Annotated in this window: 47 protein-coding genes, 1 other RNA gene and 1 pseudogene (1 of these 49 running past the window's edge); 22 read left to right on the forward strand and 27 right to left on the reverse strand. The window is 65.9% G+C overall.

Annotation, left to right across the window (positions count from 1 at the left end):
• Positions 1-303: 303 nt before the first annotated feature.
• From BG61_RS23395 to BG61_RS23455, 13 genes are all read right to left on the reverse strand, one after another.
• Positions 304-1,023, reverse strand: coding sequence for an amino acid ABC transporter ATP-binding protein (locus BG61_RS23395; RefSeq protein WP_035931074.1), 720 nt, complete (start codon positions 1,021-1,023; stop codon positions 304-306).
• Positions 1,010-1,660, reverse strand: coding sequence for an amino acid ABC transporter permease (locus BG61_RS23400; RefSeq protein ID WP_035931076.1), 651 nt, complete (start codon positions 1,658-1,660; stop codon positions 1,010-1,012). Before BG61_RS23400 ends, BG61_RS23395 begins: the two co-directional genes overlap by 14 nt.
• Complete coding sequence (locus BG61_RS23405) at positions 1,657-2,334, reverse strand: amino acid ABC transporter permease (protein WP_035931078.1); 678 nt, start codon at positions 2,332-2,334, stop codon at positions 1,657-1,659. Before BG61_RS23405 ends, BG61_RS23400 begins: the two co-directional genes overlap by 4 nt.
• Positions 2,335-2,370: 36 nt before the next feature.
• The gene (locus BG61_RS23410) at positions 2,371-3,180 is read right to left on the reverse strand and encodes a transporter substrate-binding domain-containing protein (protein WP_035931079.1); all 810 of its coding nucleotides are present in this window, start codon (positions 3,178-3,180) and stop codon (positions 2,371-2,373) included.
• Positions 3,181-3,361: 181 nt separating this feature from the next.
• Positions 3,362-4,249 carry an urease accessory protein UreD gene (locus BG61_RS23415; protein WP_035931081.1) on the reverse strand — a complete coding sequence of 296 codons (888 nt, stop codon included), beginning with the start codon at positions 4,247-4,249 and terminating at the stop codon, positions 3,362-3,364.
• 77 nt (positions 4,250-4,326) lie between these two features.
• Positions 4,327-5,019, reverse strand: coding sequence for an urea ABC transporter ATP-binding subunit UrtE (urtE, locus tag BG61_RS23420; protein ID WP_035931082.1), 693 nt, complete (start codon positions 5,017-5,019; stop codon positions 4,327-4,329).
• A gap of 902 nt (positions 5,020-5,921) precedes the next feature.
• Positions 5,922-6,788, reverse strand: a complete 867-nt coding sequence (gene urtD, locus BG61_RS23425; RefSeq protein ID WP_035931084.1) for an urea ABC transporter ATP-binding protein UrtD — start codon at positions 6,786-6,788, stop codon at positions 5,922-5,924.
• Entirely contained in the window at positions 6,785-7,981 is a 1,197-nt protein-coding gene (gene urtC / locus BG61_RS23430) for an urea ABC transporter permease subunit UrtC (RefSeq protein ID WP_035931085.1), read from the reverse strand. Before urtC ends, urtD begins: the two co-directional genes overlap by 4 nt.
• 1 nt (position 7,982) lies before the next feature.
• A complete protein-coding gene (gene urtB / locus BG61_RS23435; RefSeq protein ID WP_051672746.1) occupies positions 7,983-9,623 on the reverse strand; it encodes an urea ABC transporter permease subunit UrtB in 1,641 nt (546 codons plus the stop codon).
• Positions 9,624-9,723: 100 nt separating this feature from the next.
• Complete coding sequence (gene urtA, locus BG61_RS23440) at positions 9,724-11,025, reverse strand: urea ABC transporter substrate-binding protein (RefSeq protein WP_035931086.1); 1,302 nt, start codon at positions 11,023-11,025, stop codon at positions 9,724-9,726.
• Positions 11,026-11,452: 427 nt separating this feature from the next.
• Positions 11,453-12,769, reverse strand: a complete 1,317-nt coding sequence (locus BG61_RS23445; RefSeq protein WP_035931088.1) for an MFS transporter — start codon at positions 12,767-12,769, stop codon at positions 11,453-11,455.
• A gap of 132 nt (positions 12,770-12,901) precedes the next feature.
• The gene (locus BG61_RS23450) at positions 12,902-13,660 is read right to left on the reverse strand and encodes an SDR family oxidoreductase (protein ID WP_035931089.1); all 759 of its coding nucleotides are present in this window, start codon (positions 13,658-13,660) and stop codon (positions 12,902-12,904) included.
• Positions 13,661-13,708: 48 nt separating this feature from the next.
• Entirely contained in the window at positions 13,709-15,148 is a 1,440-nt protein-coding gene (locus tag BG61_RS23455) for an aldehyde dehydrogenase family protein (protein WP_035931091.1), read from the reverse strand.
• Between the two features lie 250 nt (positions 15,149-15,398).
• On the opposite strand from BG61_RS23455, the gene ppa reads away from it, so the two are divergent.
• Positions 15,399-15,926, forward strand: a complete 528-nt coding sequence (ppa, locus tag BG61_RS23460; RefSeq protein WP_035931092.1) for an inorganic diphosphatase — start codon at positions 15,399-15,401, stop codon at positions 15,924-15,926.
• A 143-nt stretch (positions 15,927-16,069) separates the two neighbouring features.
• Here ppa and BG61_RS23465 read toward each other — a convergent pair whose 3' ends face one another.
• Positions 16,070-16,378: a GIY-YIG nuclease family protein gene (locus BG61_RS23465; protein WP_035931093.1), complete on the reverse strand. Its 309-nt coding sequence runs from the start codon at positions 16,376-16,378 to the stop codon at positions 16,070-16,072.
• A gap of 239 nt (positions 16,379-16,617) precedes the next feature.
• On the opposite strand from BG61_RS23465, the gene BG61_RS23470 reads away from it, so the two are divergent.
• The 5 genes from BG61_RS23470 (at position 16,618) to BG61_RS23490 (ending at position 23,581) form a co-directional block, all read left to right on the forward strand.
• On the forward strand, positions 16,618-17,760 hold the full coding sequence (locus BG61_RS23470) for a GNAT family N-acetyltransferase (RefSeq protein ID WP_035931096.1): 1,143 nt from the start codon (positions 16,618-16,620) through the stop codon (positions 17,758-17,760).
• A 90-nt stretch (positions 17,761-17,850) separates the two neighbouring features.
• On the forward strand, positions 17,851-19,536 hold the full coding sequence (locus BG61_RS23475; protein WP_035931098.1) for an NAD+ synthase: 1,686 nt from the start codon (positions 17,851-17,853) through the stop codon (positions 19,534-19,536).
• A 76-nt stretch (positions 19,537-19,612) separates the two neighbouring features.
• A complete protein-coding gene (glnK, locus tag BG61_RS23480) occupies positions 19,613-19,951 on the forward strand; it encodes a P-II family nitrogen regulator (RefSeq protein ID WP_035931099.1) in 339 nt (112 codons plus the stop codon).
• 246 nt (positions 19,952-20,197) lie between these two features.
• Positions 20,198-21,958: a cation:proton antiporter gene (locus tag BG61_RS23485; RefSeq protein WP_035931101.1), complete on the forward strand. Its 1,761-nt coding sequence runs from the start codon at positions 20,198-20,200 to the stop codon at positions 21,956-21,958.
• Positions 21,959-22,078: 120 nt separating this feature from the next.
• Positions 22,079-23,581: a gamma-glutamyl-gamma-aminobutyrate hydrolase family protein gene (locus BG61_RS23490; RefSeq protein WP_051672747.1), complete on the forward strand. Its 1,503-nt coding sequence runs from the start codon at positions 22,079-22,081 to the stop codon at positions 23,579-23,581.
• Positions 23,582-23,723: 142 nt separating this feature from the next.
• On the opposite strand, the gene BG61_RS23495 is transcribed toward BG61_RS23490, so the two are convergent.
• From BG61_RS23495 to BG61_RS23505, 3 genes are all read right to left on the reverse strand, one after another.
• Positions 23,724-24,452, reverse strand: coding sequence for a DUF2968 domain-containing protein (locus BG61_RS23495; protein WP_051672753.1), 729 nt, complete (start codon positions 24,450-24,452; stop codon positions 23,724-23,726).
• 104 nt (positions 24,453-24,556) lie between these two features.
• Positions 24,557-25,819 (reverse strand): hypothetical protein, encoded by a 1,263-nt coding sequence (locus BG61_RS23500; RefSeq protein WP_035931104.1) that lies wholly within the window; start codon positions 25,817-25,819, stop codon positions 24,557-24,559.
• A gap of 306 nt (positions 25,820-26,125) precedes the next feature.
• On the reverse strand, positions 26,126-26,674 hold the full coding sequence (locus tag BG61_RS23505) for a GNAT family N-acetyltransferase (RefSeq protein WP_035931105.1): 549 nt from the start codon (positions 26,672-26,674) through the stop codon (positions 26,126-26,128).
• A gap of 214 nt (positions 26,675-26,888) precedes the next feature.
• On the opposite strand from BG61_RS23505, the gene tcuC reads away from it, so the two are divergent.
• Entirely contained in the window at positions 26,889-28,178 is a 1,290-nt protein-coding gene (gene tcuC, locus BG61_RS23510; RefSeq protein ID WP_035931107.1) for an MFS transporter, read from the forward strand.
• A gap of 78 nt (positions 28,179-28,256) precedes the next feature.
• On the opposite strand, the gene BG61_RS23515 is transcribed toward tcuC, so the two are convergent.
• Positions 28,257-30,107: a tetratricopeptide repeat protein gene (locus BG61_RS23515; RefSeq protein ID WP_051672748.1), complete on the reverse strand. Its 1,851-nt coding sequence runs from the start codon at positions 30,105-30,107 to the stop codon at positions 28,257-28,259.
• 124 nt (positions 30,108-30,231) lie between these two features.
• On the opposite strand from BG61_RS23515, the gene BG61_RS23520 reads away from it, so the two are divergent.
• The 3 genes from BG61_RS23520 (at position 30,232) to BG61_RS23530 (ending at position 33,349) form a co-directional block, all read left to right on the forward strand.
• Positions 30,232-30,561, forward strand: a complete 330-nt coding sequence (locus BG61_RS23520) for an ArsR/SmtB family transcription factor (RefSeq protein WP_035931111.1) — start codon at positions 30,232-30,234, stop codon at positions 30,559-30,561.
• The gene (locus tag BG61_RS23525) at positions 30,562-31,548 is read left to right on the forward strand and encodes a cation diffusion facilitator family transporter (protein ID WP_051672749.1); all 987 of its coding nucleotides are present in this window, start codon (positions 30,562-30,564) and stop codon (positions 31,546-31,548) included. It begins immediately after the preceding gene.
• 91 nt (positions 31,549-31,639) lie between these two features.
• The gene (locus BG61_RS23530; protein WP_051672750.1) at positions 31,640-33,349 is read left to right on the forward strand and encodes an FAD-dependent monooxygenase; all 1,710 of its coding nucleotides are present in this window, start codon (positions 31,640-31,642) and stop codon (positions 33,347-33,349) included.
• A gap of 114 nt (positions 33,350-33,463) precedes the next feature.
• Here BG61_RS23530 and BG61_RS23535 read toward each other — a convergent pair whose 3' ends face one another.
• The 4 genes from BG61_RS23535 to BG61_RS23550 form a co-directional block, all read right to left on the reverse strand.
• Complete coding sequence (locus tag BG61_RS23535; protein ID WP_035931113.1) at positions 33,464-33,709, reverse strand: formate dehydrogenase subunit delta; 246 nt, start codon at positions 33,707-33,709, stop codon at positions 33,464-33,466.
• 2 nt (positions 33,710-33,711) lie between these two features.
• The gene (fdhF, locus tag BG61_RS23540; RefSeq protein ID WP_035931114.1) at positions 33,712-36,648 is read right to left on the reverse strand and encodes a formate dehydrogenase subunit alpha; all 2,937 of its coding nucleotides are present in this window, start codon (positions 36,646-36,648) and stop codon (positions 33,712-33,714) included.
• Between the two features lie 75 nt (positions 36,649-36,723).
• Positions 36,724-38,280, reverse strand: a complete 1,557-nt coding sequence (locus BG61_RS23545; protein WP_035931116.1) for a formate dehydrogenase beta subunit — start codon at positions 38,278-38,280, stop codon at positions 36,724-36,726.
• Positions 38,277-38,780, reverse strand: a complete 504-nt coding sequence (locus BG61_RS23550; RefSeq protein ID WP_035931117.1) for an NAD(P)H-dependent oxidoreductase subunit E — start codon at positions 38,778-38,780, stop codon at positions 38,277-38,279. The genes BG61_RS23545 and BG61_RS23550 overlap by 4 nt, the downstream gene beginning before the upstream one ends.
• Positions 38,781-38,908: 128 nt before the next feature.
• Here BG61_RS23550 and BG61_RS23555 point away from each other — a divergent pair, with 128 nt between their 5' ends.
• The 3 genes from BG61_RS23555 to BG61_RS23565 all read left to right on the forward strand — a co-directional run bounded on the left by BG61_RS23555 (position 38,909) and on the right by BG61_RS23565 (position 41,924).
• Positions 38,909-39,982 (forward strand): substrate-binding domain-containing protein, encoded by a 1,074-nt coding sequence (locus BG61_RS23555; protein WP_035931119.1) that lies wholly within the window; start codon positions 38,909-38,911, stop codon positions 39,980-39,982.
• Between the two features lie 181 nt (positions 39,983-40,163).
• Complete coding sequence (locus tag BG61_RS23560; RefSeq protein WP_035931123.1) at positions 40,164-40,430, forward strand: hypothetical protein; 267 nt, start codon at positions 40,164-40,166, stop codon at positions 40,428-40,430.
• Positions 40,431-40,847: 417 nt separating this feature from the next.
• Positions 40,848-41,924, forward strand: coding sequence for a glycosyltransferase family 4 protein (locus BG61_RS23565; protein WP_035931124.1), 1,077 nt, complete (start codon positions 40,848-40,850; stop codon positions 41,922-41,924).
• A gap of 43 nt (positions 41,925-41,967) precedes the next feature.
• Here BG61_RS23565 and BG61_RS23570 read toward each other — a convergent pair whose 3' ends face one another.
• The 5 genes from BG61_RS23570 to ompA all read right to left on the reverse strand — a co-directional run bounded on the left by BG61_RS23570 (position 41,968) and on the right by ompA (position 47,324).
• The gene (locus BG61_RS23570; RefSeq protein WP_051672751.1) at positions 41,968-44,376 is read right to left on the reverse strand and encodes an FG-GAP-like repeat-containing protein; all 2,409 of its coding nucleotides are present in this window, start codon (positions 44,374-44,376) and stop codon (positions 41,968-41,970) included.
• Positions 44,377-44,602: 226 nt separating this feature from the next.
• Positions 44,603-44,972: a transfer-messenger RNA gene (gene ssrA, locus BG61_RS39720) on the reverse strand.
• Between the two features lie 76 nt (positions 44,973-45,048).
• Positions 45,049-45,765: a phosphoglycolate phosphatase gene (gene gph, locus BG61_RS23575; RefSeq protein ID WP_035931195.1), complete on the reverse strand. Its 717-nt coding sequence runs from the start codon at positions 45,763-45,765 to the stop codon at positions 45,049-45,051.
• Positions 45,766-45,808: 43 nt separating this feature from the next.
• Positions 45,809-46,507, reverse strand: a complete 699-nt coding sequence (ubiG, locus tag BG61_RS23580) for a bifunctional 2-polyprenyl-6-hydroxyphenol methylase/3-demethylubiquinol 3-O-methyltransferase UbiG (protein WP_035931126.1) — start codon at positions 46,505-46,507, stop codon at positions 45,809-45,811.
• A gap of 160 nt (positions 46,508-46,667) precedes the next feature.
• Complete coding sequence (ompA, locus tag BG61_RS23585) at positions 46,668-47,324, reverse strand: outer membrane protein OmpA (protein WP_035931128.1); 657 nt, start codon at positions 47,322-47,324, stop codon at positions 46,668-46,670.
• A gap of 630 nt (positions 47,325-47,954) precedes the next feature.
• Here ompA and gyrA point away from each other — a divergent pair.
• The 9 genes and pseudogenes from gyrA to rpsA form a co-directional block, all read left to right on the forward strand.
• Positions 47,955-50,600 carry a DNA gyrase subunit A gene (gyrA, locus tag BG61_RS23590; RefSeq protein WP_035931129.1) on the forward strand — a complete coding sequence of 882 codons (2,646 nt, stop codon included), beginning with the start codon at positions 47,955-47,957 and terminating at the stop codon, positions 50,598-50,600.
• A 173-nt stretch (positions 50,601-50,773) separates the two neighbouring features.
• Positions 50,774-51,388, forward strand: coding sequence for a DUF2059 domain-containing protein (locus BG61_RS23595; RefSeq protein WP_035931196.1), 615 nt, complete (start codon positions 50,774-50,776; stop codon positions 51,386-51,388).
• Between the two features lie 149 nt (positions 51,389-51,537).
• Entirely contained in the window at positions 51,538-52,620 is a 1,083-nt protein-coding gene (gene serC / locus BG61_RS23600) for a 3-phosphoserine/phosphohydroxythreonine transaminase (RefSeq protein WP_035931130.1), read from the forward strand.
• 71 nt (positions 52,621-52,691) lie between these two features.
• Positions 52,692-53,774: a prephenate dehydratase gene (gene pheA, locus BG61_RS23605; protein WP_035931131.1), complete on the forward strand. Its 1,083-nt coding sequence runs from the start codon at positions 52,692-52,694 to the stop codon at positions 53,772-53,774.
• 34 nt (positions 53,775-53,808) lie between these two features.
• Positions 53,809-53,958 (forward strand): annotated as a pseudogene (locus BG61_RS42115) (histidinol-phosphate transaminase); the annotation flags it as partial.
• Positions 53,959-54,070: 112 nt separating this feature from the next.
• Entirely contained in the window at positions 54,071-55,006 is a 936-nt protein-coding gene (locus tag BG61_RS23610; protein ID WP_035931133.1) for a prephenate dehydrogenase, read from the forward strand.
• A gap of 45 nt (positions 55,007-55,051) precedes the next feature.
• Entirely contained in the window at positions 55,052-56,356 is a 1,305-nt protein-coding gene (gene aroA / locus BG61_RS23615) for a 3-phosphoshikimate 1-carboxyvinyltransferase (RefSeq protein WP_035931135.1), read from the forward strand.
• A 46-nt stretch (positions 56,357-56,402) separates the two neighbouring features.
• Positions 56,403-57,083, forward strand: coding sequence for a (d)CMP kinase (gene cmk, locus BG61_RS23620; protein ID WP_035931137.1), 681 nt, complete (start codon positions 56,403-56,405; stop codon positions 57,081-57,083).
• A gap of 153 nt (positions 57,084-57,236) precedes the next feature.
• A protein-coding gene (gene rpsA / locus BG61_RS23625; RefSeq protein WP_174479741.1) for a 30S ribosomal protein S1 crosses the window boundary here: on the forward strand, positions 57,237-57,671 show its 5' portion. Its footprint extends 1,299 nt past the window's final position; 435 of the gene's 1,734 nt are visible here — the first part of the coding sequence; it begins with the start codon at positions 57,237-57,239; its stop codon lies beyond the right edge, outside the window.

Here is a 57,671-nt window from a genome sequence, read left to right on the forward strand (position 1 = left end):
GTACCACTCCGTTCGAGGGTGCGGCTACACAATCGGTCTGCGTACCTCTCCGGGTGAAACACAGAGGTGGACACTCCTACGGTCGAGCCACTCTGAAAGGCTCAAACGTGGTCACGTCCTGACACCGCTGAGCCCATAGCTGCTTTCTTTGGTCACTTTCTTTGCAGCAGCAAAGAAAGTGACTGCCGCCCCGCACAGGGGCGAGCTAATAGACCAAAGACAAAACAAGTCTCATAGGAGCACAAGCGCATCAAACGGCGTAAACCCCACAACCTCGAGCGCTAGCGACCCCTCCTGTCCTGATCACTGAATGAACTTCCGCAACTCTATCGTGTTCGGCCGCTCGAAAATCTCCTCCGGCGTGCCGCTCTCCCACACGCGTCCCTGATGCATGAACACCACCTTGTCGCTCACGCGCCGCGCAAAGCGCATCTCGTGCGTGACCATGATGAGCGTCATGCCGTCGCGCGCAAGCCCTTCGACTACCGCCAGCACTTCTCCGACCAGCTCGGGATCGAGCGCCGACGTGATCTCGTCGCAGAGCAGCACAGTCGGCTTCATCGCCAGCGCCCGCGCAATCGCGACGCGCTGCTGCTGGCCCCCCGACAACTGCTCCGGATACGCATCGAACTTGTCCGCCAGGCCCACCCGCTCGAGCACCTGCTCGGCCGTCGCGCGGGCCTTCGCCTTGTGGACCTTCTTCACCACCGTCTGCGCGAGCATCACGTTCTGCCCGGCCGTCAGGTGCGGAAAGAGGTTGTACTGCTGGAACACCATGCCGACCTTCAGGCGCAGCGCGCGCAGATCGGCATGGCGCGCGTCCATGTGCTCGCCGTCGATTTCGATCGAGCCCTCGTCGATGCTTTCGAGCCCGTTCAACGTGCGCAAAAGCGTGCTCTTGCCCGAGCCGCTGCGCCCGATGATCGCGACGACCTGGCCCGGCTCGACGGAAAAGTCGATGCCCTTCAGCACCTGGTTCGAGCCGAACTGCTTCTGTAGATTGCGGGTTTCAACGAGCGGCATTCCATTTCCTTTCCAGCGTGCGCGCGTAGCGGGTAAGCGGATAGCACAGCACGAAATAGATCACGGCGACGAGCCCGTAGACGACGAACGGCCTGAACGTCGCGTTCGAAATCATCGTGCCCGCCTTCGTGAGTTCGGTGAAGCCGATGATCGAGACGAGCGCGGTGTCCTTCACTGCCTGCACGCCGAAGCCGACCGTCGGCCCGATCGCGATGCGCGCGGCCTGCGGCAGGATGACGTGGCGAAGCTGTTCGAGGTAGCTCATCGCGAGACTCGACGACGCCTCCCATTGCCCCTTCGGAATCGCCTCCACGCAGCCGCGCCAGATCTCGGCAAGATACGCGCTCGTGAAGAGCGTGAGTCCGAGCGTCGCGGCAATCCACGGCGACACCTCGATGCCGAGAAGCGGCAGCCCGAAGAACACGAGGAAAAGCTGCATCAGGAGCGGCGTGCCCTGGAACACCTCGATGTAAAGCTTCACGATCGTGCGCAGCAACTGCGACTTCGACACGCGCATGACGAGCAGCGCGAAGCCGACCACGCCGCCCGCGACGAACGAAACGATCGAGAGCACCACGGTCCAGCGCGCGGCGAGCAGCAGGTTCGTGAGGATCTGTCCAAACGTGAATTCGATCATCGCGCGCCTCGCAGGTTGCGCGAGAACAGGCGCTTGCCGGCCGCGTTGAGGAGCGCGCGCAGCACGATCGCCATGACGAGATACGACGCCGTGATCAGGAAGTACGTCTCGAACGCGCGGAAATTGCGCGACTGGATGTAGCTTGCGGCATACGTGAGATCGGGCACCGAGATCTGCGAGACGACCGCGGAACCGAGCATCGTGATGACGATCTGGCTCGACAGCGCGGGAAAGACCTTCGCGAGCGCCTGCGGCAGCACGACGTGGCGGAAGGTCTGCGCGCGCGACATCGCAAGCGATGCCGCCGCTTCATGGTGACCCTTCGGCACCGCCGCGATGCCCGCGCGGATGATCTCGACGGAATACGCGCCGAGGTTGAGCGTCATCGCGAGAATCGCCGCGGTGAATTCGCCCATATGCACGCCAAGTGCGGGCAACCCGAAGAACACGAAGAACAGCTGCACGATGAACGGCGTGTTGCGTATCGCCTCGACGTAGCCGCCGACGAGCTTGCGCAGCCAGCCGTGCCGGCTGCCGCTGCCCGCCGCGCCGAGCACGCCGACCGCAATGCCGAGCGCGGTCGAAACGGCGGTGAGCCCGAGCGTCGTCGCGGCGCCGCTCGCGAACATGCCGGCGTATTCCCCGAGGTCGCCAAACTGAAGTTCATAGGCCATTGAATACGGCGCCCTTGTCGTTATGAAAGCGCCAGCTTACAGGCTCGCCGGCAGCGGCTGGCCGAACCACTTCTTCGACATCGCTTCGAGCGTGCCGTCCTTTTTCGACTGCGCGATGGCCGCGTCGACCTTTGCGACGAGGCGCGGCTCGTTCTTGTTCATGCCGACGAAGCAAGGCGAATCCTTGATGACGAACTTGGCCTCGGGCCGGCGCGGCGGATTCTTCGCGAGGATCGCCGCGGCGACGATGTTGCCTGCCGCGATCAGCTGGACCTGGCCTGAAAGGAACGCGGAGATCGTCGCGTTGTTGTCCTCGAAGCGCTTGATGGTCGCGTTCGGCGCCATCTGCGTGAGCGCGATCTCCTCGAGCGCGCCGCGCGTCGCGCCCACGGTCTTGCCCGTCAGGTCGGCGGGGCCGCTCACCTTGATGTCGGCGGGGCCGAACACGCCCTGGAAGTAGGGCGCGTAGGCCGTCGAGAAATCGACCACCTTCTCGCGCTCGGGCGTCTTGCCGAGCGACGAGATCACGAGATCGACCTTGTTGGTCGTCAGGTACGGAATGCGGTTCGCGCTGTTGACCGGCACGAGTTCGAGCTTCACGCCCATCGACTTCGCGAGCAGCGCGGCCATGTCGATGTCGTAGCCTTGCGGCTTCATGTCGGCGCCCACCGCGCCGAACGGCGGATAGTCTTCCGGCACCGCGACGCGCAGCGTGCCGCTCTTCGTGATGGTGTCGAGCGCATCGGCGTGGGCGGCAAGCGGTGCGAGCGCGAAGAGCGGCGCGGCGACGAGGGCAGCGAGCGCGGCGAGCCCGGAACGGCGCGCGCGGAAAAGCGTGTTGTTCATCGATGATCCTATTTTGTGTGGTGCGCGGTGCGCGTCTGTGGATGCGCGCGACCCGAAGCAGGATCACTTAAGCGAGAGTCGTGCCATCGTCCGTGCGCGTCGGCTGGCCGGGCATTCCAGCCCAGCCTTGCGTGCAAGTGCACCGAATCGGGGCGTCTGAAAGCGCCGCTTTGGTGCGCGCTCAGGTGGTCCAGAGACGCAGCGGCTGCGCATTCACGCGATGGATCACGGGACGCAGCTTCATCCAGCAATCGGTGAGCGCGCGTTGCAGCGGCTCCATCGAGCGGCTTGCGGCGCGCACGATCAGCACGCCGTCATCGACGCACGAGGCGGCCGCGCGCACCTCGTCGTCGAAGGGAAGCGCGGCCGTCAAGGTTTCGGCGAGCGCGTCGTCGCATGCGGGGCCGATCGCCCACAGCGTGCCGTACGCGGCGAAGCCCGCGAGGCCATGCGGCGCATCGCGCAGCGGATCGTCGGCGGTGAGGAGCGTGCGCTCGAACCAGCGCAGGCGGCCGGTGCTGTCCGTGATCCGCGAGCTGGCGATGAGACGCCCGTTCGTCCATCGCTCGCCCGCCGCCTGCCGGCCGAGCTGCATCGCGTCCCAGCCGATGGCGGTTGCGCCCTCGGCCAGGCGGAGCGTGAAGTCGAGCTGCGCATTCGACGACTCGAACACGATGTTGTTCTGCGGCAGCCAGTCGAGTTTCGCGTGCGCGCCGACGCGGATGTCGATGCGCTGCGTGGCGAGCTTGCCGTTCGACTTGTACCACTTGGTCGCGCCGGGTGTCGTGATGACGGCGTGGGTGTGGGCGGCGAGATCGATGTCGATGGCGAGCCGGTCGCCGCCCGCGACACCGCCTGGCGGATGCACGATCACGGCGTGGCAGATCGCGTCGCCTTCCGGATAGAGCGGGCGCTGCAGGCGCAGCGGCCCCTGGTGCCTGCGATGCGTGAGCGCCGTGCGCGCGTGCCCGTGCTCAGGCGTGCGCGCGGGACTGTGTGTGAAGCCGAGTTCGAGGCGGCCGTGCCATTCGTCGGTGGGCAGCAGCGCTGCGTGGGGTTCGTGGTGCATGGGGGCGGGGCATGACGGATCGGGGATCGAGCCGCCATGGTACGGCGGCGCGGGCCGATACGGCAATCAGTGCAAGGTCAGACCGCGATCAGTTCGCGCACGCCGTGCGCTTCCATTTCCGAGCCCGCGCCGCCCGCGACGATCTCGCCGCGGCTCATGACCCAGTAGCGGTCCGCGAGTTCGCGGGCGAAGTCGTAGTACTGTTCGACGAGGAGCACGGTCATGCCCATGTCTTCGACGAGCTGCCGCAGCGTGCGGCCGATGTCCTGGATGATGGACGGCTGGATGCCTTCGGTCGGCTCATCGAGGATCAGGAGTTGCGGTTCGCTCATCAGCGCGCGGCCGATGGCGAGCTGCTGCTGCTGGCCGCCGGACAGATCGCCGCCGCGGCGGTTTTTCATGTCGCGCAGCACGGGAAAGAGTTCGTAGATCCGGTCGGGCACTTTCGACGGCGCCTTGCGGCTTGCCGCGCCGACGATCAGGTTTTCCTCCACGGTCAGGCGCCCGAAGATGTCGCGGCCTTGCGGCACGTACGCGAGGCCGCTCGCGACGCGCTTGTGCGTGGGCATCGAGGAGATCTTTGCGCCGCGCCAGGAGATGGTGCCGCTTTTGGTCGGCACGACACCCATCAGGCAGCGCAGGAGCGTCGTCTTGCCGACGCCGTTGCGGCCGAGCAGCACCGTGAGTTTTCCCTCGGGGACGGTCATTCGCACATCGCGGAGGATGTGGCTACCGCCGTAGTACTGGTTCAACGATTCCACTTCTAGCATTTCTTTGGGTCCTTGCCTGCGGCGCTGTTCTGGCTTTTGCGTTTCGGGTTGCTCGTTGCACTGTTTGATGCGCTTGCGCTCCCATGAAACTTGTTTTCTTATTGGTCTATTAGCTTCGCCCTTGTGCGGGGCAGTCACTTTCTTTGCACAGAGAGATCGCTGGCGTTCGGGTGTGGTGTTTGTTGTTTACACCGTTTGATGCGCTTGCGCTCCTGCGAAACTTGTATTGGCTTTGGTTTATTAGCTTCGCCCCTGTGCGGGGCGGCAGTCACTTTCTTTGCTGCTGCAAAGAAAGTAACCAAAGAAAGCAGCTATGGGGTCAGCGGTGTCAGGACGTGACCACGTTCGAGTCATTCGGAGTGGCCCGACCGTTGGAGTGTCCACCTCTGTGCGTTGGGTGGCTTGGTACGCGGACCCACTGCCACATCGCACCCTCCAACCCAGTGGTAAGGCATTCATCCCTCCATCCTCGCTTCGCTCGGACGCAAGGTCCGTTTCAACCTATCGCTTCGCTTCTCGCCGCGCGTAGCGAAGCGCTTCATCTTGCCGCAGAGTTTGCCTCCCACCCGATCCACCCTTCGTCGGGCACGCAGTGCCGAGACGGATGAATGACTGCCTTACCACTCCGTTCGAGGGTGCGACTACACAATCGGTCTGCGTACCTGTCCGCTCAACTCGCAGAGGCGGACATTCCCACGGTCGGGCCACTCCGAAAGACTCAAACGTGGTCACGTCCTGACACCGCTGACCCCATAGCTGCTTTCTTTGGTTACTTTCTTTGCAGCAGCAAAGAAAGTGACTGCTGCCCCGCACAGGGGCGAGCTAATAGACCGCGAAGAAATCAAATTTCATAGAAGCACAAGCGCATCAAACGGTTTAACCCCAAGCGCCAGCACCAAGCGTTAGCGCCCCAGGTAGGACTCGATGACCGCCTCATTCCGCTTGACATCATCAAGCGTGCCTTCGGCGAGAACGCTGCCCTCGGCCATGACGGTGACCTTCCCGGCCTCGCCCGCGAGCGCGGCAACAAACTCCATATCATGCTCGACGACCATCATCGAACACGTGCCGCGCAACTTGTTGAGCAACTCGGCAAGTTCCATCGTCTCGTGATCGGTCATGCCCGCGGCAGGCTCGTCGAGCAGCAGCAGCGCGGGCTGCTGCATCAGCAGCATGCCGATCTCGAGCCGCTGCTTCTGTCCGTGCGAAAGCTCGCCCGCAAGCCGCGTCGCCTCATGCTGCAAACGGATCAGCTCGAGCGTCTCCTCGATGCGCGCCTGCGCCGCCCGGTCGAGCCGCGCACGCAGCGAAGCAAACCAGCGCTTGTCGGTCTTCATCGCGAGTTCGAGGTTTTCCCACACGGGATGATTCTCGAACACCGTCGGCTTCTGGAACTTCCGGCCGATGCCCGTGCGCGCGATCACAGGCTCCGACATGCGCGTGAGATCCAGCGTCTGCCCGAGAAAGACCTTGCCGCCGTCGGGCCGCGTCTTGCCGGTGACGACATCCATCATCGTCGTCTTGCCCGCGCCGTTCGGGCCGATCACGCAGCGCAACTCGCCGACGTCGATCGAAAGCGTGAGCCTGTTGAGCGCACGAAAGCCGTCGAAGGACACGGTCACGTCCTCGAGATACAGGATCGCGCCGTGCGAGACGTCGATCTCGCCGGGCGCGAGCACGTGGCCGAGGCCGGTGATGCCGTTGATGTTGCGTTCGCTGACTTCCGGAAGCGGCGGCAAGTCGACGATCAATGCGTTGTGAGCGGTCATTGCGCATGCCCTCCCGTCTTCTTCCGGCGCAGCGCCATGTCGATCAGGCCCATGATCCCGTGCGGCAGCAGAAGCGGCACGAGCGTGAAGATGAGGCCGAGGAAGAACAGCCAGTACTCGGGAAAATTCGCCGTGAAGAAGCTCTTCGCGCCGTTCACCGCGAACGCGCCGATGATCGGCCCGATCAGCGTACCGCGCCCGCCCACGGCTACCCAGATCGCCATCTCGATCGAGTTGGCGGGCGACATCTCGCTCGGATTGATGATGCCGACCTGCGGCACGTAGAGCGCGCCCGCGATGCCGCACAGCACCGCCGACACGGTCCAGATGAACAGCTTGTACGCGAGCGGGCTGTAGCCGAGGAACATGAGGCGCGCCTCGCCGTCGCGCACGCCGGTCACGACACGCCCGAGCTTCGAGGTGACGATCGCGCGCGCCGCGAGAAATGCGAGGACGAGCACGGCGAACGTGATCAGGAAGAGCGCGGCGCGCGTGCCCGGATGCGTGATCGGAAAGCCCGCGATGCGCTTGAAATCCGTAAAGCCGTTGTTGCCGCCGAAGCCCGTTTCGTTGCGGTAGAAGAGCAGCATCGCGGCGAAGGTCATCGCCTGCGTGATGATCGACAGGTACACGCCCTTCACGCGCGAGCGGAACGTGAAGAAGCCGAACACCCACGCGAGAATGCCTGGCACGAGCACGACGAGCGCAAGCGCATACCAGAGATGCTCGGTGCCCTCCCAGTACCACGGCAGCTTGTGCCAGTCGAGGAACACCATGAAGTCGGGCAGGTCGCTCTGATACGTGCCCTCGCGGCCGATCGAGCGCATCAGGTACATGCCCATCGCGTAGCCGCCAAGCGCGAAGAAGAGCGCGTGGCCGAGGCTCAGGATGCCGCAGTAGCCCCACACGAGATCGAGCGCGAGCGCGCCGATCGCGTAGCACATCAGCTTGCCGATGAGCGTCATCGCGTACGCGGAGAGATGGAACGCGCTTGTCTCCGGCACGACGAGCGCGGCGAGCGGCACGCAGATGCCCATCGCGATGATGAGGGCGATGAGCGCGAGCCAGCCGTTGCGCGGCAGGAGCGCCGCGCGCGGCGGCAGGCCGAGCGCGAAGCCTTCGCGGCGCGCGCGGTCGTCGGGTTGCGGCTCGACGTCCAGGTTCGCGCCGACGTTGGTCGAGGAAGCGGTCATCTCAGGCCTCCGCGCTGCGGCCCTTCAGGGCGAACATGCCCTGAGGACGCTTCTGGATGAACAGTACGATCAGCACCAGCACCGCGATCTTCGCAAGCACCGCGCCCCAGAACGGCTCGATCGCCTTGCTGACGAGCCCGAGCCCGAAGCCGCCGATCACCGTTCCCGCGAGCTGCCCGACGCCGCCGAGCACGACCGCCATGAACGAATCGATGATGTAGCTCTGGCCGAGGTCGGGGCCGACGTTGCCGATCTGCGAGAGCGCGCAGCCGCCGAGTCCCGCGATGCCCGCGCCGAACGCGAACGCATACGAATCCACGCGCGCCGTCTTCACGCCGACGCACGCTGCCATGCGGCGGTTCTGCGTGACCGCGCGCACGAAGAGGCCAAGCCGCGTCTTCGTGAGCACGGCCCACGCGATGAACACCACGACGAGCGAAAAGCCGAGGATCGTGAGCCGGTTGTACGGCAGGATCAGGTTCTGCATGACGTTGACGCCGCCGCTCATCCACGACGGGTTCGTCACCTGCACGTTCTGCGCGCCGAAGATCGTGCGTGTCGCCTGAATGAGGATCAGGCTGATGCCGAAGGTGGTGAGCAGCGTTTCGAGCGGACGTCCGTACAGGTGCCTGAGCACGAGCCGCTCGAGCACGATGCCGATCACCGCCGCCGCCGCGAACGACACCGGCACGGCGAAGAGCGGATACCAGTTGAACGCAGCCGGCGCGTAGTGCTGCACGAGATTCTGCACGACGTAGGTGGCATACGCGCCGATCATCAGGAACTCGCCGTGCGCCATGTTGATGACGCCGATGAGGCCGTACGTGATCGCGAGCCCGAGCGCGGCGAGCAGGAGCACGCTGCCAAGCGACAGCCCCGCGAACACCGTGCCCGCGATCTCGCCGCGGCGCTGGATCGAATTGAGGTCCTCGATGCCTGCCTGCGCCGCCGTGCGAACACGTTCGTCGGCTTCGTTGAACGTGCCGTCGGCCTTCTTCGCGACGATCGGGCGCAGCAGTTCGAACATGTCGAGATCGTGGCGCGCGGCCACGAGTTCCACCGCTTCGAGGCGTTTCGCCGCATCGGGGTCGTGCAGCGCGGTCATCGCCCACAGCGTGTCGAGGCGTTTCTTCAGCGCGAGATCGGTCTCGGCGGCGCGCGCGCGGTCGATGAGCGGCTTCATCGACGGATCGGGGTTCTTCAGCAGCGCGGCAACGGCTTCGCGGCGCTTGGCGATGTCGGCCGAGGCGAGCTGCAGCCCCGAGAGCGCGCCCGCGACCTTCGAGCGCAGCAGGTTGTTCAGCGTGACCGGCTGCGCATCGGGTGCGTCGACGGCCTTGCCGGTCAGCGGGTCCTTGTTGCCGTCGTCGGTTTGCAGGAGCACGCGGCCGCTGTCCGTCGCGACGAGCGAGCCGTCCGCGAGGGCGCTCAGTATCGCGACAGACGGCGCGTCGGCGGCGGCGATCAGCTTGTCGATCGCGGCCGACTTCGCGTCGAAGTCGTCGGCGCCGAGCGGGGCGAGGTCATCGGCGGCGAGGGCCGCGTAAGCGGCGACGGGCGCGCATGTGAACAGTACCGCGAGTACCGCGCAGAGCGCGCGCCGCAAAAGGCGCGCGAAGGTGTGTCCAGGCGAACCGGTCATGATGGCCTTTCAGGTGAGACTGGGATGCTGCATGAGCCGCCGCGCCCGGACGGTACAGCCGGGCGCGGCGTCGAGCCGATGCGCTCTGCGCGTTGGCGCATCAGGCCACGCGCGAGCGCCGCAGGAACGCGGGAATCGAGCTGACCACATCCGGCTTGCCCTGGTTGCCGGCGATGTACGGGCTCCACGGCTGCGCGCGGATGGCGGTCTTCGTCTTCCACACGACGTTGAACTGCCCGTCGCCGCGAATCTCGCCGATCATCACCGGCTTGTGCAGATGGTGATTGCCGTCCATCGTCAGCGTGAAGCCCGAGGGCGCCGCCATCGTCTGGCCGATCATCGCGACGCGCACCTTGTCCACGTCCGTGCTCTTCGCCTTCTCGACCGCCTGCTTCCACATGTGGATGCCGACGAAGGTGGCCTCCATCGGATCGTTCGTCACGCGCTTCGCGCCGCCGGGCAGGTTCTGCGTCTTGACCCACTCCGCGAACTGCACCTCGAACTTCTTGTTGTTCGGGTTCTTCACCGACATGAAGTAGTTCCACGCCGCCAGGTGCCCGACGAGCGGCTTCGTGTCGATGCCGCGCAGTTCCTCCTCGCCCACCGAGAACGCGACGACGGGCACGTCGGTCGCCTTCAGGCCCTGGTTGCCCAGTTCCTTGTAGAACGGTACGTTCGAGTCGCCGTTGATCGTCGAGATGACCGTCGTCTTTCCGCCCTGCGAGAAGGTCTTGATGTTCGCGACGATAGTCTGATAGTCGCTATGTCCGAACGGTGTGTAGACCTCTTGAATATCTGCATCCTTGACCCCTTTCGAGTGGAGGAAGGCGCGCAGGATCTTGTTCGTCGTGCGCGGGTAGACATAATCGGTGCCGAGCAGGAAGAAGCGCTTTGCGCTGCCGCCTTCGGTGCCCATCAGGTACTCGACCGCGGGAATCGCCTGCTGGTTGGGCGCTGCGCCCGTGTAGAACACGTTGCGCGACATTTCCTCGCCTTCGTACTGCACCGGATAGAAGAGCAGGCCGTTCAGTTCCTCGAAGACGGGCAGCACCGACTTGCGCGACACGGAGGTCCAGCAGCCGAACACGACGGCCACCTTGTCCTGGGTGAGGAGCTGGCGCGCCTTTTCCGCGAAGAGCGGCCAGTTCGACGCCGGGTCGACGACGACCGGCTCGAGCTTGCGGCCCATCACGCCGCCGTTCTTGTTGATGTCGGAGATGGTCATGAGCGCCGTGTCCTTCAGCGACGTTTCCGAGATCGCCATCGTGCCTGACAGCGAATGCAGGACGCCGACCTTGATCGGACCGGTATCGGCGGCCTGTGCTTTCGACATCGGCAACTGGCCCGCGAGGGCGAGCGCGCCGGACATCGAGCCGAACTTCAGGAGACTGCGTCGTTTCATGTGTTTCCCCTTGCCGATATGTTGTGGTGAGCCGTATATGCGTGGTGTCCTGGGCGGGCTGTATTGCCTGTGAGGCCACTGACCTGCCCGTCTGCACACTGCAAGGGGTATGCCAACGAGTGCCCGATGCCGAGCCGGCGCGGGTTTGTGGCGGATTGATGGCAGCCGGCGATGCGGGCGCCGGCACGCGGGGCAGCGCCTTTTGGTGCATCGCGGGGCGGCGTGCCTCCTTGCGGTGCGCGAGCGCGTCGTCGGCGCGCGTTGCGGCCGGCTTCATGCGCGGGCGATGCGGGGCCGCGCCGCATCGTGGTGCGCGGTCCTTGCATCGGAGCAAGGCGCCCGGCAGGGCGGCGAACCGCCATGAAGAAAGGGCTTCCGCCTTGCGGCGGAAGCCCTTCACGTGACTTTCAGTATGGAGAAAAGCTGGCTAGCGGTTCACCGTCCGCGCCGGCACGCTCAATGCGAGCGCCGCGCCGAGCACCATGAAGGCGGCGAGCATGTACATCCCGCTCGAGTTCGATGCGGTCGCCTGCCTGAGCCAGCCGACCAGGTACGGGCTCAGGAACCCCGCCAGATTGCCGAGCGAGTTGATCATCGCGATGCCGGCTGCCGCGCCCGTGCCCGCGAGAAACGCGGTCGGCAGGCTCCAGAAGAGCGGCAGCGTCGTCAGGATGCCCATGGTCGCGAGCGTGAGCCCGAGCATCGCGAGCGCCGTATTGTTCGCCCACACCACCGAGAGCACGAGCCCGATCGCCCCGATCACGGCCGGAATGGCGATGTGCCAGCGGCGCTCGCCGCGCCGGTCGGCGCTTCGCGCGACGAGCAGCATGCCGACCACCGCCGCGCCGTAGGGGATCGCGGAGAGCAGGCCGATGGAGAGGGCGTCGGTCACGCCTGTCGCCTTGATGATGGTGGGCAGCCAGAAGCTCACGCCGTAGAGGCCCATCACGAACGAGAAGTAGATGAGGCTCATCAGCCATACGCGCGGGCTCGAGAATATCTTGCCGATCGACATGTCTTCCTTCTCGACGTTGTCCGCCGCGATGTTGCGCTCGAGCAGATCGCGCTCCTCCTGCGTGAGCCACTTCGCCTTCGAGATGCGGTCGTCCAGCATGACGAGCACCACGAGGCCGACCACCACCGACGGAATGCCTTCCAGCAGCAGGAGCCACTGCCAGCCGTGCCAGTTGTTCGCGCCGTCGAAGGTCTTCATGATCCAGCCCGACACCGGCCCGCCGATCAGCCCCGAGAGCGCGATCGCCGTCATGAAAAGCGAGGTCATGCGCCCGCGGCGCTGCGCCGGGTACCAGTAGGTGAGGTACAGGATGATGCCGGGGAAGAAGCCCGCCTCGGCCACGCCGAGCAGAAAGCGCATCACGTAGAACATCGTGGGCGTCGTGATGAACATCGTGAGCGCGGAAATGATGCCCCACGTGATCATGATCCGCGCGATCCACACGCGCGCGCCGACCTTGTGCAGGATCACGTTGCTCGGCACCTCGAAGATGAAGTAGCCGAAGAAGAAGATCCCGGCGCCGAAGCCGTAGACGGCATCCGAGAGGCCGAGGTCGGCGCTCATCTGCAGCTTCGCGAATCCCACGTTCACGCGGTCCAGGTAAGCCACCACGTAGCAGATCAGCAGCAGCGGCGACAGCCGCCACGCGACCTTGCGGTAGGTGGCCTCCTCGAATGCGGATGGCGCCCCTGCACCAGGGCGTGGCAGTTCATTGGCGGTGCTGGCCATGTCGTCTCCTCTATTTTGTAATGAAAGTAAGGAATTGCCTGTGGATTCTAGTCGCTTGGATGGGCGCCAAGCGGCCATTTTCGGTGGGGAAAACACCGATGAACGGAGCGTCCGAGCTCCGTTCGGCAAGGCTTACACGCAGCGTCCGCCGTCCACTTCGAGGCTCACGCCGGTGATGAACTCGGCTTCGTCGGAGGCGAGATAGAGCGCGGCGTTCGCGATGTCCTGCGGCGTCGAGAGGCGCCCGAGCGGAATGGTCGCGAGGAATTTCTGCCGGTTCGCGGGCGTGTCCTCCATGCCCATGAATTCCGAGAGCAGGCCCGTTTCGCCCATGACCGGGTTGATGCAGTTCACGCGGATCCGGTCCGGACCGAGCTCGACGGCGAGCGCCTTGCTCGCGATGATCACGGCCGCCTTGCTGCCGTTGTACCAGACGAGCCCCGGGCGCGGCCGCACACCCGCCGTCGACGCGATGTTGATGAACGCGCCGCCGCCCTGGCTGCGGAAATACGGCACGAACTGCTCGACGCTCCAGTAGATGCTCTTCACGTTCACCGCATAGACGCGGTCGAACTCGGCTTCCGTCACTTCGAGAACCGGCTTGTTGCGATGGGTCGTGCCCGCATTGTTGACGACGACCTGCACGCTGCCGAAGTCCTCGATCGCCGCGGCAAAGAGCGTCTGCCAGTCGTCGCGCCGCGTGACGTCGCCCGCCACCGCGATCGCCCGGCCGCCCGCGAGCGCGATCTCGCTCGCCACGCGCTCCGCCGCGGGTCCGTTCAGGTCGTTCACGACGACGTTCGCCCCCTCGCGGGCGAACGTGCGCGCGATGCCTTCACCGAAGCCCGAGCCGCCGCCCGTCACAATCGCCGTCTTGCCTTGCAGTCGCATGTTGTCTCCTTGTGTGATGTGTTGCCCATGTGTCGTTGATGTGTGGTGTCAGCCGTGCTTGATCGCGATGGTCTTGAGCACCGTGAAGCCGTAGAGCGCCTCGAAGCCCTTCTCGCGGCCGTGCCCGGAATGCTTGACGCCGCCGAACGGCAGTTCCACGCCGCCGCCCGCGCCATAGTTGTTGATGAACACCTGTCCCGAGCGCACGCGGCGCGCAAGGCGCATCTGGCGGCTGCCGTCGCGCGTCCAGATGCCCGCGACGAGCCCGTAGTCCGTCCCGTTGGCGAGCCTGAGCGCTTCTTCCTCGTTCTCGAACGGCATCGCGGCGAGCACCGGGCCGAACACTTCCTCGCGCGCGAGCCGGTGAGCGGGCGGAACGTCGCGCAAAAGCGTGGGGGCCTGATAGAAGCCCGCTTGCGGCGCCTCCGGCACCACTTCGCCCTGTGCGGCCATCGGGATGCCGTCGTGCTGCGCATCCGAGAGGAAATCCCACACGCGCTGCTGCTGCTTCGCGTTGATGAGCGGGCCGCAGTCGAGGTCGAGCCGGCTCGGCCCGACCCGGAGCGCCGAGAACGCCTCGGAGAGCCGCGCGAGCAGCGGCTCGTAGGCGTCGCGCTCGATCAGCACGCGGCTGCCCGCCGAGCACGTCTGCCCGGCGTTCTGCACGATCGCCGCGACGAGCACGGGGAGCGCCGCGTCGAAATCGGCGTCGGCGAAGACGATCTGCGGCGACTTGCCGCCCAGTTCCAGCGTGACGGGAACGTGGTTGTCGGCGGCCATCTTGACGACCGCGGCGCCCGTTGCCGGCGAGCCGGTGAACGAAATGTGGTCGATGCCCGGATGGCGGGCGAGCGCCGCGCCCGCCTCGTGGCCGTAGCCGGTGACGATATTGAGCGTGCCTTCGGGCAGCCCCGCTTCGGCGGCGAGCTCGGCGACGCGCAGGATCGACATGCAGGCGTCCTCGGCCGGCTTCACCACGCACGCATTGCCCGCCGCGAGCGCGGCCGCGACGCTGCGCCCGAAGATCTGCAGCGGATAGTTCCACGGCACGATGTGGCCCGTCACGCCGTGCGGCTCGCGGATCGTGAGCACCGTGTAGCCGGTCTGGTAGGGCAGGGTTTCGCCGTGCAGCTTGTCGGCGGCGCCCGCGTAGAACTCGAAATAGCGCGCGATGCCCGCCGCGTCGGCGCGCGCCTGCTTGAGCGGCTTGCCGGTGTCGCGCGCCTCGAGCTGCGCGATCTCGTCGTGGCAGGCGGCAATGAGCATCGACAGGCGCGCGAGGATGCGCCCGCGCTCCGCCGCGCTCATGTGGCCCCACGAGCCCTCGTAGGCGGCGCGCGCGGCCGCCACCGCGCGGTCGATGTCGGCGGCGTTGCCTCGCGCAAGCTCCGCGAAAACCTGGCCGTCGGAGGGATCGAGCACCGCGATCGTCTCGCCGACCGCCGGCGCCACCCACTTGTTGCCGATGAAATGCTTCGCTTCTTCCATGCGCGTCTCCTGTGTTCTGTTGGTGTTCCTGCGCCGCCGTGGCGGGGCGCCCGGCGGCAATCCCTTTCGATTATCGCGCCATCGGCCGCGCCCGGCGGCCGTGGCTGAATGCCGGCCTCGATTGGCTATAATGACGCATTCGCGCCTTTTCATGGGCGCGGCGCACTGTCACCGCGCCGCGGACGGCGGTTTTCGAGCCGTCGCGCGGGCCGCGCCGTCCGGCTTCAAGTCAACCTTCTAGAGAGCGCTCATGAGCTTCAACAACGTACCTCCCGGCAAGGATCTCCCGCAGGATTTCAACGTCATCATCGAAATCCCCGCGCAAAGCGATCCGGTCAAATACGAAGCCGACAAGGAAATGGGGCTGCTGGTCGTCGACCGTTTCATCGGCACGGGCATGCGCTATCCGGCCAACTACGGCTTCATCCCGCAAACCCTTTCGGGCGACGGCGACCCGGTCGACGTGCTCGTCATCACGCCGTTTCCGCTGCTCGCGGGCTCGGTGGTCCGCGCGCGCGCGCTCGGCATGCTGCAGATGACGGACGAATCGGGCGTCGACGCGAAGCTCGTCGCCGTGGCGCACGACAAGATCTGCCCGATGACGGCGCACATGAAGACCGTCGACGACGTGCCCGAATACCTGAAGGACCAGATCAAGCACTTCTTCGAGCAGTACAAGGCGCTCGAAAAGGGCAAGTGGGTGAAGGTCGAGGGCTGGGCGGGCGTCGATGCCGCGCTCAAGGAAATCACCGAAGGCGTCGCGAACTACAAGAAGTAAGCGGTTCGCATCGCGTTCGCGCCGGCTGGAAGAAAGGCCGCGCGCGCTTCGAAGCCTTCGGGCCGGCAAGCGTGCGCGGCCTTTTGTGTTTACGGTTTCCTGGGGTTGCGTTTGCCCGGATGCGTTCGCCCGGATGCGTCCGCTCAGCCGGCGGGGACGGCGTCCGCGTCCGGCGCCTGCGATTGCGGCATGACGGCATCGAGCGTGAGCGCGCCCGCGATCAGCGCGCGCTTCTCGGCTGCGCTCAGCCGCTTGACCCGGTATTCGGCGCGCGACGCCTCCGATCGTCCCGCCAGCTCGAACGACGCCAGAACGCGCACCGGCTTGCGCGAGCGCGTGTAACGCGCGCCCTTGCCGGTCGAATGCTTGTCGAAGCGCGCCGCTACGTCGGTCGCGATGCCGGTGTAGATGCTGCCGTCGGCGCATTCGATCAGGTAGAGGAACCACGGCATGGCGGTCAACGGCGTCCGGATGAAGAGGGGTGGAGTTGCCGCGCATTATCGCCGAGAGCACGCCCGGGAGCATGCTTTTGGTGCGAGGTATTTGCCAGGCGCGCGGGCCGCCGGCGGCGTGTTGCCCGCTTCCGGCGCGGCGGCGCATTTCTGCGAGTTGCGCGAGAATAGGCCCTTTCGCGGCGTGGACCCTTCCCGGCGCCAACGCCCGCGCACCGATCAATCAGCGAGGATGTCTCTTGAATCGCGATGTCGAAATACATGTGGCCGATACGCTCGAAGGCGTCACGGTGCACGACTGGAACCGGCTCGCCGGCGACAATCCGTTCGTGCGCCACGCGTTCCTGTCGGCGTTGCAGGACACGCGCTGCGCGGTGGCGCGCACCGGCTGGCGCGCGCATCACCTGCTGCTCAAGCGCGGCGGCCAGCTTGCCGGCGTGATGCCGCTCTACCTCAAGTCGCACTCGCGCGGCGAGTACGTGTTCGATCACGCGTGGGCCGACGCCTTCGAGCGCCACGGCATTCGCTATTACCCGAAGGCAGTGTCGGCGGTGCCGTTTTCGCCGGTCACGGGCCCGCGCCTGATCGCGCCGGATCACGCGGACCGCGTGATGCTCGCGCGTGGTGCAATCGAGCTGACCAAGCGCCTCGAACTGTCGTCGCTGCACGTGCTCTTTCCGCTCGAGCAGGACCTCGAGGCGCTGACCGACGCCGGCTACATGCTGCGCGAAGGCGTCCAGTTCCACTGGGAAAACCTGCCGGACGGCGGCTACGAGAGCTTCGCGGCGTTCCTCGCGACGATGAGCCACGACAAGCGCAAGAAGGTGAAGCAGGACCGCCGCCACGTGGCCGAGGCGGGCGTCACCTACACGTGGCTGCGCGGCGCGGAGATCGACGGCGAAGCGCTCGACTTCTTCTACTCCTGCTACGAGAACACGTACCGCGAGCACTGGAACCCGCCGTACCTGTCGCGCGAGTTCTTCGGGCAGATCCACGCGGCGGCGCCCGAAAGCATGCTGCTCGTGATCGCCGAAGCAGACGGGAAGCGGCTCGCGTGCGCGCTCAACATGATCGGCGGCGACGTGATGTACGGCCGCTACTGGGGCACGCGCGAATTCGTGTCGGGGCTGCACTTCGAGACGTGCTACATGCAGGGCATCGAGTACTGCATCGAGCACCGGCTCGCGCGTTTCGAGGGCGGCGCGCAGGGCGTTCACAAAATGTCGCGCGGCCTCCTGCCGACGCCGACCTGGTCCGCGCACTGGATCGCCGACCGGCGTTTCGCGCACGCGATCAGCGAATTCCTCGACGCGGAAACGGCCGCGATGGACCAGCACATCGGAGAACTGGAGGCGCACACGCCGTTCAGGAAGAAGTCGTAGCAGGCGCGCAAGACGTAAAGCGCGCGCAAGGCCGCGTGCGATAATCGTTTGCCTTCGAGCCCCGTTTTGGCGCATCACTCATTTGCCGACATGAAAACCCGAATTGCACTAGCCCAGATCAACGTCACGGTCGGCGACTTCGCCGGCAACGCCGCGAAAATCGTCGAGGCCGCGCGCGAGGCGCATCGCGAAGGCGCCAAGCTTCTGATCGCGCCGGAACTCGCGCTTTCGGGCTATCCGCCGGAAGATCTGCTGCTGAGGCCCGCGTTCTACCGCGCGAGCGCCGAGGCGCTCGCGACGCTCGCCGCGCAACTGAAGGCGTTCGCGGGGCTGAGCGTGATCGTCGGGCATCCGCATCGCGACTATCCCGAGAGCGCCGGCAGCAACGCGCCGATCCAGCGCGGCCTGCCGCCGACCGATACGTTCAACGCCGCGTCGCTGATCGTGGACGGGGACATCGTCGGCACCTATCTGAAGCAGGATTTGCCGAACACCGAGGTCTTCGACGAGAAGCGCTACTTCGCGTCCGACCCGAAGCCGTTCGTGTTCGATCTCGACGGCGTGCGCTACGGCGTCGTGATCTGCGAGGACGCGTGGCACGCGTCGGCGGCGCAGCTCGCGAAGGCGGCGGGCGCGCAGGTGCTGCTGATTCCGAACGGCTCGCCGTTTCATCTCAACAAGGAGTCGGTGCGCTTTGACATCCTGCGCGCGCGGATTCGCGAGACGGGCATGCCGATGGTCTACGTGAACCTCGTCGGCGCGCAGGACGAGCTGATCTTCGACGGCGGCTCGTTCGTGCTCGACGCGAACGGCGAGCTCGTCACGAAGATGGCGCAGTTCGACGAAGGCATCGGCTACGTCGAGTTCGACGGCACCACGCCGGTGCACGCGGGCATCGCGCCGGAACTGCCGCTGGAAGGGCAGGTGTACCGGGCGCTCGTCGTCGGCGTGCGCGACTACATCGGCAAGAACGGCTTTCCGGGCGCGATCATCGGCCTGTCGGGCGGCGTGGATTCGGCGCTGGTGCTCGCGGTCGCGTGCGATGCGCTCGGGGCCGAGCGCGTGCGCGCGGTGATGATGCCCTCGCGCTACACGGCCGGCATCTCGACCACCGACGCCCGCGACATGGCGCAGCGCGTGGGCGTCAAATACGACGAAATCGCGATCGCGCCGATGTTCGAAGCGTTTCGCGGCGCGCTCGCGGAGGAATTCAAGGACCGCCCGGAAGACGCCACCGAGGAAAACATTCAGGCGCGCATCCGGGGCACGCTCTTGATGGCGCTGTCGAACAAGTTCGGCTCGCTCGTGCTCACGACCGGCAACAAGAGCGAGATGGCGGTCGGCTACTGCACGCTCTACGGCGACATGGCGGGCGGCTTCGCGGTGATCAAGGACATCGCGAAGACGCTCGTCTACAAGGTCTGCCACTACCGCAACCAGACCGACGCATATGGCCGCCGCGACGTGATTCCGGAGCGCATCCTGACGCGCGCGCCCTCGGCGGAACTGCGCGAGAACCAGACCGACCAGGACAGCCTGCCGCCCTACGAGGTGCTCGACGCGATCATGCGCATGTACATGGAAGAGGACCGCTCGCTCGCGGAGATCGTCGCGGCAGGCTACTCCGCCGACGACGTGAAGCGCGTCACGCGGCTCATCAAGATCAACGAATACAAGCGCCGCCAGGCGCCGATCGGCATTCGCGTGACGCATCGCGCGTTCGGCCGCGACTGGCGCTATCCGATCACTTCGCGCTTTACCGAACCGCTGGCGTGAGCAAAGGCGACTAGAATCGAAAGCATTCTGTCCAGAGTTCCGACCATCCGAACGACCACCCGAAACGAGGCACGCCATGAAACGTATCACCGCAATCATCAAACCATTCAAGCTCGATGAAGTCCGCGAAGCGCTCGCCGAAGTCGGCCTGACGGGTCTGACGGTCACGGAAGTAAAGGGCTTCGGCCGCCAGAAGGGCCACACGGAGCTGTATCGCGGCGCGGAGTACGTCGTCGACTTCCTGCCGAAAGTGAAGATCGAAGTCGTGGTCGCGAACGACCAGACCGACCAGGTCATCGACGCGATCGTCGGCGCCGCCCGCACGGGCAAGATCGGCGACGGCAAGATTTTCGTCGCCGACGTCGAGCGCGTGATCCGCATCCGCACCGGCGAGGAAAACGAAGCGGCCGTCTGATGGTCTGAGCGTGCCCGCGCCGGGCTGATTTCGCCTCGAGTCCGGCCACTTTCTGCATTTCCCGCGTCGTATCCGGCGCGTGCACCATTGCGGCGCGCGCCGGGACCGCAATGACCGCGGCGGCCGCTCGCGCGGCGGCGACGTCTCCCGTCTTCGCTTCCCCACAACGTTTTTGAGATCCGCACGTCGACAAAAGTCGATGCGGTAACATCGTCTTCTTCGTTTACTTTTTGTAAGGATGTGCAGATGCACCACGCGATCGGCTTCATTCAGGATCTGGCGGTGATCATGGCGATCGCGGGCGTCGTGACGGTGCTGTTTCATCGACTCAGGCAGCCGGTCGTGCTCGGCTACATCGTGGCGGGCGTGATCATCGGGCCGTACACGCCGCCGTTCCAGCTGATTCACGACGAAGCCACGATCCAGACGCTCGGCGAGCTGGGCGTGGTGTTCCTGATGTTCTCGCTCGGGCTCGAATTCAGTCTGCGCAAGCTTTTCAAGGTGGGCGCGACGGCGTTCGTCGCGGCGCTGTCGGAAATCGTGCTGATGATCTGGATCGGCTACGAGATCGGCCGCTGGTTCGGCTGGAACCCGATGGATTCGCTGTTTCTCGGCGCGATGCTCGCCATTTCGTCGACGACGATCATCGTCAAGGCGCTCTCCGAACTCGGCATGAAGGGCGAGGGCTTCGCGCAGCTGATTTTCGGCATATTGATCGTGGAGGACATCCTCGCGATCGCGATGCTCGTGCTGCTTTCCGGCATCGCCCAGACGGGCTCCGTGAGCGCGGGCGTCGCGCTCGTCACGCTCGGGCAGCTGATGCTCTTCATGACGGTGTCGCTCGTCGTCGGCATCCTGATCGTGCCGCGCGCGCTCGATTACGTGGCGCGGGCGAAAAGCGACGAGATGCTGCTCGTCACCGTGCTCGGCTTCTGCTTCGGCTTTTGCCTGCTCGTCGTGAAGCTCGACTACAGCATCGCGCTCGGCGCCTTCCTGATCGGCGCGATCATGGCCGAGTCGCGCAGCCTGCGCCGCATCGAGCACGTGATCGCTCCGGTGCGCGACATGTTCTCCGCGATTTTCTTCGTGACGATTGGCCTCCTGCTCGACCCCACGGTGCTCGTCCAGTATGCGTGGCCGATCGCCGTCATCACGTTCGCGGTGGTGGCGGGCAAGATCGTGTCGTGCGGGCTCGGGACGTTTCTCGCGGGCAAGGACGGACGCACGTCGATGCGCGTTGGCATGAGCGTCGCGCAAATCGGCGAGTTCTCGTTCATCATCGCGTCGCTCGGGCTTTCGCTGAAAGTGACGAGCAGCTTTCTCTATCCGATCGCGGTGGCGGTCTCCGCGCTGACCACGCTCTTCACGCCGTACCTGATCCGCGCCGCCGACCCGATCACGATGCGCATCGCGCGCTCGATGCCCGCGCCCGTCGCGAATACGTTCGGGCTCTATTCGCAGTGGCTCGCGAGCCTCGTGCCGGAATCGGGCGGACCCACGATCTTCAGCATGACACGGCGCATCGTCCTGCAGATCGCGGTGAATCTCGCGCTCGTCGCCGCGATCTTCCTCGGCGCGTCGTACTCGGCGCCGTATGCGACGGAATACCTGTCGCGGTGGCTTCAGACCGACAACGCCCAGCGCGTCGTGCTGTGGAGCGCCGCGCTCCTGATCTCGATGCCGTTTCTCGTCGCGGTGTATCGCAAGCTCGGCTCGCTCGCGCTGCTGCTCGCGGAACTCAGCGTGCAGCCGGCGAAGGCCGGGCGCTTCACGAGCGCGATCCGCTCGACGATCTCCGGCCTGATTCCGATCGTCGCGATGTTCGGCGTGTTCCTGCTGGTCGCGGCGCTGTCGGGGGGCATACTGCCGCCTTTCGGCCTCATGATCGCGGTGCTGGTCTGCGCGGCGTTGCTGCTCACGGTGCTGTGGCGCTGGTGCGTGAAGATCCATGCGTCGATGCAGATCGCCCTGCGCGAAACCTTCGAGGAGCCGCACGATCCTTCCTGATGCACGCGAGGGCATGTTCCGGCAATAATGTGAGCAATTGTTTGATGGTTTGCCGCGTCCGGACCAGAGGCGGATAATCAATTTCTGTCCATTCTCAAAGCGCCAAGCGCCTGAATCGGAATGAGCGATAACAAGACGCCCCACGCCGGCACGACCGGCATCGAATCCACCGCCGACGCCGTTGCCACCGCGTCCGGCTCATCATCCGCCCGGTCTTCCGGCGCGTCCGCCGGCGGGGCGGGGGGCACGACGGCTCCGAGCGGGTCGTCCCCGGCGGCAACATCCAAAGCGAGTGCGGCCGCGCCCGGCGCCGATGCGAGCGCCGCCGAGCGGGCCTCGACCGACGCCCCCGCGAGCGCATCGAACGTAGAACCGGCCGACAAGGCGAAGGCCCGGCGTGACGACGCGGCAGAGGCGCGCGCGTCGGCGGCGAGCGCGACGGCCGCGCAGGAAGCGGACGCGCGGGCGAGCGGCGCGGCATCGGCCGGCGCGAAGGCGAGCCTTGCGCAGAAGGTCGAGTCGGCGACGCAGGCCGAGGCCGCAGAATCGCGACGGGTGGCCGAGGCACGTGAAGCCAGTGAAGCCGCCGAGGCGACCGAGTCCGTCGAGACCACCGAGGCCCGCGCCGGCAAGCTGCCGCCGCCCGCCGTGGGCCTGCCGCCCGACTTCACGTCGACACCCGATATCACCGCGTCCAATCCGCCGCCGATTCCGCCCCAAGCACCGGGTGGCAGCCAGCCGCCGCCCGCGTATCTGCGCCGCACGGATTCCGCGTGGTCGGTGTTCGGGCGCGTGATCGCGGCGCGCGCTCGGCAGATCTTCGATCGCGCGGGTCAGCGCATCACGCAGCGCACGTTGCGCATCGGCGTCTCGGCGCGGATCTTTCACCCGGAGCCGGGCGCGAAGGGCCTGCGCGGCAAGACGCTGCAGTATCTCGAAGAATCGATTGCGCACTGGGTGATGTCGCGCGACGTGCTCGTCTTCATGATCCCGACGGTCGGCCATCAGGGCATGCTGCACCCGAGCAACATCCGTTTGCGCGACTACGCGAAGCATCTCGACGGTCTGCTGCTGCAAGGCGGCGCCGACGTGTCGCCGCAGTCCTACGAGGAAGCGGCGACGCGTCCCGAATGGCCCGGCGACCGCGTGCGCGACATGTACGAGCTCGAACTGCTGCACGAGTTCATCGAATCGGGGAAGCCCGTGCTCGGTGTGTGCCGCGGCTGCCAGCTGATCAACGTCGCGTTCGGCGGAACGCTCTACCAGGACATCGCCACCGACGTCCCGACGGCCGGCGTGCACGTGAACGAGCAATACGACCAGCATCGTCACTCGATCCGCTTTCCCGAGGGCTCGACGCTCGTCAACATGTTCCCGGGGCATCGCGACGCGCTCGTCAACTCGATCCACCATCAGGCGGTGAGGACGCTCGGCCGCGATCTGAATATCGAGGCGGTGTCGGCGTCGGACGGCATCATCGAGGCGGTGCGGTATCGGCGCGCGCCGTTCGTGATGGGCGTGCAATGGCATCCGGAGTTTCACCGCGCGGGCGGCGACGAACTGCTCGATTGCACGCCGCTGCTCGATACTTTCTTGCGCGTCGCGCGGGAAACGCGCTTCTGAGTTTGCTTTCAGCCGCCCGTGCGACGGTGTCGCAAGGGTTTCGTTTTCGTGGATGTCGTGGATGTAAAAAAGCCGTTCCGGTCTGATCCGGAACGGCTTTTTTGCTTGTATCGAACTGCGCGGTTCAATGCGATCGTGCGCGTCAGCGCGACGGCGGTCCCGGCGGCAGACCTGCTTCGGTCTGGGACTGGAGTTGCTGCACCTGCTGCTGCAATGCGCGCAGCTTCTGCTCGGCGGCCAGCTTCTCGTTTTGCAGCGCTGCCGATTCGGCCTGCGTCTGCTGCTGGCGCTGCGATACCTGGCTCTCCTGCGCCCGTGCAATGGCGAGATCGGCGGAGAGACGCCTTGCCCGATCATCCGACACCGCGATCACGCGTTCGAGAAGCGCCTTCTGCGCCTGCAGTTGCGTGCGGCGGATTTCGCCTTCGGCGAGGTTGTAGCTCTTGCGCGCGAACTGCGCATACACCGTGTCGGCGCGGTTCTCGTCCTGTGTCTTCACGACGCGCCAGAAGCGCTTTTCCTGAAACAACGCGACGTAGTACACCATTTCGCGCGGGAAAAAGAACAGCGTCGCGCCATAGCTGCCGTTGTACGTCACGCGCAACTCGACGAGCTGGCCCGACTGCACCATCTGCTTCAGCTCGGCGACGTTGCCCTGCGCCTGAGCCGCCGATCCGTCCTCGGATTCGTCGGCGTCGACGGTGAGTGCCTGAGGCTGGCTTCCCGGCGCGGATTTCGTCGCGGCTGCGGACTCGCCTGCCGAAAGCGGCAGGCTGAGCAGCTCCAGCGCGTGCGCGGGGGGCGCAAGCGAGCCACAAACGGCAAAGGCGACGGCGAGCATCGTGTGTCGGAGCGAGGTGGAAGACGTCATGGCGGTACGCCGCAGTGGTTGAACGGACTGGTCGGAATGGACGCGCGTGCCGGCGCTCGATTCGCGATCGCGGCACGCGGGGAGGGGTTGCATCGGTTGAGGGATCACTTCGTGAAGTCCGCGGGGGCGTCGGTGATGCGCTGCTTCGACAGGCGCACGTTCCCGTTCGCGGTGTCGGCCGAGTCGGCGCGACCGTGCGCTGCGGGTTGCGTGCGTGAGCTGTTGTCGTCGAGGGTCGGCGAGTGCTGAAGCAGGCTGTACATCTCCGCGACGCTCATCTGCCGGTCGGCCGCGCGCTGATTCGGCGGAGCGTCGTACTGGCGCGGGGTCGGTCTGGCCGCGCTGCGATAGGACGGCTCGGCACCGGCGATGCGCGAATCGGCGGAGAGGGCGCGGCTGGTGGCGCGCGTCGCGGCTGCCGCGCTCGATTCCGATTGCAGACCGAATTGCAGCCCCGATTGCAGCCCCGATTGCAGCCCCGATTGCGCACCCGACTTCGGTTTTTCGTTGCGCCTGCCGGGAACGGTCTGGCCGATGCCGGCCTGACGCGCCTCGCGTGCAGCTTTTTTCGCCGCACTCTTCGACGCCCGCGACGCGGCCGGGTAGACCTCGTCGGCAGCGGAGGCCGCCGATCTTGATTTCGCCTTGCCCGCCAGCGTTGCCGCGGGCTTCGCTCGCGCGGCCGTTTCCGCGTGGCCGGTCGCGACCGTCTTCGGCACGGCCGGACGGTCGGGCAAGCCGACGCTTCCCGTGATGGCCTTGTTCTGCTGGGCCGGACGCGTGATCTTTGCGATGGCCGATTCAGCCTGGGCTTCCATCGTGACGACGCTCGCCACTGCCGGCTTTGCCGCCGTGGCCGACGGGCTCACCTGCGCGATACGGGGCTGCGCGAATTCGTCGCGTGACTGATGTTCGGGCGCATGTCCCTGACCGAACATCAGCCACGCGATGAACGCCGCGCATGCAAGCGCGATGGCGCCGCCTGCGATCAACCTGCGGCCGCCGGGCTTCGCCGGCTGGGCGGGGCGGCGCGCGGCGCGTGCCGTGGACGGCTCGAAAGCGGGCGGTGCCGGTTCGGCAGTGGCCGGAAAATGGGCGGCTTGCGGCTCGCGCGTGTCGAGCTGCGTGCGCGTGAACTTGCCCCACAGATTCGCTGGCGTGTAGGGAAACGGGTCCTCGCGAAACGCCACCGTGCTGACATAGCGCGTGAAGAGCCTCGCGGCGTAGAACGGAATCTCGTATTCCGACAATGCGGGCCGCGCGCACGACGGCAACCAGTCGCGACCGAAGGTGACGCTCTGGTTTCCGAGCGGATTCAGGGAGGGCAGGAGCAGATCGCCTTGCACAACGATCATGGGTGCGTTCATTGGGTCTTCTCTATTCCGAATGCGTGCGTCGGGGGCTGCCCGGCGGCCGGCCGGCGCGGCCGCGTGAAAGTCATTCGGCGACCCGCGAGACGGTGGGGCCGGAAGCACGGCACCCGGACCGGCGACAAAATCAACCGGCAATCATACGGAGCCCACAGCGCAAGAACGATCAGAACCCTCTGAAGTTTGGCGTCGACGTAATGCGCCGGTTGACTTGCACGAGATTTCGGCGTGCAAGGACATTAGTGATCCGCACGATGACGTGCGGCGGCGTGCGGTGGCATGAGGCGGCGTGCGCTGCCGGTGTCAGTCGAGGGCGAGCGTGTAGCGCAATGCGATCAGGTCGATGCCGCCCATGTGATCGTCTTCGCGGCCCGCGAGCTGCCAGCCGCGCGATTCGTAGAACCCGATCGCGGCCCGATTCGCTTCGAGTACATATAGATGCAGCTGGCGCGCGCCGCGCTCGCGTGCCCATGCCTTCGCCGCGCGGAGCATCGCGCTGCCCGCGCCGGCGCCCTTGTAGCCCGGCAGCGCGTGCAGGTTGTCGACCAGCACGCTGCCGCTGTCGTCGGGATTCGCGACGCAGACGAAGCCGATCGGCGTCTCGCCCGCTTCCGCGATCAGAACCTCGCCTGCGCCCGCTTCGATTTCCGTCATCCGGTGCGCCCAGTGTGCCGCGCGCTCGGCGGGAAGCTCGTGATCGAGAAACGCGTCGGGAAGAATGCCGCGATACGCCGTCACCCAGCTTTGCACGTGCATTTGAGCGACGAGCGGCGCGTCGGCAAGCGTCGCAGGGCGCAGGCGCAGGTCTTCCGAAAGCTTTCTGGCGATTTTAGTATGCTGAGAGATAGGCATATGTAAGCTGATGTTAATGTGAATTTGCGCGAAATTACGCGATGTTAGGGATGGGCGGGGTGCCGCTTCCCGCGTTAATATTGGGCGTGCCCGCACGAGCGGAAGAAAGCGGGCAAACCCTTATTCCGACAGCGGCTGCCGGAACGGCCGGAATGTCGTGAATGCGCCGGCCGGCGTTGCATGAGCGCCGCCGCTGGTTTTATCGAGAGAATCAATGTCCCACCCCATCCCCGCCAACGAATCCAAGTTCAAGACCGTGTTCCGCGTCGTGAGCGGCAACTTTCTTGAAATGTACGACTTCATGGTCTACGGCTACTACGCCTCGGCGATCGCCAAGACCTACTTTCCGAGCGGCAACGAGTTCGCGTCGCTGATGCTCGCGCTCTCCGTATTCGGCGCGGGCTTCCTGATGCGGCCGGTCGGCGCGATCGTGCTCGGCGCCTATATCGACCATCACGGCCGGCGCAAGGGCCTGATCCTCACGCTCACGCTGATGGCGATCGGCACCGCCTGCGTCGCGCTCGTGCCGGGGTATGCCATGATCGGTGCGCTCGCGCCGATCATCGTGCTTGGCGGGCGGCTGCTGCAGGGCTTCTCGGCGGGCGTCGAACTGGGCGGCGTGTCGGTGTACCTGTCGGAGATTGCGACCAGGGGCAACAAGGGATTCTATTGCTCCTGGCAATCCGGCAGCCAGCAGGTCGCGGTGGTGTTCGCCGCGCTGATCGGCGTGATCATGAACCGCGTGCTGCCGCCGGAGCAGATGGCGTCGTGGGGCTGGCGCGTGCCGTTCCTGATCGGCTGCCTGATCGTGCCGTTCCTCGTCATCATCCGCCGGTCGCTGCGCGAAACGGACGAGTTCCTCGCGCGCAAGCATCGGCCGGGCATGGGCGAGATCGCGAAGTCGATCGCGCAGAACTGGGGCATCGTGATTGCCGGCATGGGCATGGTGATCATGACGACCGTGTCGTTCTACATGATCACCGCCTACACGCCGACGTTCGGCAAGGAAGTGCTGAAACTCTCGTCGATCGACACGCTCGTCGTGACGGTGTGCATCGGCTTGTCGAATCTCGTGTGGCTGCCGGTGATGGGCGCGGTGTCCGATCGCGTCGGCCGCCGTCCCGTGCTGCTCGTCTTCACGATCCTCACGATCCTGACGTCGTATCCGGCGGTGCAGTGGCTGGTCGCCGACCCGTCGTTCACGCGGCTGCTCGAGGCCGAATTGTGGCTCTCGTTCCTGTACGGCAGCTATAACGGCGCGATGGTGGTGGCGCTCACGGAGGTGATGCCGGTCGAAGTGCGCACGACGGGTTTCTCGATGGCCTACAGCCTGGCGACGACCATCGGCGGCTTTACGCCCGCGATCTCGACCTACCTGATCCACGCGACCGGCAACAAGGCCGCGCCCGGACTGTGGATGGGACTTGCCGCGATCTGCGGCCTCATCGCGACGCTCGTGCTGTACCGTTCGCCCGCGGCGCGCAATCAGTACAAGGCCGCGTGATCCGCATGAATTGCGCGATGGGGGCGCCTCGCGCGCCCGCCTGAACGAAAAACCCCTCGTCGCGGCGAGGGGTTTTTTTCAGCCGCCGCGCACGTCCGCGGCCACTCTTTCGACGACGTCCGCCCAGCCTCCCGGCTCGGCCTGGCGAAAGAGCCGCGTCTTCGGATACCACGTGCTCGACAGCGCATCGATGCCCCATCGCCAGTCGGCGGCGAACGGCAGCATCAGCCAGAGCGGCTTGCCGAGCGCGCCGGCCAGATGCGCCACCGACGTATCCACCGACACCACGCCATCCAGCCGGTCGACGATCGCGCCGGTATCGGCGAAATTCTCGAGGCGCCCGTCGAGGCGATGAATCGCCTTCGCGCACGGGTGCGCGTCGAGCGCGGCGCGTTCGACGGCGGCGAGAACGGGCTGGAGCACGATCCAGTCGATCCCTTCCAGCGCGAACAGCGGATCGAGCATGGCAAGCGGGAGCGAGCGTGTCTCGCCGGGCTGCAGGCGCCCCGACCACGTGATGCCGATCTTGCGCTTTGCCTGCCCGCCGATCGAACCGCGCCATTTGCGGCGGTACGCGGCGGGCACGACGAGATAGGGCGTGCGGGCGGGAATCGATTCGAGCGTCGTCATCCCGAGCGCGAGCGGCAGGCTCATCAGCGGGCAGAACGCGTCGGCGCGCGCGGGGGCGTCGGCGGCGCTCTTCAGCTCGATGCGTGCCGCCTGCGCCGCGGGCTCGAGAAGCGGGAGGAGCGCAGGCTGCACTTCCAGCACGAGCCGGCCGGCGAGCTTCGCGGCGAACGGCGCGAAACGCATGAACTGCAGCGTGTCGCCGAAACCCTGCTCGGCGCGCACGAGCAGCGTGCGGCCCGGCATCGGCTCGCCGTTCCAGCGCGGCAGCGGCGGCGCTTTTGCGCTTCCGGGCGTCTTGAGGCGCCATTCGTAGGCGGCGAGGCCGCGCGCGTAATCGCCGAGCGCAAGCAGGGCGAGCGAGCGGTTCAGCTGCGCAGCCGGCTCGTCCGGACCGAGGCGCAGCGCCTGGTCGAACGCCCGCACGGCCGCCGGATGATTGCCGAGCGCGAGATGCGCGTTGCCGAGACCCAGCCACGCGACCGCGTATTTCGGATCGAGTCCGACGGCGCGCTCGAACTGCGGCAGCGCCTCCGCCTGCCGGCCGAGCGTGGCGAGCGCGTGCCCGAGCCCGAAATGCGCGGGCGCGAAGCGCGGCTGCAGGCGGATCGTCGTTTCGAGCGGCGCGACGGCGTCGGCGGGCCGGCCTGATGCATCGAGCAGATTGCCCAGGTTGAAGTGCGCGGCGACGTAGTTCGGCTCGGCCTCGATGGCGGCGCGAAACTGCCTGATCGCGCCATCCGGGTCGCCGAGCGCGTTGAGCGCCATGCCGAGGTTGTTGAGCGCGCCGGCATGTCGTGGACGAATGGCGAGCGCCCGCCTGAACGCACGGGCGGCGTCTTCGAAACGGCGCAGCGCCGACAGCGCGTTGCCGAAGTTGTTCCACGTCGGCGCGTCGTTGGGCTGAAGGCGCAGTGCCTTTTCGAAGGCGTCGGCGGCGTCCTCGTGACGGCCCGCCGCCGTGTACGCGTTGCCGAGGTTGTATTGCGCGAGCGGAAACCCCGGCTGCAGCGTGAGCGCGTTGCGAAAGCGTTCGATCGCGTCGTCGAGACGGCCGAGCGCCTTCAGCGCATTGCCCAGGTTGAGCTGCAGGCCGGCGTCGGTCGGGCGCAGGTCCACCGCGCGGCGCACGAGCTCGGCCGCTTCCGCGTGCTGGCCTTGCTGATGGCGCAGCACGCCGAGCAGATGCAGCGCGTCGACGTGGCGAGGTTCGGCGGCAAGCGCGGCTTCGTAGGCGCGCTCCGCTTCGGTCAGGCGGCCGTCACGATGGGCCGCGAAACCGCGGGCGAATACAGTGTTCATGACGGGAAAGTAATGCAAACCCCGCATTTTCCCACACACTCGACCCCGTCCGTAGACGATTGACATTTTGCCTTCGTCGCACCTAACATATGAACACGTATTCAAGTGTTTGTCAGATTGGCACGTGGCCTCGACTTTCCCTCCCTCCGACGATCGCGTCGTCCCGCTCGCCGACCTGTTCCGCCTGCTCGGCGACCCGACGCGGCTGCGCATCGTGCTCGCGTGTGCCGACGAAAAGCGGGCGGTGGGCGCGATTGCGGAGTCGCTGGGATTGTCGGCGTCGCTCGTGAGCCACCACTTGCGGCTCTTGCGGGCGGCGCGGATCGTGCGCGCCGAGCGGCAGGGCAAGCAGGTGTTCTACCTCGCCGCGGACCGGCACATCAGCGGCATGCTGGCGGAAATGCTCGAGCACGTCGCCGAGCCGCAGACCGACTTCAGACCGGACAACGAGTAAATGACAACGCATCCGCACGGTCATGACCATGACCACGAGCATGACCATGGGCACGGCCATAGCCATGATCACGGCCATGGCGGCCATCACCACCACCAGGCGCCGCGGGCGGGGCAGGGACGCACGTTCGCGCTCGCGGTCGGGCTGAACCTGGTGATCGTCGCCGTGCAGGCGGTATACGGCTTTCTTGCCCACTCGACGGCGCTCCTCGCCGACGCCGGCCACAATCTGTCCGACGTTCTCGGCCTTCTGCTCGCGTGGGGCGCGGTCTGGCTCGGCACCCGCCAGCCGTCGTCGCGCTATACGTTCGGCCTTGGCAGCTCGTCGATACTCGCGTCGCTCGCCAACGCCGCGCTGCTGCTCTTCGCGTGCGGCGCGATCGTGCTCGAGGCGATCCAGCGTCTTCTGAACCCGGCGCCCGTCGCGGGCTTCGACGTGTTCGTCGTCGCGACGCTCGGGCTCGTGGTGAACGGCTTCAGCGCGTGGCTCTTCATGCGCGGCAGCAAGGAAGACCTGAACGTTCGCGGCGCGTTCCTGCACATGGCGGCCGACGCCGCGATCTCCGCCGCGGTCGCGGTGAGCGGGCTCGCGATCCTCTACACCGGCTGGAGCTGGATCGACCCGGTGATGAGCCTCATCGTGGTGTCGGTGATCGTCTACGGCACGTGGGGGCTCGGGCGCGACGCAATGCGGCTCGCGATGGCCGCGGTGCCGTCGACGGTGGACATGCCGCGCATCGAGCGCTACCTGTCGGATCTGCCGGGCGTCGACGATGTCCACGATCTGCACGTGTGGGCGCTTTCGACCACCGAGAACGCGATGACCGTGCATCTCGTGATGCGGCAGGGCCATCCCGGCGACACGTTCGTCGACGGCGTCGTGAAGACGCTGCGCGACGACTACGCGATGCACCACGCGACGCTCCAGGTCGAGCTCGGCACGACCGAGCACCGTTGTGCGCTGCACGCGCGGCCGCACGGCCGCTGAGGCCGGGCGAAGCCTTGTCGCGGCTCGCCGAAAGCCGAAATTCAGGATGAGCGCGGTACACTAGACGGCGTGACGTTGCAGGGAGGAGTGCATGTTCGCCCCAAAGCTGAATCCGCACGACAAACTGGATGTGGCGCCTGTCCTGATCGTCGGCGCGGGTCCGACGGGCCTCGCCGCCGCGATGAGCCTCGCCCGCGCGCACATTCCGGTGCGCCTCATCGACAAGGCGCACGAGCCCTCACCGTATTCCCGTGCGATCGGTCTCCAGGCGCGCACGCTCGAGCTCTTCGAGCAGCATCGCATCGTCGCGCCGTTTCTCGAACTCGGCCATCGCGCGCGCGTCGCCAACCTGTATTCGAACGGCCAGCGGCTCGCCCGGCTCGACTTCGATCCCCTCCAGACGCGCTATCCGTATCTGCTGTTCCTCGACCAGTCCGAAACCGAGCGGCTCCTGACCGAGCATCTGAAAACGTTCAGCGTGCGCATCGAGCGCGGCGTCGAACTGCACGACTTCTCGCAGGGCGCGGCGGGCGTGCAGGCGTCGCTGCGGCATCCGAACGGACGCGAGGAAACGCTGCGGCCGTCGTACATGATCGCCGCCGACGGCGCGCACAGCCTCGTGCGGCACCGGCTCGACATCGGCTTTGCCGGCAAGACCTACGAGCAGACGTTCCTGCTCGCCGACGTGCAGGCCGACTCCGACTGGCCCGACGACGAGTTCCACATCTTCGCGTCGGGCGAGGGCCTCGCCGCGCTCTTTCCGATGGGCGGGGGCCGCGCGCGCCTGATCGCCGACCTCCCGACCCCGCCCGCCGCCGGCGCGCGCCCGACCCTCGAGGAATGCCGCGCCCTCGTCGAGCGGCGCGTGCATCATCGCGTGAAGCTCTCGAATCTCGGCTGGTCGTCGCATTTCCAGCTGAACAGCCGCATGGTGGACCGGCTGCGCGTGGACCGCATTTTCCTCGCCGGCGACGCCGCGCACGTGCACAGCCCCGCCGGCGCGCAGGGCATGAACACGGGCATACAGGAAGCGCTGAACCTCGGCTGGAAGATCGCGCGCATGCTCGCGGGCGGCGCGTCTGAGCGCCTGCTCGACACCTATCACATCGAGCGGCACCCGATCGAGCGCGACGTGCTGCGGCAAAGCAACATGCTCACGCAGATGGCGGGCGCGGAACACGGCCCGATGAAGCTGATGCGCGACCACGTGATGCCCGCGCTCGCCGCGATCGGGCCGCTGCGCGACGCGATGCGGCGCACCGTGAGCGAGCTGTCGATCCAGTACCGGCGCAGTCCGCTCACGCTCGAGCGGCTGCTCGACGGCGGCCCGCGGGCGGGCGAGCGCGCGCCGGATGCGCGGGTGCACGTGGTGGACGGCCCGCTCGGGCGCGCGCCGGGCGTGTGCTGCCTCTACGACCTGCACGACCCGGCCTGGTTCTCGCTGTTCCTGCTCGTCACGCCGACCGGAGAAGACGACATCGCGCTCGCGCCGGCGACCATTTCGATCGCGCATGCGATGCGGGACAACGACCTCGGCAGCCTCGGGGACGCGCTCGAACGGATCCTGCCCAACGCGGTGCGCGTCTGGCGCATAACGGACACGCACGGCGAGGGTGCGCGATCGCTGACGGACAACTACGGGCGCACGCGTCCCTCGTTCTATCTGGTGCGCCCGGACGGCTACATCGCCGCGCGCGGGCGGGCGCCGTCGGACGTGAACGGCCTGCTGCGCCACTGCGAAATGTGGTTCGGCGCGAGTGCGGCCTCCGAGTCGCCCGAGCGCGAATACAAGGAAGACTAGGGCGCCTCGCCCGTTCTCGAGTGGCGCTTGCCGCAGCAAAAGACATGAACGCCGGACAAAACAATACCGCCCTGAATCGGGCGGTATTGTTTCGTGCTCGGTACCCGCGCTGGCTCAGGCGGTTGCCGCGGCCGGTGTCAGATCCTTCCGGTGCGTCTCGAGCGCCTCGCGCACGATCGCGTGCATCGCGGCGCTCGCCTCGGGATTGTCGAGCGAGTTGAGGATCGCGAGCCGCATGCGCGGTTCCCAGAACTTGCGGATGTGATCCGCGACGCTGTCCGCCGCTTCGTGCTGATCCGGCAGCGAGTCGAAGAACTCGCCGATCCGGTTCGCCATGTCGATCAGGTTGTCTACGTCCATGTCTATTTCCCCGAAGTGACGAGCGCGCTCGCGTCCGTGCGCAGTTCGAGCAGTTCGAGCTGCTGCGTGTTGAAGAGCGAGTAGTCCTTCTGCCATTGCGACGGCTGCTCGACCGGCATCACCTGAACCGCCGTCACCTTGTATTCCGGACAGTTCGTCGCCCAGTCGGAGGAGTCGGTCGTGATCACGTTCGCGCCCGATTCGGGGAAGTGGAACGTGGTGTAGACGACCCCCGGCTGCATCCGCTCCGTGATCTTCGCGCGCAGCACGGTCTGCCCCGCGCGCGATTCGATGCCGACCCAGTCGCCCGTCTTGATGCCGCGATCCTCGGCGTCCTGCGGGTGGATCTCGAGGCGGTCCTCGTCGTGCCAGCGCGAGTTCTCGGTACGCCGCGTCTGCGCGCCCACGTTGTACTGCGAGAGGATACGGCCCGTGGTGAGCAGCAGCGGGTACTTGCGCGTGACCTTTTCCGGCGTCGCGACGAACTTGGTGATGACGAAGCGCCCCTTGCCGCGCACGAATTCATCGATGTGCATGGTCGGCGTGCCTTCCGGCGCCTGCTCGTTGCAGGGCCACTGGATGCTGCCGAGTTCGTCGATCCTGTCGAACGACACGCCATGGAACGTCGGCGTGAGGCGCGCGATCTCGTCCATGATCTGCGACGGATGCGTGTAGCTCATCTCGTAGCCGAGCGCGCGGGCGAGCTTGATCGTCACTTCCCAGTCCGCGAAGCCGGCGAGCGGCGGCATGACGCGGCGCACGCGCGAGATGCGGCGCTCCGCGTTGGTGAACGTGCCGTCCTTTTCGAGGAACGTCGAGCCCGGCAGCAGCACGTGTGCGTACTTCGCCGTTTCGTTCAGGAAGATGTCCTGCACGACGATGCACTCCATCGCGGAGAGCGCGCCCGTCACGTGGTGCGTGTTCGGGTCGGACTGGACGATGTCCTCGCCCTGGCAATAGAGGCCCATGAACGTGCCGTGCGTCGCCGCATCGAACATGTTCGGAATGCGCAGGCCCGGCTCCGATTGCAGCTTGACGTTCCACGCTTCCTCGAAGAGGGCGCGCGTGGCGGCGTCGCTGATGTGGCGGTAGCCCGGCAGTTCGTGCGGGAACGAGCCCATGTCGCACGAGCCCTGCACGTTGTTCTGGCCGCGCAGCGGATTCACGCCGACGCCTTCGCGCCCGACGTTGCCCGTTGCCATCGCGAGGTTCGCGATGCCCATCACCATCGTCGAGCCTTGCGCGTGTTCCGTGACGCCGAGGCCGTAGAAGATCGCCGAGTTGCCCGGACGCGCGTAGATGCGAGCGGCTTCGCGCACCAGTTGCGCGGGCACGCCCGTGACCGCTTCCATCGCTTCAGGCGAGTTTTCCGCGAGCGAGACGAAGTCGCGCCATTGACCGAAAGCGCGCGGCTCGCAGCGCTCGGCGACGAACTGCTCGTTGACGAGGCCTTCGGTCACGATCACGTGCGCGATCGCATTGATCATCGCGACGTTGGTGCCGGGGCGCAGCGCGAGGTGATGCGAGGCCTTTACGTGCGGGCCGTCGACGATGTCGATGCGGCGCGGATCGATCACGATCAGCTGCGCGCCTTCGCGGATGCGGCGCTTCATGCGCGAGGCGAAGACCGGGTGGCCGTCGGTCGGATTCGCACCGATCACGACGATCACGTCCGCCTTTTCAACGGATGCGAACGTCTGGGTGCCCGCCGATTCTCCGAGCGTCGTCTTCAGGCCGTAGCCGGTCGGCGAATGGCACACGCGGGCGCAGGTGTCGACGTTGTTGTTGCCGAACGCGGCGCGCACGAGCTTCTGCACGAGGTACGTTTCCTCGTTCGTGCAGCGCGACGACGTGATCCCGCCGATCGAATCGCGGCCGTACTTGTCCTGGATGCGGCGGAATTCGCTCGCCGCGTAGGTGATGGCTTCATCCCACGAGACTTCGCGCCACGGATCGGTGATCTTCGCGCGGATCATCGGCTTCGTGATGCGGTCCTTGTGCGTGGCGTAGCCCCAGGCGAAGCGGCCCTTCACGCACGCGTGGCCTTCGTTCGCCTGGCCGTTCTTGTTCGGCACCATGCGCACGACTTCGCTGCCCTTCATTTCCGCCTTGAGCGAGCAGCCGACGCCGCAGTACGCGCACGTCGTCACGACCGAGTGCTCGGGCTGGCCGAGCATGATGACGGTCTTTTCCTGCAGCGTGGCGGTCGGGCACGCGGCGACGCACGCGCCGCACGACACGCATTCCGACTCCATGAACGGCACGCTTTCGCTCGCGGCGACGCGCGATTCGAAGCCGCGGCCGGTGATCGTCAGCGCGAAGGTGCCCTGCGTTTCCTCGCAGGCGCGCACGCAGCGGTTGCAGACAATGCACTTCGATGCGTCGTAGGTGAAGTACGGGTTCGACTCGTCCTTCTTGTCCTTCAGGTGGTTCGCGCCTTCGTAGCCATAGCGCACTTCGCGCAGGCCGACGACGCCCGCCATGTCCTGCAGCTCGCAGTCGCCGTTGGCGGGGCAGGTCAGGCAGTCGAGCGGGTGATCGGAGATGTAGAGCTCCATCACGTTCTTGCGCAGCGACTGCAGCTTGTCGCTTTGCGTGCGCACCTTCATGCCCGCTTCGACCGGCGTCGTGCACGAGGCCGGATAGCCGCGCTTGCCCTCGATCTCGACGAGGCACAGACGGCACGAGCCCCACGGCTCGAGCGAATCCGTCGCGCAGAGCTTGGGCACGTTCACGCCGGCTTCGATCGCCGCGCGCATCACGGAGGTGCCCGCGGGCACGGTGACCGATTCGCCGTCGATTTCGAGCGTCACGTCGATATCGGCGTGGCGCAGCGGCGTGCCGTAGTCGGTGTCGTCGAAGGGATCGCGCCGCTGCACCGACGCAGCACTCTTGCAGGCGCAGTTTCCGGAGCCGCAGCCGTTATTCGTGTTGGACATATTTATCTCCTGTCGACCAGAGTTGGCGCTTCAGCGCCTTCCCTCTGGTCCCATGCAAAAGGTTTGCCGGCTTGCTCAAGCCGCTTTCTGCGACGGCGCTTTCGAAAGGCCGAAGTCCTCAGGGAAATGCTCGAGCGCGGACAGCACCGGATAGGGCGTCATGCCGCCCATCGCGCACAGCGACCCGGACACCATCGTGTCGCACAGATCGCGCAGCAGCGTGATCTGCTTCGGCGACGTGTCGCCCGCGCGGATCTTCTCGATCACCTCCACGCCGCGCGTCGAGCCGATCCGGCACGGCGTGCACTTGCCGCACGATTCGAGCGCGCAGAAATGCATCGCGTACTGGGCGAGATCGGCGAGGTTCGAGGTGTCGTCGTGGATCACGAGGCCGCCGTGGCCGACCACCGCGCCCACGGCCGCATAGGCTTCGTAGTCGAGCGGAATGTCCCACTGGCTCTCCGGCAGATACGTGCCGAGCGGGCCCCCCACCTGCACCGCGCGCGCCGGCCGGCCGCTTGCCGTACCGCCGCCGTATTCATAGATCAGTTCGCGGAGCGTCACGCCGAACGCCAGTTCGACGAGTCCGCCGTGCTTCACGTTGCCCGCGAGCTGGAACGGCAGCGTGCCGCGCGAGCGGCCCATGCCGAAGTCGCGGTAGAACGCGGCGCCCTTCGCGAAGATGATCGGCACCGTCGCGAGCGTGATGACGTTGTTGATGACGGTCGGTTTGCCGAAGAGGCCGACGAGCGCCGGCACCGGCGGCTTCGCGCGCACGATGCCGCGCTTGCCCTCGAGCGATTCGAGCAGCGCCGTTTCCTCGCCGCAGACATACGCTCCCGCGCCCTTCGCCACTTCCAGCTCGAACGCATGCGCGCTGCCGAGCACGCTCGCGCCGAGCCAGCCCGCTTCGCGCGCGCGGTCGATCGCGCGGTTGAGCGTCGTGATCGAATGCGGATACTCGCTGCGCACGTAGATATAGCCCTTCGTCGCGCCGGTCACGATGCCCGCGATGATCATTCCTTCGATCAGCACGTACGGGTCGCTTTCCATGACGAGGCGGTCGGAGAACGTGCCGGAGTCGCCTTCGTCCGCGTTGCAGACGATGTACTTCTGGTCGGCGAGCGCGCCGCGCACCGTGCGCCACTTGATGCCGGCCGGGAAGGCGGCGCCGCCGCGCCCGCGCAGGCCCGATTCGATCAGCGCTTCGCAGGCGGCGTCGCCGTTCGTTTCCAGCGCGCGGCGCAATCCTTCGATGCCGCCGTTCGCGACGTAGTCGTCGGTCGAAAGCGGGTCGGTGATGCCGATGCGCGCGAACGTCAGCCGTTGCTGCTTCTTGAGATAGGGAAGTTCGTCGACCACGCCGACGTTCTTCTCGTGCGCGCCGCCGCTCAACAGTCCGGCGTCGAAGAGCGCGCCGATCTCGTCGGCGTCGACATTCGAATAGCCGATGCGGCCTTCGGCCGTTTCGACTTCGACGAGCGGTTCGAGCCACAAGAGGCCGCGCGAGCCATTGCGGACCAGTTGTACGTCGGCGCCGCGCTTTGCCGCCTCGGCGGCGATGGCGGAAGCGACTTCGTCGGCGCCGAGTGCGAGCGCCGCCGAATCGCAGGGAACGTAGATGCGTGTCATGCCGTTTCCTCCGAGTTCGCTTTGGCGCCAGCCTTCTCGCAGGCCGCCGCGTACAGCCGCTCGAATTTCTGCGGCGTGACCTTCGCGTACAACTCGCCGTTGATCATCATCGACGGCGACAGCGCGCACTGCCCGAGGCAATACACGGATTCGAGTTCGGTCTCGGTCTGATGGCCGTTGTCGAACTGGCAGCCGGTGTGCGCCTCGATGTGCTGCGCGAGCGCTTCGGTGCCCATGCTGCGGCACGCTTCCGCGCGGCACAGCTGCACCGTCACGCGTGCGGGCGGCTCCGAGCGGAAGTGGTGGTAATAGGTGATCACGCCGTGCACTTCGGCGCGCGACAGCGACAGCGCCTCGGCAAGCGGGGCGACGACCGCGGGCGGCACATAGCCGACGTCATCCTGAATGGCGTGCAGGATGGCCATCAGCGATGCGCCTGGGGTGACGTGACGGCGCACCAGTTCCTGGGGTGCCGGGGCTACGAGCTGCGTTTGTGTCATGGGGCTCCTCCAACGCTCGGTATATGTTTATCGTGTGCATATTTCAGTCTTATAATGCATCGCACCGAGCCGATGAAGTGAACAATAGGCGTCGTGATATATCTTGGCAATAGGAAGCGAGATTGCATATGGTCGATATCGAATGCCGGGCCGAACTCGTGTTGCGCGACGTCGACGGCCGGGAAACCAGTCTCAGCGCGGTTGTGCCGCTTTTGCTGCTCGTTTCACAGACAGGCAGCATCGCCAATGCCGCGTCGGCTAAGGGTTTGTCCTATCGCCACGCATGGGGCCTGCTGCGCGAAATCGAGGCCCGGCTGGGCGGCGCGCTGATCACCAAATCACGCGGACGCGGGTCCGTTCTGTCCGAACTCGGCGAGTCGGTGCTGCGTGCGCAGCGTATCTGCGGCGAGCGGCTCGAATCGCCGCTGCAGGCGGTCGCGAGCGAAGTGGCGGGAGAACTGAACCGGCGCCTCGCCCGCGATGCCGCGCACGTGCGCATTCACGCGTCGCACGGTTACGCGGTCGCTGCGCTCGTGCGTGCGCTCGCCGCGCATCACATCCCCGTCGACATCAAGTATCGCGAAAGCGCCGAAGCCGTGATCGCGCTCTCGCGCGGCGAATGCGAGCTTGCGGGTTTTCACCTGCCGCTTGGCGAGTTTCGCGCCATCTGCGCGCAGACCTACGGGCCGTATCTGGACCCGGACAAGCATCAACTGATCCACCTCACGCGACGCACGCAGGGCCTCTTCGTGCCGAAGGGCAACCCGAAGGGCATCGAGGGGCTGCACGATCTCTCGCGCGCCGACGTGCGCTTCGTGAACCGGCAGCCCGGCTCGGGCACGCGCATGCTGCTGGATCTGTCGCTGCGCGCCATCGGCGTCGATCCGGACCAGATCAACGGCTATGCGACGAGCGAGCTCACGCATTCGGCGATCGCCGCGTTCGTCGCGAGCGGCATGGCCGATCTCGGCTTCGGCGTGCAGCCCGCGGCGCAGCATTTCACGCTCGACTTCATCCCGGTGATCGACGAGGACTATTTCTTCGCATGCGAGCGGGCACGGCTCGACGAGGCGCGCTTGGGCGGCGTGCTGGAGATTCTGCGCAGCAGGGCGTTCAAGGACAGCGTCGCGCATCTGGAAGGCTACGATCCGGCGCTGTGCGGAACGCTGGTGGACGTCGAAGCGGGGCTGGGCGCGGGCTAAGGCGCCGTTGCGCCCGGGGCAGGATGCAAAGCGGCGGCAAAACCGGGCGGCAAAAATGCGCGCTGAAAATGAACGGTAAAATAAGACTGCCTGTATCGGCTGCCGGTTGCCCCGAATTACGTTAACCTACCGCCTTGCCTTTCACGTTCTACGCGCAGCTCATTTCGCGCCCCATTTCGCCATGAAACTTCCACTGCTTGCTACAGCATCGGCCGCGCTCGTCGCCGGCGCGATCTATCTCATTCCCGTTGCGTTTGCCCAGAATTCGCCGGGCATGCCGGGCGGCATCCTGCAGGACCAGTTTCGCCTGAACGAGCACCCGCAACTGCAGTTCGCGGCGTCGGACCCGGGCGACAAGTATCAGCAGGGAACGTCACCCGCGCGCCGCCGCGCCGATAACGGCGACTCGACGGGCTGCAACCTGAAGTGCCCGAAAAACGCGCAGTAACGTTTCACGCCTCATGGCGCCGGGTCGCGCTCACGAGCACCGACCCGGCCGCATCAGCCTTATCCTTCCGAAAGCCGCCCCGGCGCGGCACTCTCATGGGCGCGTTGTGCGCCGCAATAGCGTTCAGTGCGGTGCCGAACATCCGCCGTCGACAAACTCCCCAGCGACCGAAAAATACTACGAGATGGCGGGCGTTTGGTATGAAGGCAGGAGTAACTTGATAGTGCGTGCATTGATCAGGTTATCGATGACAAGCGGCTCTGTCGTTCCATAAGCAAAACAACGAGGAAGCGTGTCGGTTGCTTCGGCCATTCGCAATTCACGCGGGCGGCTGTCGGCAACATGGAAGCGCGGCGTCGAGCCCGGCGGCCCTGCCGCCGCAAGCCGACGCTTCGGAATTGCAGAGGAAAGGCGCACATGCGAATTCTCCAGGTCATCCTGGCTCCCCGCCTGTCGGGGGCCGAAGTGCTCGCGAAGGGCGTCGCGATCGGGCACCAGCGCGCAGGACACGGCGTATGCATCGCGTCGCTCCTGCCCGAGCATCGCGATTTCGAGCACATCAGCGCGGAGCTTCGCGCGCATGGCGTGATGTGTCTCTTTCCGGCGCGCAGCTACCGCAAGATCGGGCGCCTGCTGTTTCTCTACAACGCAATCCGTACGTTCCGGCCCGACATCATCTTCGCGCATGCGACCATCCCCGCGCTCTACGTGCGCGCGCTGCCGACGCGCGTGCCGATCGTCTGGGTGATGCATTCGGGCGCCAACGACTTTTCGAACGTTGCGCTGCTGCGCGCCGAGCGCCTGTTGTCGGGGCGCGCGAAGGCGGTGATCGGCGTGTCGCAGAAGAATATCGACGACTACGTGAAGGAGATCGGCCTGCATCCGTCGATGAGCGTCGTGCCGAACGGCGTCGACATCTCGCGCTTCACCGACGACGATGCCCCCGCGCCGCAGCCGCCTCACAGGCAGATCGTGCAGGTCGGCCGCTATATTCCGGAGAAGAATCATCTGCAGACGGTGCAGGCGTTCGCGCGCGTCGCCCGCGCCGATCCGGACGCGCGCCTCTTTCTGTGCGGCGTGATCGAGAATCTCGCGTATCACGCGGCGGTCGTCGATCTGGTCGCGCGGCTCGGGCTGAAGGAGCGCGTCGTGATCGACGGTCCGCAATCGAACGTCGCGCAGATTCTGCGTGCATCGACCGTCTTCGCGATGCCTTCGAGCTTCGAGGCGCACAGCATCGGCTTTCTCGAAGCGCTGGCCTCGGGCATTCCCGTGGTGGCGAACGCGATTGCTTCGTTCGGCTTCGCCGCAGGCTTTCCGGGCGTGCGGCTGCTCGATACCGGCGACGCCGACGCCTACGGTCACGCGTTGCTGGAGTCCCTCGCGCAGCCGCGCGCCACCCGGCCGCTCGCGGGGTTCACGCTGCAGAGCACCGCTGACCGGTATCTCGCCATCGCACGCGAGGTGCTGAAGTTGCGCGTGGGGCTGAGTTGAGGCCGGCGCTTGCTGCCACGCTTCCTTCCGCGCTTGCCCGGGGTCACTGCGCGAGCACTTCGAGCCAGAGCGCTTCGGAGAAAAGTCCCGGCAGGTCCCCCCAGATCTGCACCGCGCCGAGCCGCGACGGGCTGTCGAAGACGTAGCCCGACAGGCTCGGCGCGCCACCCGTGAAGTAGAAGTCCCCGAGCGGTGCATTGGCGCGCCTGAAGAGCATCAGCGTCGGGCGATCGTCGCGGCGCACGAGCGCGGGGAGCGTGTCGGCGTAGGACGTGCCGGCGAGCGTCGCGACGCGTATCGCGGCACCGGCCGACTTGCCGCCCTGAATCGTCCACACGTCGATTCCCGCGCTCTCGCCGCGCGGCTGGAGCACGACGAGATCGTCGATGCCGTCGCTGTGCAGGTCGCCCGCCGTCACCTTGACGAACGCGCGCTGAAACTGCGGATAGACAGCGGGCGGTCCGGCGATCGAGAACGCGCTGCCGGTGTTCGCGAGCGGCACGACGGCGAGCGCGCCGTTCGCGCCGTCGATGGCAAAGAGCCCCGGGCGCGCCGAGCCCGCGGCCCGCGCCGCCAGAAAGCGCGCGCCCGCGCCAAGCGAGGGCGCCTGCAGCCACAGCGCGGGCGGGTTGCCGCCCGTGTCGCGCGCGCTCAGCACCCAGAGGTTCAGGCCGTGGCCGTCGCGCTTTTGCGCGAGCATCACGTCGGCGCGGCCGTCGCCGTCGAAGTCCGCGGCGACGTATTGCTGCGTGGCGGCGGGCGTCCACGCGGACGTCGTCTGATACCAGAGGCGCGGCGCCTCGAAGCGCGTGCCGCTGCTCTTCAGCAGCCAGAATGCGGTGCCGCCGTTGCGAGGCGCGATCACCATGAGATCGGCGAGGCCGTCGCCGTCGAAGTCGGCGACGAGAAAGCGCGCGCTGTCGAAGCACAGCGTGTCGGCCCGGCAGGTGGGCGAGGGCGCATGGGGATCGAAGGGGACGGCGTTGAGGTACCAGGGCGCGGCATTCTCGAAGCGCGACATTGCCGCGACCCACACGTTGAATCCCGGGCCGTCCTTGCGCCGCTGCACATAGACTGCGCTGTCGCGGCCCTCGCCCTTCACGTCGCCGTAAAGGGCGCCTTGCTGCCGCGCGTCGGTCCATTGCGATTCGGGCGATATCGCCCAGCGATACTCTGCGGTGAGCCGCGAGCAGCCTGCAATCGATACCGCGCCGTCCTTCGCGCCGAGGCAGTGGCCAAGCGGCGTGTAGACGAGGCCGAAGTCCCACGGCGTCCAGCGTTGCGCCGCATCCGCGCCGCGGCATGCTTCCTCGACGAGACCGCCGTCCCGTTCGGCGACGCACAGCCGCGTTGCCGCGTCGACGAGCTGCGCGGCGTTCTTGTCGCCGGGCGTCGCGTCGAGCGGCTGCCAGATCCAGTCCTGCGCGGCGGAGCCGGAACACGCCGCCAGGCGCGGGCTCCTGCCCGCGCTGCCGCCCGAGGCGAGACACTGGCTCGAATGTTCGTTGACGAGCCTGGTCGCGCGCGGCCGGAAGGCGGGGCCGGCATCGCTCGCGCGCGCGGTCTGTGCGTAGCGCCGCGCGATCCAGTTGCCGTCCCACTGATACTCGCCGAAGACGTGGCCGGCGTCGCCGCCGTCGATCGCGAAATAGCTGCCGACGGCGTCGCGTTTTCTGAGCGTCTCGGCGGCGCTCAGGTTCTTCGGCAGGCTGGCGGCCGGGTAGGTGAGGTGATAGGCGATGGGCAGATCCCTGCCGAGGCTTTGCGCCACGACGCGCGTGATGCGCGCCGCATAGATGTGGTCCGGATGCTCGATGAACGGCACGGTGTCGGGATTGAGCGTGTAGATCTCGGTGGCCGGCGTGAGGATCGCGCGCAGCGTGGCGGCGAGCGACGCGCGGTCGTAGCGCGTGGCGCCCGTGCCGTCGGCGTTCATCGGATAGGTGGCGAGCGTCTCGCCACGGTCCCACAGCAGGCCGAGCGGGACTTTTCCGCCGCGTACCGCGCCGCCGGGAAGCCGCAGTTCCAGCAGCCTGACGCGCGGCTGATGCTTCAGCACCAGTGCGTGGACAGGCTTGCCGGCGAACGTGACCGTCGATTCCGTCCACTCGTTGGCGACGCCCGCGATGCGCGAATAGGCGAGCCGGGTGCCCGTTTCACGCAGCAGCACGTAGTCGAATTTCGCCCCGTTCGCGCCGCCGATCAGATGCACGGTCGTGATGCACCACCCCGCGTCGAGCTTTTCGCTGATGCCGGGGTCGACGAACAGGAGGTCGTCGTCGAGATGGGCGACGACCGTCACGAGCGTGCCCGCGCGGCAGTTGGCGGCGGTGTCGGCAGCGGTACCGGCGGCGTACGCGGGGTGCGGTGCGAGTGCGAGCGCGAACGAAAGTGCGACGGTCAGCGGGACCGTCAGGCGGGCCGCGATCGACCTCCACTTGCCAGTGCGCATGGTTCCTCCCGGCGACGCTCGTTCAGGCGGGAAAAACGGCAAGCATGCCGCGCGGCGGCGCGTCGGTCGGTGGCCGGGCGAACATGTATGAAGTTTCTCCGGAGCGCGCGCGGCTGTCGATCGGGAAAGGCGGCAAGAGGGAAATAAAAGGGGCAATAAAAAACCCCGCGCAGCAATGGCTGCGCGGGGTTCAGCTGAAGCGGCACTGCCGCTGTCAGTCGTGTTTTGGTGGAGGCGGCGGGAATCGAACCCGCGTCCAGTAGCGCTCTACGACCAGTTCTACATACTTAGTTCTGTCTTTTGATTTAGCCGCAACGACGCGGACGAACACGCTTCGTTACAGCGATTCACTAAATTTTCGACCCTGGCGTCGTGACGCCACCAGGACTTAACTGACGTATATGACCTCTGTCGGTATTGCTACCGGTCTTGCGACACTAGCCCGTCAGTGAACTAGGCAGAGGACGGCGGCCCTTAGGCTGCCAGTGCGAACGTATCGTCGTTTGCAGTTACGTTTTTCCCATTGATTAACGAGGTGACGGGTCCTCGGTATGCCCTGGCCGCTTCGCAACCCCTGTCGAAACCAGGTCGCCCCCAAGCGAACGTAAATTATCCCACAGAAGCCGATGTGAAGCGAACCGGCTTCTGTTTCAAGCCCGCATTGCCGAAAATTCAGGCGATGTCGCGCAGCAGGTGCATCAGTTCCACCGGCGAATCCACGACATGATTGGCATGCCAGCGCCGCGGCGGGATGTCGTCGCCGCAGTAGCCGTAGGCCGCCGCGACCGTGATCATGCCGGCCGCGAACCCCGCCTGCACGTCGCGCAGGTCATCGCCCACGTAGACGATGCGCTCCGGTGCCACGTCGAGCAGGTCGGCCGCGTGCAGGAGCGGCGCGGGATGCGGCTTCGAATGCGGCGTGGTGTCCCCGCAGACCAGGCAGCCGGCACGCGCGTCGAGCCCGAGCAGCGCGACGAGCGGCTCGGCGAGGCGCGTCACCTTGTTCGTGACGATGCCCCAGCGCACGCCGCGGGCGTCGAGCTGGTCGAGCAGTGCGTCGATGCCGGGAAAGAGCGTCGTCTCGATGCACAGATCCGCTTCGTAGTTGGCGAGAAATTCCTCGCGCATCGACGCAAAGTCGTGATGCTCCGGTCCGATTTCGAACGCGCCGCCAAGCAAACCGCGCGCGCCCGCGGACGCGAATGGCCGCAGGCGTTCGAGCGGCCGCATCTCGAGACCGCGGTCGTGACGCATCTTGTTGACGGCGGCGACGAGGTCCGGTGCCGTATCCGCGATGGTGCCGTCGAGGTCGAACAGAACCGCCTGACACAGTCCGAGCGAGTTGCGGTCGGCTTCGCGCTGGGGCAGCGGGGTCGGGTCGTCGTTCATCAATACCGGCTTGTCTTCGCCTGAATAGTCGTGGTTCATGGGGTCACGCTTCGCGGCGGCAGGCCATCAGGTAATTGATGCTCGTATCGTTCGAGAGCGCGAAATGCTTGCTGAGCGGGCGATAGGTGATGCCCTTGATGTCGACCGCGAGCAGGTCGGCGGCGCGCGCGAAACCGGCCAGTTCCGACGGCTTGATGAAGCGCGCGTAGTCGTGCGTGCCGCGCGGCAGCATCCGGGCGATATATTCGGCGCCGATCACCGCGAAAAGATACGCCTTGGGGTTGCGGTTGAGCGTCGAAAAGAAGACCCAGCCGCCCGGCTTCACGAGCGACGCGCACGCCGCGACGATGCCCGCCGGATTCGGCACGTGCTCGAGCATCTCCATGCACGTCACGACGTCGTAGGTGCCCGACTCGCGCGCCGCGAGCGCTTCTGCGGCGATTTCCTCGTACTCGACTTCGATCCCGCTTTCGAGGCTGTGCAGGTCCGCCACGCCGAGCGCGCTTGTCGCGAGATCGATGCCTTTGACCTTCGCGCCGCGCGCGGCCATCGATTCGGACAGGATCCCGCCGCCGCAGCCGATGTCGAGGACGCGCTTGCCCATCAGGTGCGCGTGAGCGTCGATCCAGTCGAGCCGCACGGGGTTCAGTTCGTGCAGCGGCTTGAACTCGGCGTTCGGGTCCCACCAGCGATGCGCGAGCTCGCTGAATTTCTGCAGTTCGTGGGGATCGACGTTCGTCATGATGAAAAGGACCTTCCTGAAGTCGTGAATCGATTAGCCCCGAGTATATAGGCGGCGCAAGGGGCGGGCAAAAGCGGGCGCGCCGCGCGGCGGCGCGAATCGGACGCGCATAAAAAAACCCCCGCCGAGGCGGGGGTTTGATCCTGCGGCGATCCGACGCTTACTGCTGCGGCTGACGCGAGGTACCGACAACTTCGACTTCCACGCGACGATCCGGTGCGAGGCAGGCGATGAGTTGCTTGCGGTTCTTCTGGTTGCAACCGGTCGTGACCGGGTTGCGCTTGCCCTTGCCTTCCGTATAGATACGGTTGGATTCGATGCCCTTGCTGACCAGGTATGCCTTGACAGCTTGTGCACGACGCAGCGACAGGCGATCGTTGTACTTGTCCGAACCAATGCGGTCGGTGTAGCCGGTAGCGACCACGACTTCCAGGTTCAGGCTGCCGATCTTCGATGCAAGATCGTCCAACTTTTCTTTACCAGCCGGCTTCAGGACTGCCTTGTCGAAGTCGAACAGAGCGTCAGCTTGGTAGGTAACCTTTTGGCTCACGATTGCCGGCGGCGGAGCGACAGGAGCCGGCGGTTGAGGAGCCTGGGCGACCAGCGCGCCATCGCACTTTGCGTTGGCCGTGGCCGGCGTCCAGAACGCATCGCGCCAGCAAAGCTCGTTCGTGCCGTTCATCCACACGTATTCGCCCGTGCCGTTCACCCAGTTGTCGTTCACGGCTTGTCGCGATGCCGGCACCGACTGTGCCGAAGCCGATGCAGCCATAACTGCGGTAGCTGCAATGAACGCGAGCTTTGAAAGTTTATTCATATTTCTCCTCTCGAAATTGAGATTACCGCAGGTTTACTGCGAGCCTGTTGACGAAGACAAGTCATACATTGCTCGAAGTATAACATTACCGCGGAACATAACGCGCTGTGTAGACTTCGAGCAGTGTCTAACTTTGTGCGTTGGCATTTTGCCATATCGTTCCCTTGCAACGATAAAAATATCCCCGGCCCCTGCGCGGCCGCAACCTTATGTGGTGCATGCGCAACAAGAAAGGGACAGGAAGCGAACAGGGCTCGGCAGCGGGCGAAGCATGCGCATATAGCGTGCCACGACCGCGCCTTTTAATGCATTTTCGCCCGCCGATTTTCGTAGGGACTTAACGAGCGAGGCGGCATGATAGCCCGTTCAGATGACGAATTCACGCGCGGTCTTGCAGCATTTTGTAAGTTCCCCTCGAAAGGAATTACCGGTTTTGACGCACGCAACTGCGCTGATTCGATGCGCTCTCTATGTATACGCAGCCCGTCCGGGGCCAGATGCCGCGCATGTTAGAATCGCGTGATGCGCTGCGTTCGCAGCGTCGTTGCGAAACGACAGTGAAAAACGGTCGCAAAGCCGTCAGAACGGCCTCGCCGCCGCGCCGTCGCCGCACAGTTCAAGACACGGATAATGGATCAATTCGCCAAAGAGACTCTGCCAATCTCCCTCGAGGAGGAAATGCGCCGTTCGTATCTCGATTACGCGATGAGCGTGATCGTGGGCCGGGCGCTCCCCGATGTCCGCGATGGCCTGAAGCCGGTGCACCGGCGCGCGCTGTATTCGATGCACGAGCTGAACAACGACTGGAATCGCGCCTACAAGAAGTCGGCGCGTATCGTCGGCGACGTGATCGGTAAATACCACCCGCACGGCGACGCCTCTGTATACGAAACCATCGTGCGCATGGCCCAGCCGTTCTCGCTGCGCTACATGCTGGTGGACGGGCAGGGCAATTTCGGTTCGGTCGACGGCGACAACGCCGCCGCGATGCGATACACCGAAATCCGCATGGCGAAGATCGGCCACGAGCTGCTCGCCGACATCGACAAGGAAACGGTCGACTTCGGCCCGAACTACGACGGCAGCGAAAGCGAGCCGCTCGTTCTCCCCGCCCGAATCCCCAATCTCCTGATCAATGGCTCGGCCGGCATCGCGGTCGGCATGGCGACCAACATTCCGCCGCACAACCTGCGCGAAATCGTCGACGCGTGCATGCACCTGCTGAACAACCCGGAGTCGAGCGTCGACGAACTCATCGAAATCGTGCCCGCGCCCGATTTCCCGACGGCCGGCATCATCTACGGCGTCGCCGGCGTGCGCGACGGCTATCGCACGGGGCGCGGCCGCGTCGTGATGCGCGCGACCACGCACTTCGAGGAGATCGACCGCGGCCAGCGCATGGCGATCATCGTCGACGAGATTCCGTATCAGGTGAACAAGCGCACGCTGCTTGAGCGCATCGCCGAGCTCGTCAACGAAAAGAAGATCGAGGGCATCTCCGACATTCGCGACGAATCCGACAAGAGCGGCATGCGCGTCGTGATCGAGCTGAAGCGCGGCGAAGTGCCCGAAGTCATTCTGAACAATCTATACAAACAGACGCAGCTTCAGGACACCTTCGGCATGAACATGGTCGCGCTCGTCGACGGCCAGCCCAAGTTGTTGAATCTGAAGGAAATGCTGGAGTGTTTCCTGTCGCATCGGCGGGAAGTGCTCACGCGGCGCACTGTATACGAACTGCGCAAGGCGCGTGACCGCGGCCACATCCTGGAAGGTCTGGCCGTCGCGCTCGCCAATATCGACGACTTCATCGCGATCATCAAGGCCGCTCCCACGCCGCCGATCGCGAAGCAGGAGCTGATGAACCGCTCGTGGGATTCGTCGCTCGTGCGCGAAATGCTCACGCGCACGGAGAGGGAAGCGGCGGGCGGGCGCATCGCGTACCGGCCCGAAGGGCTCAACCCGGCGTACGGGCTGCAGGAAGACGGTCTATATAGGTTGTCCGATATCCAGGCGCAGGAAATCCTGCAAATGCGCCTGCAACGCCTGACGGGGCTCGAACAGGACAAGATCGTCGGCGAATACCGCGAGGTGATGGCGCAGATCGCCGACCTGCTCGACATTCTCGCGCGCCCGGAACGGATTCGTCAGATCATTGTCGACGAGCTGGGCCAGATCCGCAGCGAATTCGGCGACGACCGTCGTTCGCGCATCGAACTGAACGCCACCGAGCTGAACACCGAAGACCTCATCACGCCGCAGGAAATGGTCGTGACGATGTCGCACACCGGCTACGTGAAGTCGCAGCCGCTGTCCGAGTACCGCGCGCAAAAGCGCGGCGGGCGCGGCAAGCAGGCCACGCAGATGAAGGAAGACGACTGGATCGACACGCTCTTCATCGCGAACACGCACGATCACATGCTGTGCTTCTCGAACCGCGGCCGCGTCTACTGGGTCAAGGTGTACGAGGTGCCGCAGGGCTCGCGCAACTCGCGCGGCCGGCCGATCGTCAACATGTTCCCGCTGCAGGAAGGCGAGAAGATCAACGTCGTGCTGCCGATCAAGGAATTCTCGGCCGACAAGTACGTGTTCATGGCAACGTCGCTCGGCACCGTCAAGAAGACGCCGCTCGAAGCCTTCAGCCGGCCGTTGCGCAAGGGCATCATCGCAGTCGGCCTGGACGAGGGCGACTACCTGATCGGCGCGGCGATCACCGACGGCGAACACGACGTCATGCTCTTCTCCGACTCCGGCAAGGCCGTGCGTTTCGACGAGAACGACGTCCGCGCGATGGGCCGCGAGGCGCGCGGCGTGCGCGGCATGCAACTCGAAGACGGCCAGCAGGTCATTGCGCTGCTCGTCGCGGGCGGAGAGAACCAGTCTGTGCTCACCGCCACGGAGAACGGCTACGGCAAGCGCACGCCGATCAACGAGTACACGCGGCACGGGCGCGGCACGAAGGGCATGATCGCGATCCAGACTTCCGAGCGCAACGGCCGAGTGGTCGCCGCGACGCTCGTCGAGCCGGAAAGCGAGATCATGCTGATCACCAATTCCGGCGTCCTGATTCGCACCCGTGTTTCCGAGATACGCGAGATGGGGCGTGCAACCCAAGGTGTTACACTCATCAGTCTTGACGAGGGAACGAAGCTCTCGGGACTGCAGCATATCGCCGAGGCGGAAGCCGAGGCCGACCTCGACGCTGACGAAGGCGAAAGCCTCCCGGGCGACGAGAACGGTGGCGCGAAGGACGACGGCAACGTTGGTGAAACGTAAGCCGCGTGTGTCGCGTGTCACTCGTGTTCTGCTTTTGAAAGCCTGAATGGATTAAGCTGCGCGACCTGGGCTTTGCGGCCCGGGCTTCGCTCGATGAACGACGACCGAAGCCCGGGCCACGCTCCACGGCGCTTCGCGTGGCTAAAAATGGATACTTTTTAAAGGGAGTAATGATGCAAAAACGATTCAAACAGTTGATGTTGCTGGCTGCTTTCGTGCCGACCTTCGCGATGGCGCAGTCGCTCCAGAACCAGGCGCCGAACCAGGCAGCGGCTCCCGCTGCTGCTGCGGCGGCGCCGGTGGACGCGGCAAAGCAGGCTGCAATCAACGACCTGCTGAACGCAATCGACGCGCAAAAGCTCGTCGGCGCGATCGGCAACAGCGCGCAAATGCAGTCGAAGCAGCTCGTGCCGGCGATCCTTTCGGACGCCCTGAGCGAAAACAAGTCGCTCAACGACAAGCAGAAGCAGGCCGCCGTGCCGTCGCTGCAGAAGAACGCGGTGCCGAAGCTGGTGGACTCCGCGGGCCAGGTGTTCGCAACGGACTCGTTCCGCCAGGACGCGATGAAGGCTCAGTTCGACGCCTACGCAAAGTACTACACCACGGATGAAATCAAGGACCTGACGGCGTTTTACAAGAGCCCGACGGGCCGCAAGTTCATCCAGGTTCAGGACCAGGTCGGCCGCGACGTCGTGAACGGCCTGATGCAGAAGTACATGCCGCAGGCAATCAAGGCGACGCGCACGCAAGCCGACAAGGAAGTGGCCGACGTCAAGCCGGGCAAGTAAGGCCGCCGCCCGCCGGTGAATTGGCGGGTTTTCAGGACGGTGCGATAATGGCTGTTTGCGCGCGAGCGCAAACAGCCATTTCTTTTTCAGGCGCGGTTCGCAGCACGAGTTCTTCCTTCCCGCTGCGCCTGGCCATTCGGGGTTTCTAGATGCGCGTGTTCAATTTCTCCGCCGGTCCTGCGGCGATGCCCGAAGAAGTGCTGCGCCAGGCGGCCGACGAAATGCTCGACTGGAACGGCAGCGGCATGAGCGTGATGGAAATGAGCCATCGCGGCCCCGAGTTCATGTCGATCCACGAAGCCGCGCTCACCGATCTGCGCGAGTTGCTGAAAGTGCCGGCGTCGCATCGCATCCTGTTCCTGCAGGGCGGCGGCATCGGCGAAAACGCGATCGTGCCGATGAACATGCTCGGCACGCGCAAGACCGCTGATTTCATCGTGACGGGCTCGTGGTCGCAGAAGTCGTTCAAGGAAGCGCACAAGTACGGCACCCCGCACATCGCCGCGAACGGCAAGACCGAGCAGGGCTTCACGCACGTGCCGCGCATCGCGGAGTGGCATCTTTCCGACGACCCCGCCTACGTCCACCTCTGCACGAACGAGACGATCGACGGTGTCGAGACCTTCGAGATTCCCGATCTGGGCGACATCCCGCTCGTCGCCGACGCCTCCTCGCACATCCTGTCGCGCCCGATGGACATCGCCAAGTACGGCGTGCTGTTCGGCGGCGCGCAGAAGAACATCGGCATGGCGGGCGTCACGCTCGTGATCGTGCGCGAGGACCTGCTCGACCGCGCGCTGTCGATTTGCCCGTCGGCGTTCGAATGGAAGACCGTCGCCGAGAACAACTCGATGTACAACACGCCGCCGACCTACGCGATCTACATCGCGGGCCTCGTCTTCAAATGGCTGAAGAAGGAAGGCGGCCTGGACGCGATCGAGGCGCGCAACGTCGAGAAGGCGAAGCTGCTCTACGACACCATCGACGCAAGCGATTTCTACGTGAACAAGGTGGACCGCCAGTCGCGTTCGCGCATGAACGTGCCGTTCTTCCTCGCCGACGAATCGCGCAACGCCGATTTCCTGGCCGGCGCGAAAGCGCGCGGGCTGCTGCAACTGAAGGGCCACAAGTCCGTCGGCGGCATGCGGGCATCGATCTACAACGCGGTGCCGCTCGAGGGCGTCAAGGCGCTCGTCGAATACATGAAGGAATTCGAGCAGACGCGCGCGTAGGAACGCGCGCCGCCTGCAATCCGCATAATCCGCACACTGATTCTGCCGCTCAACAGCCCGGCAAGCCACGCATGGACGACGATCTCAATTCAAGACTCAAACCGCTGCGCGAACGCATCGACGTGATCGACGCGCAGCTCATCGCGCTTCTGAACCAGCGTGCCGCGGTGGCGCTGGAAGTCGGCGAGGTGAAGAAGCACTTCAACGCGCCGGTGTTTCGTCCCGAGCGCGAAATGCAGGTGATCCAGCGCCTTCAGGACATGAGCAACGGGCCGCTCGCGCACGATCACATCAGCGCGATCTGGCGCGAGATCATGGCCGCGAGCCGCGCGCTCGAACAGACGCTGCGCGCGGCCTTTCTCGGCCCGGTCGGCACCTACAGCGAGCAGGCGATGTTCGAGTACTTCGGACACTCGATCGAAGGCCTGCCGTGTCCGTCGATCGACGAAGTGTTTCGCTCGGTCGAGGCAGGCGCGGCCGAATTCGGCGTCGTGCCGGTGGAGAACTCGGCGGAAGGCGCGGTTTCGCGCACGCTGGACCTGCTCCTGCAGACGTCGCTCACCATCGGCGGCGAACTCGCGCTGCCGATTCATCACAATCTGCTGACGGCATCCGGCACGCTCGACGGCGTGACGCGCGTGTGCGCGCACCCGCAGGCGCTCGCGCAGTGCCAGCGGTGGCTCACCGCCAATGCGCCGCACCTCGAACGGCAGGCGGTATCGAGCAACGCAGAGGCCGCGCGCATGGCGGTCGGCGACCCGGGCATCGCAGCGATTGCCGGCGACCGCGCCGCGACGCACTACGGCCTCGGCATCGTCTTTTCGCTGATTCAGGACGATCCGCACAACCGCACCCGCTTCGTGATGATCGGCAAGGAGCCGACCGGTGCGAGCGGCTACGACCAGACGTCGCTGATCGTGTCGGTGGCGAACGAGCCGGGCGCGATGTTCAAGCTGCTGGAGCCGCTGGCGAAGCACAGCGTCTCGATGACGCGGTTCGAATCGCGCCCGGCGCGCGTCGGCACGTGGGAGTACTACTTCTACATCGACATCGAAGGCCACCGCGACGACCCGGCCGTGGCCGCGGCGCTCTCGGAACTGGGGAAGAAGGCGGCGTTCCTGAAGATCCTCGGCTCCTACCCGCGCGCCCGCTAATGACGTATCCCCGCTGAATCGACTGGAGAAGAACATGACCTCGCCATTCGGGCCGCCGCATGTGCTCGCGATCGTGCCTTGTGTCGCAGGGCGGCCGGTTTCGGAAGTGGCCCGCGAGTACGGGCTCGACGAAGCAGCCATCGTGAAGCTCGCGTCGAACGACAACCTGCCCGGCGTGCCGCAGTGACTGCGCGTCACGGCCGGCTTGCCGGCGGAAAACGAAGCCTTCGTCGCAGCGTTCGAAAAAACGCTCGCGACTGTCTGAACCCCGCGCGCCGCAACGCGCGTTTCTAGCGATGTTCCCCGTGGCCCCGTTCACATTCAACAAACTGGTTATTTTCGGCGTCGGCCTGATCGGCGGATCGCTTGCACGCGCGCTGCGCGAGCGCGCTTCGCTGTCGGGCGAAGTGGCGGGCGTCGGGCGCTCGCCGAAGTCGGTCGAGCGGGCGCTCGAGCTCGGCGTGATCGACTCGGCCGCCTCGCTCGACGACGACCGCGCGCTTGCCGCCGCCCTGCGCGGCGCCGATGTCGTCCTGCTCGCCGCGCCGGTCGCGCAGACGCAGCCGCTCCTCGAACGCATCGCGCCGTTTCTCGAAGCGCAAACCATCGTCACCGATGCCGGCAGCACCAAGAGCGACGTCGTCGCGGCGGCGCGCGCGGCGCTCGGAGGCCGTGTCGCGCAATTCGTGCCCGGTCATCCGATCGCGGGGCGCGAGTCGAGCGGCGTCGATGCCGCGCTGCCCGATCTGTATGTCAAGCGCAACGTCGTGCTGTGTCCGCTTGCCGAAAACCCGCCGCAAGCCGTCGAGCGCGTCGCGGCGATGTGGCAGGCGGCCGGCGCCATCGTGAGCCGGATGAACGAAGAGCAGCACGATCGCGTGCTCGCGTCGGTGAGCCACCTGCCGCATGTGCTGTCGTTCGCGCTCGTCGAGCAGATTCTCGAATCGCCCGACGCCGCGCTGAAATTCTCCTTCGCCGCCGGCGGATTCCGGGATTTCACGCGGATCGCGGCGTCGAGCCCGGAGATGTGGCGCGACGTGTGCGTCGCGAACCGCGCGGCGCTGCTGGCGGAACTCGATGCCTACACGGCCGTGCTCGCGCGGTTTCGCGCGGCCATCGACGCCTCGGACGGCGCCGCGCTGGAAGAAGCGTTCGCGCGCTCGCGCGTTGCGCGCACCGAATGGCAGGAGCGCGGCGCGAAGAAGCCCGCCGACGACTTTCCCGCGAAATAAGCCGCGCAACAATTCGCGACATAATCCGCGAAACAAGGACTCAATATGGAACATCTCGATCTCGGCCCCTTTTCGCGTGCGTCCGGCACCGTCCGGCTGCCCGGCTCGAAGAGCATTTCGAACCGCGTGCTGCTGCTCGCGGCGCTCGCTGCGGGCGAAACCACGATCACCAACCTGCTCGATTCCGACGACACGCGCGTGATGCTCGCCGCACTCGACACGCTCGGCGTGGCGATTCGCCAGGACGGCGGGCGATGCGTCGTGACGGGCACGGGCGGCGCGTTTCCGTCGAAGGCGGCGGAGCTGTTTCTCGGCAACGCCGGCACGGCGGTGCGCCCGCTCACGGCGGCGCTCGCGGTCAACGGCGGCGAGTATCGCGTGCACGGCGTGCCGCGCATGCACGAGCGGCCGATCGGAGACCTCGTCGACGGGTTGCGGCAGATCGGCGCGCGCATCGACTATGAACTGAACGAAGGCTTTCCGCCGCTCGCGATCCACCCGGCGCAGGTTGCCGTCGACAAGCCGATCCGCGTGCGCGGCGACGTGTCGAGCCAGTTCCTGACGGCGCTTCTCATGACGCTGCCGCTCGTTGGCTCGGCGAGCGGTGCGATCACGGTCGAAGTCGAGGGCGAGCTGATTTCGAAGCCCTACATCGACATCACGATCCGCCTGATGGAGCGCTTCGGCGTGAGCGTCGAGCGCGACGGCTGGGCGCGCTTCACCGTGCCGGCGGGCGCGCAGTACCGGTCGCCGGGCACGATCATGGTGGAAGGCGATGCTTCGTCGGCGTCGTATTTTCTCGCGGCTGGCGCGATCGGCGGCGGGCCGCTGCGCGTGGAGGGCGTCGGGCGCGCGAGCATCCAGGGTGACGTCGGTTTCGCCGACGCGCTCGTGCGCATGGGCGCCAACGTGATGATGGGCGACGACTGGATCGAGGTGCGCGGCGTCGAATCCGACGACGGCCGCCTTGCCGCCATCGACATGGATTTCAACCTGATTCCGGATGCCGCGATGACGATCGCGGTCGCGGCGCTCTTCGCCGACGGCAAGACCACGCTGCGCAACATCGCGAGCTGGCGCGTGAAGGAAACCGACCGCATCGCGGCGATGGCGACCGAGCTGCGCAAGGTCGGCGCGACGGTGGAAGAGGGCGCGGACTATCTCGTCGTCACGCCGCCCGGCGCGCTCGTGCCGAACGCCGCGATCGACACCTACGACGATCACCGCATGGCGATGTGCTTCTCGCTCGTGAGCCTCGGGGGCGTGCCCGTGCGGATCAACGACCCGAAGTGCGTCGGCAAGACGTTCCCTGACTACTTCGACCGCTTCGCCATGCTGGCGCGGCCGTGACGCAGCAGAAAAAATGACTGTAATAGCGCCAGAACGGCCATATTCAATGAAACCGACCCGACCTTTTCATCAGACCCCAGTAATCACCATCGACGGGCCGACGGCGTCGGGCAAGGGCACCGTCGCCGCGCTGGTGGCCGCCACGCTCGGTTTCCATCTGCTCGACAGCGGTGCGCTCTATCGCCTCACCGCGCTCGCGAGCATGCGCTACCACGTCGATCCGGCGGACGAAAAAGCGCTTGCAAAGCTGGTCGGCGCGCTCCATATCACGTTTCGCGAAGGTTGCGCGCAGCTCGACGGCGTGGATGTGTCGGCGGAAATCCGCGCCGAGGAAGTCGGCAACCGGGCGTCCGCCATTGCGGTTCATCCCGAAGTTCGGAAAGCACTCATTGCCCGCCAGCGGGCGTTCCGCAAGGTTCCGGGGCTCGTTGCCGACGGCCGCGACATGGGCACCGTGATCTTTCCGGACGCGACGCTCAAGGTGTTCCTGACCGCGAGCGACGAAGCGCGCGCGGCCAGACGGTATAAGCAATTGATACAAAAAGGTTTTTCTGCTAATATGGAAGACTTGCTAAGAGATTTGCGTGAACGCGATGCCCGCGATACCAGTCGGGCAGCCGCGCCACTCAAGCCCGCGGCAGACGCGAAGACGCTGGACTCCTCCGGCTTATCCATCGACCAGGCGGTTGATCAGATCATCGGGTGGTTCAACGAAGTTCGTGTTTAGTGTTGTAATCTGGAAGTAAGGCCGGCGCGATGTGGCTGGCTCGCAAGGTGCTCCGCGAGAACGTGGGGCGTGTTTCAACCCTTTAACCCCGCATGGCTTTCGCTCTTTTTGCCATTCACCCGTGATCCGGCGGGCCGGCATCGCGAAACGGCCGTGCAAATATCGATTTTTATGTCCGACCTGCAAACCTCCACCCCGAATACCGAATCTTTTGCGGCTCTGTTCGAAGAGTCGCTGACCAAGCAGGACATGCGCGCCGGCGAAGTGATCTCTGCCGAAGTCGTGCGTGTCGACCACAACTTCGTGGTCGTCAACGCTGGTCTCAAGTCCGAAGCCTACATTCCGCTCGAAGAATTCCTGAATGACGCGGGCGAGGTCGAAGTGCAGGCGGGCGACTTTGTTTCCGTCGCGATCGACGCGCTGGAAAACGGGTACGGCGACACGATCCTGTCGCGTGACAAGGCGAAGCGCCTCGCTTCGTGGCTGTCGCTGGAAAAGGCTCTCGACAACAACGAACTCGTGACCGGCACGATCACGGGCAAGGTCAAGGGCGGCATGACCGTCATGGTCAACGGCATCCGCGCGTTC

It is taken from the genome of Caballeronia glathei, from assembly GCF_000698595.1.
In the GTDB taxonomy this organism is placed as follows: Bacteria; Pseudomonadota; Gammaproteobacteria; order Burkholderiales; family Burkholderiaceae; genus Caballeronia; species Caballeronia glathei.

Bases quoted from the DNA above. Each gene is read 5' to 3' on its own strand.
- BG61_RS23505 (WP_035931105.1), bottom strand. From the start codon at position 26,674: ATGCCTATCTCTCAGCATACTAAAATCGCCAGAAAGCTTTCGGAAGAC.
- BG61_RS23610 (WP_035931133.1), top strand. From the start codon at position 54,071: ATGTTCCCCGTGGCCCCGTTCACATTCAACAAACTGGTTATTTTCGGC.
- BG61_RS23495 (WP_051672753.1), bottom strand. From the start codon at position 24,452: ATGACGTCTTCCACCTCGCTCCGACACACGATGCTCGCCGTCGCCTTT.
- BG61_RS23570 (WP_051672751.1), bottom strand. From the start codon at position 44,376: ATGCGCACTGGCAAGTGGAGGTCGATCGCGGCCCGCCTGACGGTCCCG.
- BG61_RS23485 (WP_035931101.1), top strand. From the start codon at position 20,198: ATGCACCACGCGATCGGCTTCATTCAGGATCTGGCGGTGATCATGGCG.
- urtA (WP_035931086.1), bottom strand. From the start codon at position 11,025: ATGAAACGACGCAGTCTCCTGAAGTTCGGCTCGATGTCCGGCGCGCTC.
- BG61_RS23515 (WP_051672748.1), bottom strand. From the start codon at position 30,107: ATGAACACTGTATTCGCCCGCGGTTTCGCGGCCCATCGTGACGGCCGC.
- BG61_RS23395 (WP_035931074.1), bottom strand. From the start codon at position 1,023: ATGCCGCTCGTTGAAACCCGCAATCTACAGAAGCAGTTCGGCTCGAAC.
- ubiG (WP_035931126.1), bottom strand. From the start codon at position 46,507: ATGACGAACGTCGATCCCCACGAACTGCAGAAATTCAGCGAGCTCGCG.
- BG61_RS23490 (WP_051672747.1), top strand. From the start codon at position 22,079: ATGAGCGATAACAAGACGCCCCACGCCGGCACGACCGGCATCGAATCC.
- tcuC (WP_035931107.1), top strand. From the start codon at position 26,889: ATGTCCCACCCCATCCCCGCCAACGAATCCAAGTTCAAGACCGTGTTC.
- serC (WP_035931130.1), top strand. From the start codon at position 51,538: ATGCGCGTGTTCAATTTCTCCGCCGGTCCTGCGGCGATGCCCGAAGAA.
- urtD (WP_035931084.1), bottom strand. From the start codon at position 6,788: ATGACCGCTCACAACGCATTGATCGTCGACTTGCCGCCGCTTCCGGAA.
- BG61_RS23500 (WP_035931104.1), bottom strand. From the start codon at position 25,819: ATGAACGCACCCATGATCGTTGTGCAAGGCGATCTGCTCCTGCCCTCC.
- ompA (WP_035931128.1), bottom strand. From the start codon at position 47,324: ATGAATAAACTTTCAAAGCTCGCGTTCATTGCAGCTACCGCAGTTATG.
- BG61_RS23475 (WP_035931098.1), top strand. From the start codon at position 17,851: ATGAAAACCCGAATTGCACTAGCCCAGATCAACGTCACGGTCGGCGAC.
- fdhF (WP_035931114.1), bottom strand. From the start codon at position 36,648: ATGTCCAACACGAATAACGGCTGCGGCTCCGGAAACTGCGCCTGCAAG.
- BG61_RS23595 (WP_035931196.1), top strand. From the start codon at position 50,774: ATGCAAAAACGATTCAAACAGTTGATGTTGCTGGCTGCTTTCGTGCCG.
- urtB (WP_051672746.1), bottom strand. From the start codon at position 9,623: ATGACCGGTTCGCCTGGACACACCTTCGCGCGCCTTTTGCGGCGCGCG.
- BG61_RS23410 (WP_035931079.1), bottom strand. From the start codon at position 3,180: ATGAACAACACGCTTTTCCGCGCGCGCCGTTCCGGGCTCGCCGCGCTC.
- pheA (WP_035931131.1), top strand. From the start codon at position 52,692: ATGGACGACGATCTCAATTCAAGACTCAAACCGCTGCGCGAACGCATC.
- BG61_RS23455 (WP_035931091.1), bottom strand. From the start codon at position 15,148: ATGGAAGAAGCGAAGCATTTCATCGGCAACAAGTGGGTGGCGCCGGCG.
- urtC (WP_035931085.1), bottom strand. From the start codon at position 7,981: ATGACCGCTTCCTCGACCAACGTCGGCGCGAACCTGGACGTCGAGCCG.
- BG61_RS23400 (WP_035931076.1), bottom strand. From the start codon at position 1,660: ATGATCGAATTCACGTTTGGACAGATCCTCACGAACCTGCTGCTCGCC.
- urtE (WP_035931082.1), bottom strand. From the start codon at position 5,019: ATGCTAGAAGTGGAATCGTTGAACCAGTACTACGGCGGTAGCCACATC.
- BG61_RS23530 (WP_051672750.1), top strand. From the start codon at position 31,640: ATGTTCGCCCCAAAGCTGAATCCGCACGACAAACTGGATGTGGCGCCT.
- aroA (WP_035931135.1), top strand. From the start codon at position 55,052: ATGGAACATCTCGATCTCGGCCCCTTTTCGCGTGCGTCCGGCACCGTC.
- BG61_RS23405 (WP_035931078.1), bottom strand. From the start codon at position 2,334: ATGGCCTATGAACTTCAGTTTGGCGACCTCGGGGAATACGCCGGCATG.
- BG61_RS23535 (WP_035931113.1), bottom strand. From the start codon at position 33,709: ATGGACGTAGACAACCTGATCGACATGGCGAACCGGATCGGCGAGTTC.
- BG61_RS23450 (WP_035931089.1), bottom strand. From the start codon at position 13,660: ATGCGACTGCAAGGCAAGACGGCGATTGTGACGGGCGGCGGCTCGGGC.
- glnK (WP_035931099.1), top strand. From the start codon at position 19,613: ATGAAACGTATCACCGCAATCATCAAACCATTCAAGCTCGATGAAGTC.
- BG61_RS23415 (WP_035931081.1), bottom strand. From the start codon at position 4,249: ATGCACCACGAACCCCACGCAGCGCTGCTGCCCACCGACGAATGGCAC.
- BG61_RS23525 (WP_051672749.1), top strand. From the start codon at position 30,562: ATGACAACGCATCCGCACGGTCATGACCATGACCACGAGCATGACCAT.
- BG61_RS23555 (WP_035931119.1), top strand. From the start codon at position 38,909: ATGGTCGATATCGAATGCCGGGCCGAACTCGTGTTGCGCGACGTCGAC.
- BG61_RS23560 (WP_035931123.1), top strand. From the start codon at position 40,164: ATGAAACTTCCACTGCTTGCTACAGCATCGGCCGCGCTCGTCGCCGGC.
- gph (WP_035931195.1), bottom strand. From the start codon at position 45,765: ATGAACGACGACCCGACCCCGCTGCCCCAGCGCGAAGCCGACCGCAAC.
- BG61_RS23445 (WP_035931088.1), bottom strand. From the start codon at position 12,769: ATGGCCAGCACCGCCAATGAACTGCCACGCCCTGGTGCAGGGGCGCCA.
- BG61_RS23465 (WP_035931093.1), bottom strand. From the start codon at position 16,378: ATGCCGTGGTTCCTCTACCTGATCGAATGCGCCGACGGCAGCATCTAC.
- BG61_RS23565 (WP_035931124.1), top strand. From the start codon at position 40,848: ATGCGAATTCTCCAGGTCATCCTGGCTCCCCGCCTGTCGGGGGCCGAA.
- BG61_RS23545 (WP_035931116.1), bottom strand. From the start codon at position 38,280: ATGACACGCATCTACGTTCCCTGCGATTCGGCGGCGCTCGCACTCGGC.
- gyrA (WP_035931129.1), top strand. From the start codon at position 47,955: ATGGATCAATTCGCCAAAGAGACTCTGCCAATCTCCCTCGAGGAGGAA.
- ppa (WP_035931092.1), top strand. From the start codon at position 15,399: ATGAGCTTCAACAACGTACCTCCCGGCAAGGATCTCCCGCAGGATTTC.
- cmk (WP_035931137.1), top strand. From the start codon at position 56,403: ATGAAACCGACCCGACCTTTTCATCAGACCCCAGTAATCACCATCGAC.
- BG61_RS23550 (WP_035931117.1), bottom strand. From the start codon at position 38,780: ATGACACAAACGCAGCTCGTAGCCCCGGCACCCCAGGAACTGGTGCGC.